Raw genomic sequence first — 57,671 nt, 5'->3', positions numbered from 1 at the left:
GTCTCCATGACAAGCCGCGCTTCAACACCGAGGCGTCTGCCCGGCGACGCGGAATGTAAGGTTCATCGCGAGTTCCGCACGAGCCGGAGAGCACTTAATGTGCTCTCCGTGCGAGCAGGACTGTCCGAGCAGGGAACCTTACGTTCCGCGCCGCCGGGCAGACGAACCAGTTATGAGCGACCCGCTACTTGATCTTGGTCGTGCCCGGTGCCAGGTTGGGGTCGGTCTCGTTGGCCTCGGTCTGGAAGTGCTCGGTGTACACGTTCTTGCCGTCGCGGAACATCTCGTAGTACTGCATCTTGGCGTAATCTTCGCGCGCCTTGGTGGCGGCTGCGGCGGCGGCATCGTCACCGGTGACGTTGGAGGAAAGCGCCCAGCGCAGGCTGGCGTCCTCGTAGCCCACCGAGTTGATGGCGGGCAGCGACTCGCGCAGCGTCATGTGCGCTTTCTGGTAGTCGGTCAGCGGTGCGCCGATCAGCTGCATAAGCTGCGTGGACAGGTAGTTGGTGGACAGGTCGTCGACCTCACTCGTCTGGTCGCAGCCGGCAACGTCGTAGTTGGCCCAGATGATGTAGTCGGTCTGCCACAGACGTTCCTGGTGCGTGGCGTCGTCTTCGCCGGTAAACCACTTGTCGTTGAACTTGGACGGGAAGAACGGCTGGTGGTCGCCCCAGAACACCACGACTACCTTACGGTCGAGCTTGCTCAGGGCGTTTAGGAAGTAGCGAAGCGCCTGGTCGGACTGCTCGATGCACGAGACATACTCGTCGACATCGGAGAGCGTGCCGTCCTCGACGGTCTTGGCGTCCAGATCGGTCGTGTCGATATTCAGGTGCATCTGCTTATCGACCGGCAGCAGACCCGTATCGTAGCCCGAGTGGTTCTGCATGGTCACGTCGAAGATAAACTGCGGATCGGCGTTCTGGTCGAGCAGCTCAAGAATCTTGTCGTAGGTAGCCTGGTCGGTCACCATGCCGCGCAAGGTGTCGGCTCCCTGGAAATCGTTGATGGACAGGAACTGGTCAAAGCCAAAGTCCTTGTAGACGTTCTCGCGGTTCCAGTTGGTTGCGTGATTGGGGTGCATAGCCGTGGTGGAATAGCCGAGCGATTTGAACTGCTCTGCCAGGTTCCCGGTCGTTTCCATGTTGTAGATGGTGTAGGGGTACACGCCCGAGCCCAGGTTGGCCATGGAGTTGCCGGTCATAAACTCAAACTCGGTATTGGCGGTGCCGCCGCCGTAGGCGCTCACGTAGAGCTTGCCGCGGCTGAGGCAGTTGGACAGGCTCTTAAAGTACTGCGGGCCCTCGTAGCCGGCGCGCATGTTCTGATAGATCGACAGATCCGAGAAGGTCTCGTTCATGATGGCGATGACCGTGGGCTTCTCGCTGTCGAACTGCTCCTTTGCGGCGGTGCGCTCGTCACTCTTGGCTGCGTCGGACTTGTCGTAGGCCTTGGCGTACTTTTTGAGCGTGGCCTTGGCATCGTCGACGGAGTAGTCGGCGGGTTTGGGCGGCTTGATGGACTGCGCTGCACTAATAAAGGCGGGCAGGTAGCCCTCGCGCCAGTAGCTCTCGAGCGGGCGCCAGGTATAGACGGTGATGCCGAGGGTGTTGTAGCAGTCGATGAGCGTGACGTGCGCGGTCACGCCGCCCAGGCACAGCACGGCGACGAGCAGATTGGTGAGCAGCATGCGCTTGGCGTTGGCGGCGCCCTTCTGACGGTGCGGTGCCACCAGGCCGGCGTACTCGCACAGCAGCATAGCGATGGCGGTAAAGCCCATGGACAGCACGCAGAACAGCGAGATGGAGAAGGTGTAGCCGGTGCCGGCGACCGCGGCGGCGGTGGAGATGGCCGAAAGGTCGCCCGGCTGGATGGGCATGGATTTAAACGTGATGACGAAGAACTCGGCAATGCCCAGGACAAAGAGGGCAAAGGCCAGGACCGCGGGAGCTGCGCCGTGGCGCTGGAACAGGAAGAACAGGCCGACCATGAGCGTGGTGATGATGGCCCACTCGAGCAGGATGCACAGGGGGTAGACCCAGGTAAAGTCGTGGTTGGACGAGACCTCCATGCCCAGCAGCGCAAAGACGCCGGCGAGCAGCAGGCACAGGACGGCGGCGACGAGCGGTTTGCCCACAAAGGCGCCGCGCAAACGAGCGAGCTTGCCGGTGGGGGTGGGCGCATCGGCCGAGGCGAACGCAAAGACGCGCGGGGCGATGCGGTCGCGGGCGATACTGGCCCAAGCGCAGCCGGTGAGGATGGCATTGGTCAGGATGAGCATCACAAAGGCGAGCGGCTCGTTTTGGGCGACGAGGCCAATGGCGCCCCAAATGGTCAAAAAGAGCTGGAACAGGCCGAAGGCGACGCTCCACCCAAGAGCGCTTTTGGCAACGGTGCCCGACTGAGCGCGAATGGTCTTGGCCTCGCGCAAAACAAGGTAGACGGTCGCCGCAAGACCGACGAGCGAGATGGCGGCAGCGAACATGCTGAGACTCCTCACAAACTTAAAACCTACGAAAGCGGGGGTTTACCCGATTGTTACCTAAATATGCGCTGCATTTGCGGGCTGCGCACAACAACCAGCCATATTAACGCGCATGTGCGGCGGTGTGGCTCAATGTAGTGGCGACCTGCGCGATAATGGACGGGAATTACACGGAAACGTAAAGGCTTCTTAAAGAATTAGCGAGGATGAGGCGATGAACGAGCAGGTTTGCACCAAGGCTGTGGGTACGTGTGGCTATCCGGTCGAGACCACGGGCAATGCGGTGCTGGACACGTTGGAGCACCGTTCCTCCACGCGTGCCTTCGCGCGTGATGACGACGATCGTCCCGTGGCGGTGACCGACGAGCGGCGGGCGGCGATTCTGCATGCGGCGAGCCGTGCGCCGTCGGCAGGCGCCATGATGATGTATTCCATCGTGAGCATTCGCGAGCAGGCTACGCTGGATCGTCTGGCCGACCTGTGCGACCACCAGCCCATGATCGCCAAGGCGCCCTGGGCACTAATATTTGTGGTCGATTATGCCAAGTGGATCGATCTGTTTGAGCACGTGGGCTGCTTTGAGCCCGAGTTTGTCAAGCGCACGGGTAAGGCGCCCCGCCGCGCGCCGGGTTTGGGCGACTTTGCCATCGCGGCCCAGGACGCCGTGATCGCCGCGCAAAACGCCGTGGTCGCCGCCGAGGCCCTGGGGCTGGGGAGCTGCTACATCGGCGATGTTATCGAGAATGCCGAGGAAGTTGCCGGGCTGCTGGACTTGCCGCCCTATACCATGCCGCTGTCGATGCTCATCATCGGCACGCCCCGTAAGGAGCGTCCGGCCATTGCGCATCCCGTGGTGAACCTGGTGCACGAGGAGCGCTACTGCCGCGCCGATGCCGCGACCATGGACGCGCAGGTGGCCGAGATGGACGCGATGTTCCGTCCGCATGCCCGCGTGGTGGGGGAGCGCGTCGTGGACATCTATACCCGCAAGCACACGAGTCCCTTTATGGCCGAGATGAGCCGCTCCATGGAGTGGTGGTTCAAAAATTGGCTCGGAAAATGACGGATGCGACAAAGAGACAGTCCCTTTGTCACATTCCATATCGCCGAGGTGGCTTAAAGGCCGTATAAATGTTTATCTAGCTGGGAAAACAGTGCCATTCAAACATGGGCCGATTACCTATAATTCCTTCGAACATTAAAGTTGGGAGGAAACCGGCTTATGGAACAAAAGGCCAAGGAGGCAGCTTCGCACGCTGCGATTCCTGTGAGCATCTCGGCGATGCTCGTCACGCTGGGCGTGGTGTACGGCGATATCGGCACCAGCCCTATGTATGTAACCAAGGCGCTCGTTGCCGGCAACGGCGGCATCGGAAGCGTCACGGAGGAGTTCGTGCTCGGCGCGCTCTCCCTTGTCGTGTGGACGGTCACGTTGCTGACCACCATCAAGTATGTGCTCATCTCGCTGCGCGCCGATAACCATGGCGAGGGCGGTATCTTTGCCCTGTACAGTCTGGTCAAGCGCTGTGGCAAGTGGCTTATCATCCCCGCCATGCTAGGTGGCGCCGCGCTGCTCGCCGACGGCATCCTCACGCCGGCCGTTACCGTTACCACGGCCATCGAGGGCCTGCGCACCATCCCGGCGGTCCATGCCGTGCTGGGCGATGACCAAGGCCGCGTCGTCGCCATTACGCTCGCCATCATCATCGTGCTCTTCTTGGTACAGCGCATCGGTACGGCCAAGATCGGTCACGCCTTTGGCCCCATCATGACGCTGTGGTTCCTGTTCCTGGGCGGCACGGGTCTGTTCTTTGTCTTCCAGCACCCCGCCGTGCTGCTGTGCCTCAACCCGGTGCGCGGCATCGCCTTTTTGCTGAGCCCCAACAACCACGCGGGCATCATGATTCTGGGCAGCTGCTTCCTCGCCACCACCGGTGCCGAGGCGCTCTACTCCGACATGGGCCACGTCGGCCGCGGCAACATCTACGCTACCTGGCCGTTCGTTAAGTGCTGCCTGCTGCTTTCCTATATGGGCCAGGGCGCTTGGCTTATGAACAACGCTGCCAACCCCGAGCTCATGGGCATTGCCGACCTCAACCCGTTCTACCAGATGCTCGCCCCGGGCCTGCGCCCGTTTGCCGTCGGCCTTTCCACCGTCGCGGCCATCATTGCCTCGCAGGCGCTCATCACCGGCGCATTCTCGCTGGTGTCCGAGGCCAGCCGTCTGGACCTCATGCCGCACATGCAGGTCTTCTACCCTGCCGAGACCAAGGGCCAGCTCTACATCCCCATGGTCAACAACGTCATGCTTGTCGGCTGCGTCATCGTGGTGCTGCTGTTCCAGAACTCGGCGCATATGGAAGCCGCCTACGGCCTTGCCATTACGCTGACTATGATGTGCACCACGCTGCTGCTCTTCTTCTACCTGCACGAGGAGCGCAAGCTCAAGGTTGCTCCGTGGATCTTCGCGGCCTTCTTCCTTTTGCTCGAAGGCTTCTTCTTCGTGAGCTCACTTACCAAGTTCTTCCACGGCGGCTACTTCACCATCCTCATGGCCGCGCTCATCATGGGCATCATGGTGTGCTGGTACAACGGTACGGCTGTTGAGCAGCGCCAGTTTACGCTGCTGCCGCTGCGCAGCTACCTGCCGCAGCTCAAGCGCCTGCGCGACGACGACCGTTACGAGCGCATGAGCGACAACGTCGTGTACCTGACCAAGGACACCCATACCGACTACATCGACCGCGACATCGTCTACTCGATTTTGGACAAGCATCCCAAGCGCGCTCGCGCCTGGTGGTTCGTGAATGTCGAGACCATGGACGAGCCGCATACCTTTGCCTATTCGGTCGAGACGTTCGGCACCGACTACGTGTTCCGCGTGCATCTGTACCTGGGCTACAAGATCAACCAGCGCGTCAATGCCTATCTGCGTCAGGTCGTTCAGGACCTGGCTGCCACCGGCGAGCTGCCGGCGCAGACGCATGACTACTCGGTCTACAAGGATCCGGGCAACATCGGTACGTTCAAGTTCGTCCTGATCCGTAAGCTTCTGGCGCCCGAAAGCGATGTGGAGCCGAGCGAGCGTACGGCCATCACGCTCAAGTACATCATCCGCCGCGCCGCCGGCACGCCTGCACGCTGGTACGGCCTGGAGAACTCCAGCGTGAGCTTTGAGTACGTGCCGCTGTTCACCAAGTTCAAGGCCGTGAACAAGATGCAGCGCCTGGCCCCCAACGAGCGGCCGTAGGCGCCGACGGGTTGCACGGAGTTGGTTTTCGATGGACAAGATTGAGACCGGGGAGGCAAACATGGATGCAAAGATGCTTGATGGCCGCGAGGTGGTTGCCGAGCTGGTACGTGAGGCACGCGCCGACGCCGCCGAAGATCGGTTTTTGACGAACCGTGCCAACATGGATATGGCCGATCGCGTAATTTCGATCGTGGCACTGGTATTTGGAGCGGTGTGCGTGTGTGCCCTGCTCGCGCACGTGCTGTTTGTCTAGCGACCGCCGGCTGCAAAGGCTATACACTTGGAACCACCACAAGGGAAACCACCACAAAGGTGCCTGTCCCTTTGTGGTGGTTTTTGTTTTTGAGAGAGGAGCGGGGCGCTGATGGACGTCCGTACGGACGGCGATATTGCCGATAACTTTTGGTGGCGGCGCACAACGCTGGCGCGCCGCACTCCTCTGTATGACGCCTGCGTATCGGTGGGACTGCTGGTCGCGGCGACGATTGTGGGCGCGCTGCTCGACCATCCGGGTCTCGCGCCGAGCATCATGATCGTCTATGTGTTTGCCGTTCAGCTGTGCGCATTCTTTACCTGGAGTCGCCTGTATTGCTTGCTGAGCTCGGCTGCCGCCGTGGCGCTCTACAACTTCTTGTTTGTCGACCCGCGCTACTCGCTGTCGCTTATCGACCGCGGCTATCCCGGCATGTTCTTCATCATGTTCGTGGTCTCGCTTGTGTCGAGTTCGATTGCGTTGGCCCTGCGCCGCGCCTTGGCACAGGCTGCCGCCAGCGACCGCCGCACGCATATGGTGCTCGAGACCAACCGCATGCTGCAGCGGTGCGCCGATCAGCATCAGATCGTTCACGCCATGGCCACGCAGCTGGCGCGTCTTTCGGGCTGCCCTGTCGTGTGGTACAGCGCCGACGCCGAGGGCGATGACCTGCTGCCGCGCGCGACTTACACGGCCGTGGGCGATGCCGCACCGGTGCACGAACTGGCGCCGCAGATGCCGCCTCGGCTCTCGGCGTCCGCCTATGTGGGAACGCCGCTCGACGCCACGTTTGGCGGCTCGGCGTTTTATGGCATCTACCTGACGGTTCGCACAGGCGACGGCTTCGCGCGCTCGGGCGATCCCGCCTCGGTGGTGGGCGTGCTGGCTATCGTTGCCGAGCCCGACGTGCTGACGCATGAGGAGCGGACACTTGCCGATGCCATCGTGAGCGAAGGCGAGCTGGCGCTCGATCGCGCCCGCGCCATGGAGGCCCGCGAGGAGGCGGCGGTGCTTGCCAAAAATGAGCAGCTGCGCGCCAACCTGCTGCGCTCCATCTCGCATGACCTGCGCACGCCGCTCACCAGTATTTCGGGCAATGCCGATGTGCTGCTCGACCAGGGCTCGACCGGCACCGCCGTGCTCGACGCCCAGACGCGCCGCGGCCTGCTCCTGTCCATTCGCTCGGATGCGCAATGGCTCAACGCCACCGTCGAGAACCTGCTCGCCATCACCAAGCTCGAGGGCGGCGGTATGCGCCTGTCGACCACGCTCGAGCTCATGGACGATATCGTGGAGGAGGCGCTGCGCCACGTGAACCCTGCCGTGCGCGAGCACGACCTTAAGGTGGTGGCGTGCGATGAGCCGGCGCTCGTCAACGTCGATGCGCGCCTGATGGTGCAGCTGGTGGTCAATCTGGTGAACAACGCCATCACCTATACGCCCGCAGGCTCGCATATCATGATTTCGATTAGCGTCGACGATGGACGCGTGGCGTGCTCGGTGGCCGATGACGGCCCGGGCATTGCGCCCGAGGACCGCGAGCGAATCTTTGAGTCGTTCTACACCGCCAACCACGGTCTTGCCGACAGCCATCGCAGCGTGGGCCTGGGTCTTTCGCTCTGCCGCTCCATTGCGCTGGCGCATGGCGGTAGCATAGAGGTTGCCGCGGCGGACCCGCACGGCTCGGTCTTTACGATTGAGCTTCCCGTCGCCGACGTTTCGTTTGATAAGGAGTAGCGCTGTGCCGAACTCTGCCGTAAAACCGCTCATCTTGGTCGTTGAGGACGATCCCGCCGTCCGCAACCTTATTGTTGCCGCGCTCGAGGCGCACGGCTTGCGTCATATGGCCGTGGAGACCGCCCATGCCGCCATCGCCGCCGCCTCATCGCAGGCACCGAGCATCGTGCTGCTCGATCTGGGCCTGCCCGATATGGACGGCGTCAAGGTGGTGGAGTCGGTGCGCGCATGGTCGGGCATGCCGATCATCGTGGTCTCGGCGCGCAGCGAGGACGGGGATAAGATTCGCGCGCTCGATGCCGGCGCCGATGACTACCTGACCAAGCCGTTTTCGGTCGAGGAACTGCTTGCACGCATTCGCACGACGCTCAGGCGCCTTTCGTATGCGCAAACGGGTGGTGTTGCCTCCGAGGGCTCGTTCGATACCGGTGAGCTGCATATCGACTTTGATGCCGGCATTGCCACGATGGATGGCGAGGAGCTGCATCTGACGCCGATTGAGTACAAGCTCTTGTGCCTGCTGGCACATAACGCCGACAAGGTACTAACGCACCAGTTTATCCTGCACGAGATTTGGGGCACGGCAACTAAGAGCGACCTGGCGAGCCTGCGCGTCTTTATGGGCACGCTGCGCAAGAAGATCGAGTCCGACCCCGCGCACCCGCGCTATATCCAGACGCACGTGGGTATTGGTTACCGATTGGTCATCCAGGGATAGGTCGGCATCCGCCATCCCAATATGAGTTGCGGTGAAATACGGTCTAAATTTACCTAATTCCAGGCAAAACAGTCCGTATTCCACCGCAACGTTGTCTATTTATCCTTGGGCTTGCTGGCGTAGAACTTCTTCTTTTTGGACTTGCCGGCAGGGGAGGGTTTGCTGGCAAAGTTGGACTTGCCGTTGCCGGCCTGCGCGTGCGCGGGCGCTGCTGCACGGGGCTTGCGGGCCTCGGGGTTGCGCAGCTCCTCGGTTCGCTCGGCAATCTCCTCGGCGCTAAAGCCGACTTCGGCCATGGCGTCCTCGATGGGCAGGCGGCGCACGATATAGCAGTGGTGCACCTTCTGGTTGCGTGCGAAATCCTCGGGGATGGTCTGCGCCGTAATGTCCTCCAGCACGACGCCCGCGCGCGCGAGCTTGCGCGTTTCGGGGCGGAAGCCGCGCAGGTTGCAGCTAAAGATGGCATGTCCGCCCTGTGCGAGCAGGCGCGACACGCCGGCCAAAAGCTCAACATGGTCGCGCTGGACATCCCAGGTACGGCGGCCCATCTTTGACGAGTTCGAGAACGTGGGCGGGTCGACAAAGATCAGGTCCCAGCGGTTGCGCGTCTGGCGCTGGTCGCGAATCCAGGCGAGCACGTCGTCGCGCACAAAATGATGCTGCGGACCAACAAAGCCGTTCTGGCGCATATTGCGCTCGGCCCAGTCCAGGTAGGTGTTGGAAAGGTCGACTGTCACGGTTTCCTCGACGCCGCCGTCGGCCGCATAGCAGGTGGCGGTGCCGGTGTAGGCGAACAGGTTGAGGAAGCGGCGCGCCTGTTTGGCGTGCTCGCGCACCAGGTTGCGGGTGACGCGATGATCCAGGAAGATGCCCACATCCAAATAGTCGTCAAAGTTGACGGCAAAGGTAAGGCCGCCCTCTTCGATGAGCGGCAGACGACGGCGCGCGATGTTGGCGCGCTCGCCCGAGCCACCCTTGCCGGCGCCCTGTTTGCCGTACTGCGAGCCGCCGCGCGAACGCATGCGGGCCTTGGCGTGCACGTGCTCGGCCGGAACATCAAGAATGCGCGGCGCGATGGCCAAGATGTCGAGCATGCGGGCCTGGGCAAGCGCGGGGTCGATGGTCTTGGGTGCGGCGTATTCGGCAATGACGAGCCAGCGGCCCGGCGTCTGCGGGCAGCCCTCGTACAGGTCGATGGCGGCGGAGTAGTCGGGCAGGTCGGCATCGTAGACGCGGTAGCAGCTCACGCCCTCGCGCTTGGCCCACTTGCGGCGCAGGCGGGCATTCTTGCGCAGGCGGTTGGCGAACTGCTCAGACTCGGGAATGAGCACGGGCAGCGGCTTGCCGTCGCCCAGGTCGAGCGTGGCGGCAGGTTCGGGCGTGGGAGTATCGGCGGCTTCGTCATGAGCGTCTGCGGTCTGTTCCTCGGCATCTGCGCTGATCGCTGCTTCAAATGCCGCGGCGGCGTGGTCGAGCGAGGGCCAAATCTCAATAGCCGCCTCCTCGTTGTTGGGCATGACGGCGATCGAGCGCTTGGGCTCGGCGTGGAGCGCGCGGGCCAGCAATCCGTCGCGGGTGAGCGCGGCGACCGGCGCCGAAGCGAGCTCGGGGGCGCGGCGCAGCTCGCCGACCAGCGTCATGGCATCGTGCATGAGTGAAAGCGGTGTCTCGGTCGTATCCGCGACGAGGGCGGCACCGGCGACAGTGCCCGCGTGGTCCAGCACGGTGGCGGACTTAGCGGCGCAAAAATCGACAAAGCGCTTGTAGCCGGCACACTTGACCATGCGCTCGGCGGTCTTGCGGGCGGTGGGGTCAATGTCCATGGCCACGATGCGCGCCTGGCGCTCGCGCGCTGCCGCCTCGCGCTCGCGCGCCTCGGCAAGCAGCTGCTCCCACAGAGCGGCGTCGTGTAGCTGCCAGCCCTCAAAGCCCCAGCGCTCGCGTGCGGCGCCCGGGGCGCGGTCGGTCAGAGTGTTCACGGCTTCCAGCAACAGGCCGCCGCCGGCGCACGAGGCATCGATTAGCGTGGGAAGGGCTTCATTCTCGTAATCGTCGGCCGTCAACTCGCGCTCGCACAGTGCGGTCCAGCCGACCTGCGCCAGCACCAGGGCGGCGTAGTCGGGGCGCAACACGTGCGCACCCTCGCCGGCACGGGTCGCCGCGGGCGGCAGGCGCTTGAACAGTGGGTCGCCCGAAAGGTCCAGGCTGATGCTCGCGCGGCGCTGGCGCAGCGAAAGCAACAGGTGAACGTCGGGATCGGCAGCGTCGACATCGGCGCGACGGCCCGTGGTCTCGGCCAGACGGTCGCACAGCGCGTCCTTGGCGCGCAGGGCCGAGAAGCGCGTGTTGCGCAGCTGCTCGGTCACGCCGCGGGCGGTGATGGCGATGGTGGCGCCGGGGCGGATGACGGTCTCCCAGGCGATGTCGTAAACGCTGTCGTACAGTTCATCGGCATCCTGCGCCTCAAAGCGCCCGAGCACCGCAAACACGCGGCTCGCTAGGCGCGACCACAGACAGGCGCGGTAGCCTTCTTCGAGCTCGCCCTCAAACGTGGCGCGGCCCTTCAGCCGGCGAACATGCGAAAGCCCGAGGCGTTTAAGCTCATCGGCGAGTGCGGACTCAAAGCCTTCGGGGCAGCTTGCGTAAAATTCCATGGGTGACCTCTCTGGTTGCGTCGCTCCATTATATGATGGATGCTTCGTTTGCCCTTATCCTCGAAAGGAACCCATATGATTGATGCGTGTCCCGAACCCGCTGTGCTCTTTTTTGACGTGGACGGCACGCTGACGTCGTTCGATCCCGACAACATGACCGACAAGGACTTTTCGGCGGTTCGCCCCTCGCAGGCGGTCGTCGAGGCGTTTCATCGTCTGCGCGACGCGGGACACAAGGCGTTTATCTGCACGGGTCGCCCCCTGTGGCTCATCGCCGATAGCTTGCGTGCGCTCGACCCCGCGGGCGTCGTTGCCATGGCGGGCGCCACGCTCGAGGTCGAGGGCCGCGTGGTGTATGAGGACTGCTTTGACGAAGACATTGTTGAGGAGCTGGCACGCCGTATGGCCGCGGCAGGGATTGAGGCCTTTCTCGAGACCAACGTGGCTACTTTTGCCCTGGAACCCGCGGGTGTTGAGCAGTCGTCTCTGATCGGCACTTCTGTGGTGCACAGCACCGAGGAAATGCGCGTCGACGGCCGTCTGCGCGTGGGCAAGGTGGGCATCGTCGCGAGCGACCTGGCTCGCGTGGCCAACGATGATGGCTTTATCGATCGCGAGTTTGAGCTGTGCAACACCGGTGGTCAGAATCGCGAGCTGAGCCCCAAGGGCATCGACAAGGGCGTGGGCGTGGCGCGAGCGCTGGAATACCTGGGTCGCACCGGCAACGCGCGCACCTTTGGCTTCGGCGATTCGGGTAACGACCTGGGCATGCTCGCTGCGGTCGAGACGGCCGTGGCCATGGGCAACGCCATGCCTGAGGTCAAGGCGGTCGCCGACTACGTGACCGACGATGTCGCACACGACGGCACCGTCACAGCGATGCAGCATTTCGGCCTCATCTAATGAATCCCGCGTTCTGACGTTTGCTCAAACTGCGACTCTTTGCTTTTGCATGCTCAATCGATTTATCAATCCAAACACTGAGGTGTTTATACCGTTCGCCGAGAAGATAAAAAACCGCAGTTCACGCCTTGATAAACGTAGGTAAAGTGTTTAGCAGTTTATCGGCCGTATGCTAACGAAAGGAATCAGGCAGATGGCAATCAAGGTGTTCGCTGACGGTGCAAACCTCGAAGGCATGCTCGACATGTACGAGAACGGCAACGTTCAGGGTTTCACGACCAACCCGTCCCTTATGAAGAAGGGCGGCGTGACGGATTACCGCGCGTTTGCCAAAGAGGTTTTGGCCCACATCACCGATGTATCCGTGTCGTTTGAGGTCTTTGCCGACGACGTCGAGACCATGGAGGTCGAGGCCCGCGAGATCGCTACCTGGGCCGAGAACGTCTACGTCAAGATTCCGTGCGTGACCACCAAGGGCGAGTCCACCGCCGAGCTTGTCCGCAAGCTTTCCGCCGACGGCATCAAGGTCAACGTCACTACCATCTTTACGCCTAAGCAGGTCGATGAGATGGTCGAAGCCGTTGACACCGAGACGCCGTCCATTATCTCGCTCTTTGCCGGCCGTATCGCCGATACCGGCGTCGACCCCATTCCGTTTATGACGGAGTCGGTCAAGAAAGCCGCCGCCAAGCCCAACTGCGAGGTCCTGTGGGCGTCCACGCGCGAGCTCATCAACATTTACCAGGCCGAGGCCTGTGGTTGCCAGATCATCACGGTGCCCAACAGCATCCTGGCCAAGCGCAAGAACATCGGCCGCGACCCGTACGAGGTCTCGCTCGACACCGTCCGCGGCTTTGCCAAGGATATCGCCTCGCTCGGCTTTCATATTCTGCCGTAAGCAAGGGTACCCCCTGTAGCGACGTGCAAAATCGCGAGTATTCAGCAAGGTAAAGGTCTTTATCAGTTAACCGAAGCATGGAACGGCCCCCGTTTTGGCTCTGACGACGCTAAAACGGGGGCTGTTTTTTGCTTTTTCGTCTCTGAGGGGCATCCGGAACGGTGGAATTTGCAGAATACTCGCGATTTTGCACGTCGCTACAGGGGGTACCCCTGCTTTGGCGGTTTACTTCCCCTGTACCATGGTGAGCGAGATCTTCTTGCGGTCGCGATCGACCTTTTCGACCCACACCTTGACCGTGTCACCGACGCGCACCACGTCGCTCGGGTGCTTGACAAAGCGGTTGGCCAGCTTTGAGATATGCACGAGGCCGTCCTGGTGCACGCCCACGTCGACGAAGGCGCCAAAGTCCACAACGTTGCGCACCGTGCCCTTGAGTTCCATACCGGGCTCCAGGTCGTCGATGGAAAGTGCCGAGCGGCTAAAGACCACCTCGGGCGCGTCGTCGCGCGGGTCGCGACCAGGCTTCTTGAGCTCGTTGACAATGTCGATGAGCGTGAGGGTGCCGCAGTCCAGGTCGCTTGCCAGCGCCGAGATGCTGCCCAGGCGGCGCTCGATGTCGGGTACGCCGCCGCGGCTGAGCTCACTGGCTTTAACGCCTGCGCGCTCCAGGGCGGCCGTGGCTACCTCGTAGCTCTCGGGGTGGACGCTTGTCGCGTCGAGCGGGTTCTTGCCACCGCTGATGCGCAGGAAGCCCGCGGCGTTGAGATATGCCTTGGGTCCCAGTTTGGGGACCTTCTTAAGCTGGCGGCGATCGGTAAAGGCACCGTTTTCCTCGCGGTAGGCCACGATATTCTTGGCCACGCTCGGCGTGATGCCCGATACGTATCCCAGCAGGCTCGCGCTTGCGGTGTTGACGTCGACGCCCACGCGGTTGACGACGTCCTCCACCACGTGGCCCAGGGTGCGCGAAAGCTCGGCCTGGTCAAGGTCGTGCTGGTATTGGCCCACACCGATGGACTGGGGCGGAATCTTAACGAGCTCTGCCAGTGGGTCCTGCAGGCGTCGACCCAGGCTCATGGCGCCGCGCACGGTGACGTCCAGGTCGGGATACTCCTGGCTCGCGAGCTCGGAAGCGGAGTACACCGACGCGCCGGCCTCGTTAACGATGGTGTAGCGAAGGCTGGGCGCCTGCTCGGCGATGAACTCCGAGACGACTTCTTCGGTCTCGCGGCTGGCGGTGCCGTTGCCGATGACGATGGTGTTGACGCTGTCCTTCTTGACGAGGCGGGCGAGCTCGCGCTTGGTGCCGGCGACGTCGTGGCGCGGCTTGGTGGGGTAGACCACGCCGTGGTCGAGCAGCTTGCCGGTCTCGTCCATGACGGCGACCTTGCAGCCGGTGCGGTAGCCCGGATCGAGCGCGAGCACGCGGGCGCCGCGCACGGGGCGTGCCGAGAGCAAGCCCTCAAGGTTCTTGGCAAAGACGTTGATGGCCTCGGTCTGGGCGCGAACGGTGAGCTTGGCGCGGGCCTCGCGCTCCAGCGAGGGGGCCATGAGGCGCTTGTAACCGTCGGCGATGGCGGCATCGAAGACGGGCGCGAAGACGCCCTGGCGTCGGGGCCAACGGCTGCCGAGGCGTGCCGTGGCGGCAGCGCCGTCGACGTTCACGCGCACGCGGAGCTTGCCCTCGCGCTCACCGCGGTCGATAGCCAGCACGCGGTGGTTGGGTATACGGCGCAGCGGCTCATCATAGCTGTAGTAGGGCTCGTAGGGAGTCTTTTCGGCGGGGTCGGTGGCCTCGACGATGATGTCGGCGGTGTTTTGCGTAAAGGCGCGCAGGTCGGCGACGTTCTCGGGGTCTTCGGCCACCGTCTCGGCCACGATGTCCGCCGCCCCGGCGAGCGCCTTTTCGGGCGTGTTGAAGCCGGCGTCCTCGTTGACGTAGGCCGCGGCGGTGTCGAGCGCGCTGCCCTTGGCCGAGGCCTGCATGATGATCATGTTGGCAAGCGGCTCCAGGCCTGCCTCGCGGGCCTTCTGTGCGCGGGTCATGCGCTTTTTGCGGTAGGGCTTGTAGAGGTCCTCGACACGCTGGAGCTGCGTGGCCTCGCGAATCTGCTGCTCAAGCTCTGGCGTAAGTTTGCCCTGGGCGTCGATGAGCAGAATGACGTCCTCTTTGCGCTGCTCAAGATTGCGCAGGTAAGACAGGCGCTCGTCGAGTGCGCGCAGGGCGACGTCGTCCATGCCGCCCGTTGCTTCCTTGCGGTAGCGCGAGATAAAGGGGATGGTGTTGCCCTCGTCGATGAGCTTGACGGCTGCCTCGATGTTGGCGGCCTTAAGGTTGAGCTCGCGGGCAAGCTGGGCGATAAGATCCATGGGACTCCTTGCGTTTAAGGTGCGTTTGCAGCACAGGGCTACCAAGGATACCACCCGTCCCAAAAGACTGTTTTGGAGCCGCGCCACGAAAACGACCCGTCTACTACGTTTGAACCGTATGGGTCGACCATCCCCCGGTTTTCCGAAAATACGCAAGCCGTCTACCTGCGGTTTTTATTTCGCGAAATTCTGTATGGTTAAGGGTGGTCGGTTAAACGTAGTAGATAGGCCCATTTCGTGGCGAACGAATCAAGCCGAGGTGCAAAATAGCCCCCGCCCCAGAAAAATCGTCGGCAAGGTAGCAAAATGCCCCACGGGCAGGAGGCTGCTCGCGGGGCAAAGAAGAGGGGCTTGTTGGTGGCGGGCCGAGGCGCTCGGCGGGGAGTTTGCCGCGGCCCGCTCTTAAGGCATTACAGCTCAACGAGCTGGCCGGTCTCGGCGGCCTCCTTGATGGCGTTGAGAAGCGTGAGCGTCTTGACGTTATCGGCGGGGGTCACGACGGGCTCGACCTCGCGGCGGACAACCTTCACAAAGTGCTTGAGCTGCATCTTGTGCGGCAGTGCCGGGTCGACGGCCGGAATCTCCATCTGCAGCGGCTTGTGCCAGTTAGAGGCGCCGTCGTAGGAGAACTGGTGCAGGCGGGGCAGCGAAAGGGCGCCCTTGGTGCCGCCGATAAAGTAGGCGTCGGCGTCGAAGGGGCGGTACTGCGGATCCTCGCGAGCGGTCGCCTCCCAGTTCCAGGGGCTGGCGGTGGCGTCAGAGATGGTCATGCTCGCGAGCGCGCCGTCGGCAAAACGGACGTTGACCACGGCGGAGTCCTCGGTCTCAAAACCGCGGGCGGCGCTGGACTGCATACCCTGGACGGCAACGGGCTCGCCCAGCAGGTAGCGGAGCAGGTCGACGTCGTGCACCAGGTTGACCAGGATCGGGCCGGCACCCTTCTTGCGGCGCCACTCGACATCGAAATACTCGTCATTCTTATAGATCATGTAGTGGAAGCTCGACACGGTGAGCTTGCCCAGCTCGCCAGACTCGATGATCTCCTTGGCCTTGTTGACGAAGGGGTTGTGGCGACGGTGCTGACCCACGAGCACGGGCACGCCGGCGGTTTCGGCCTCGGCGGCGAAGGCCTGGGCATCCTCGAGATCGTTGGAGATCGGCTTTTCGACCAGCGGCACGATGTTGCGCTTCACAGCCTCGCGAGCAACGCCTAGGTGCAGGTCGTTGGGGGTAGCGATAATGACGGCCTCGGGCTTGATCTCGTCCATCATCTGGGCGGGATCGGTGTAAAACGGCACGCCGGCGGCCTCGGCCGTGGCGCGGGCGCCCTCAAAGGCGTCGGCGATGGCGACGAGCTCGGCCTCGGGCTCCTCGGTGACAAAGCGGATGTGGTTGCGGCCCATGGCGCCGGCGCCGATAACGGCAATGCGGACGGGGTTGAGCTCAGACATTTCGACTCCTTAATACTGGTGACCGGTGGAATGCGACAAAGGGGCTGTCCCTTCGTCGCATCGGTAAAACTAGGCGGACTTCTTCTTGCTGTCGGAGACCATCATGTAGACGGTGAGCACGACGGCGATGGCGGCGATCACAATAGCGCCGTAGAAGGACTGCTGGTAGGCGGCGCTGCCGGCCTCGGCGTGATACAGCACGGCGGTGATGGGCTGGCTGATCCAGGTGGAAGCGGCGTAGCCCAAAAACATGATGCCGTAGTTGACGCCGATGTTGCTGGTGCCAAAGGCGCCACCGGTGAGCGGCGGGTAGATGACGAGCAGAGCGCCAAAGCTAAAGCCGAGCAGGGCGAGCGCCACAAAGAACATGCTCTGCGTAAAGCTCATCGACATGATGACGAGGGCGACGATGGTGACGACAAGGCTGATGAGCAGCGACTTATAGGCGCCGAGCTTGTCGATGATCTGGCCAAAGGACAGACGACCGACCAGGTTGGCGCAGGTGTTGACGGAGACGACCACACCGCCGAGGGCGACGGCCGCGGCGCTCGTGGGGTCGGCGAAGAGCTGGACGGCGGCGATGGAGGCAACCTTGCCCACGAGCAGGGTGCCCGCGGTGGCGGCAAAGGCGAAGGTGACGATGAGGACCCAGAAGCGCGGGGTCTTGACCATCTCGCCCGGGGTGAGGTCACCGAAGGTGCCGGCGTGCGCGCCGCCCTTGGGGGCCTCGAAGCCCTCGGGCAGCCAACCGGCCTCGGGGGCCTTCAGGAACAGGGCGGAGGCGGCGATCGTCACAAAGAAGATGACGCCGAGTGCCTTGAGGGCGCCAAAGATGCCCAGGCTCGGGATGAGCAGCGAGGCGAGTACCGGGGACAGCACGGCGGGGCCGGCGGTCGAAGCGGCCAGGGTGATGCCGGAGGCGAGACCCTTCTTGTCGATGAACCACTTTTGGCCGGTGGTGAGCGCGGGGTTGTAGCCCAGGCCGTTGCCGATGGCGGCGACGAGCGAGAACCACAGGTAGAACTGCCACGGCTCGGTGACGGTGCCGGACATGAACCAGCCCACGCCGTAGCACACGGCGGCGGCGATCACGACGTTGCGCGGGCCGATCTTATCGGAGATACGGCCGGCGAAGATGCCCGTCACGGCCATGATGGTCTGAAAGACCGGGAACGCCCAGGTAAGGGCGCTGGACCACTCGGGGTAGACGGCGAGCAGGTTCTTGCTCACGACGGAATACAGCGCGATGGAGCTGATGAAGAACATGGTGACGCACGCGGCGGAAAGCACGACGGCGCGACCCTTGTTGGAGTTGGTGGAAGCCATTGGACTCTTTCTAATCGATACGGGGGAGGAGCGGGCGTGTCCGCGGAGCCTCCCTGTCAGGTTGGTTTACTGGTCGGTCGGCTTGGCGACGCCGGACTCATCGGACCAGAGCTCGACACCCTTGTTCTTAAGGTAGTTGTCGGCATAGGCGCGACGGCCGCCGGGTTTGGCGGTGAGGTCGCCCATCATGTTGGAGAAGCCGCCGTCGACCTTGATGGCGTCGCCGGTGGTAAAGTCCGAGCGCTTGGACGCCAGGAACATGACGGCGTTGGCGATATCGCTGACCTCACCGATGCGGCGCGTGGCGATCAGGCGGCTGCGGCTCTTCTCGACCTCGGGGTCGGCGTAAAAGCTTGCCGACATGGGGGTCTTGACGAAGCAGGGCTCGACGCAGTTGGAGCGCACGCCGTAGGGACCCCACTCGGCAGCCAGCATCTTGGACATCATGTTGACGCCCGCCTTGGTGGAGCTGTACACGCCCGAGAACGTCTCGGGGGAGTGGCTGGCGACGGTCGAGATGTGAACTAGGCGGCCCTGGCCGGCCTTGATCATCTCGCGACCAAAGCGCTGCGAGGTGATGAAGTAACCGGTGAGATTGACGTTGAGCACCTGCTCCCAGTCGCTCAGCGGCAGGTCTTCCATGGCTGCGAAGCGCAGGATGCCGGCGGTGTTGACGAGGACGTCGACACGGCCGAAGTTGGCGATAGTGGCATCGACGGCGGCCTGAACCTCGGCCTCGTCGGTGGCGTTCATCTTGTAGCCCTCGGCGTGGATGCCAAACTCGGCGGCGAGGTCGGCGGCAGCGGCCTTGACCTTTTCCTCGTCCAGGTCGAGCAGGACGACGTTGGCGCCGTTGCGGGCGAACTCGCGGCAAATCTCGACGCCCATACCGCCGAGCGCGCCAGTCACGGCGCAGACATCGCCCTCGAGCTTAAGCCAATTGCTCATAGGAACTTCCCTTCTTGTGCCTCCCGGTGGGTCGTTCCCATTAATCGACCCACGTGGTTTTCGCAGGTTATCGTATGCTTTGCATTTGCGCAGGTGAATTGCATATTTGTTAGAATGGCGTTAACCGTAGGTTTACACTGTGCGATGCAGTTTATTCTCAATTGAGCGCGTGACCTGCGAAAACAACCCCCTTCGGCAGTTCATTGCCATGCGTCTGGAAACGGGAGATTGACGTGTACGATCGACGACTTGAGGCCATATCGGCCGCCGCGGAGCTGGGAAGCTTCTCGCGTGCGGCGGCAAAATTGCGCGTGTCGACCCCGGCGCTCGTCAAGCAGGTGTCGGGCTTCGAGGCCGAGTTTGGTATCACGTTGTTCGAGCGCTCGCATTCGGGTGTTAAGGTGACGCCGGCGGGCGCTCTGCTGGTGGACGATGCACGTTCGATCATGCGGCAGTCCGAGGACGCGCTACGCCGTGCCCGACGCGCGGCGGGCGATGGCGGGGCCGTGCGTCTGGGCGTATCGATGATGTGTCCGGGGCGCCAAACGCTGTCGATGTGGACGGGCGTACACGAGCTGGAGCCATCGTTGCGCTTCGAGATCGTGCCGGTAAGCGACCTCTATGACGAGCGCGAGACCGTCATGCGCAGCCTCGGTCGCGAGGTCGATGTGGTGCAGTCGAGTTTTTCGACCCCACGCTGGGGTGATGCCTGCCAAAAGCTCCGCATCGTTAACGTGCCGTTTTATATCGACCTGCCGCGTACGAGCCCGCTGGCGCGCAAGACGCGCATCACGGTTGCCGACTTAGAGGGCATGCGCCTGCGCGTGCTCCGCCACGGCAACGACGCTATGGACAGCCTGCGTATCGATCTGTTGGCAGACGGCGGCGTGGACGTGATCGATGTGGACAGCTTCGACTTTGCGCTCTTTAACGAGGCGGAGGAAAAGGGCGACGCGGTGCTCACCTGCGGGGCGTGGTCGGGGGTGCACCCAGCCTTTGTGGGCGTGCCGTTCCTGTGCGGCCGCGAGGTGCCGGTCTTTCTGCACTACCCGCTCGAGCCCACCCTCCAAGTCCAAAAATTTGTCAACGCCATGGCACAACTTCTCAAATAGCTATCGTGTCGATGATTCTTTAATCCCCGTCCTAGAAAAATCATCTGGTAGAGTTGACCTCACGTGAATTTCAGCACACTGTGTGCTACCTGCACTTTTGTCATTTGAGGAGTGAACTTGTGAATACTTCTGTCGCCAAGAAAGCCAGTCGGGCGATGCGCCTGCTCATGATGGTGCTCACGGCAGTTCTCATCTTCTTCTTCATTAATGTTATGCTGCTCGTCTCCGATATCCAGGGCACGGCGCGCGTGGTCAACTACGCCGGTCTTGTGCGCGGTACCACGCAGCGAATCGTTAAGCTCGAGGACGCGGGCCAGCCTCAAGACGACCTGCTCAAAGCCGTGGATTCATACATCAACGGTTTGCGTTACGGAAGTGACGACCTCAACCTCGTCCGTCTCGACGACGATGAGTATCAGGCAAAGATGACCGAGCTTGCAAATTATTTTGATGAGCTTTGCGCCGAGATTAGCCGCGTGCGCGAAGTCGGCTACGAGAGCACCGACATCATCTCCATGAGCGAGGAGTTCTTTGGCATTTGCGACGATGCTACGCGACTCGCAGAGGACTACTCTCAGGAGAAGGCGTCGGCGCTCAACTATCTCGAGGGCTTGGTGATCATCGACATCGTGGGCTTGGTGGCGACCTTTGCGGTCGAACTTGTTCGCGCGGTGCGCACTGCCGCGCTCAACCGCGAGCTGCAGAGCAAAGTCTATCTCGACGAAGCCACGGGACTGCCCAACAAGAACAAGTGCGAGGAAATCTTGGGGCAGGAGCGGCCTGTCTCCGCGGAGGCGCCCGTTGCGGTGTGCGTCTTCGACCTTAACAATCTGCATACGGTCAATAACAACTTCGGCCACGAGAAGGGCGACGAATACATCCGTTCTTTTGCCCAGCAGCTGGGGCGCGTGGCGTCCGAGACTTGCTTTGTGGGCCGCGACGGCGGCGATGAGTTTATCGCGGTGCTGCGGGATGCCGATCGGGCTGCCGTGGAGTCCTGTCTCGCTCGGGTTCGTGCGAACGTGAACGAGTATTCCGAGGCTCATCCCGACATGCCTATCAGCTATGCGGTGGGCTACGCGCTTTCCAGTGATTTTGATGAACCGCCTACGATGCGCGAGCTCTTTTCCCAGGCCGACAAAAACATGTGCATCGACAAGAACCGCGTAAAGACAGCTGAGGCAGCCGGGCTGCAACGCGAGGAACGGTAAGCTTGTAACAAAGGGCATAGAAAAGCCTCCGCAGCTCGTGTGGCTGCGGAGGCTTTATTCGTTGCGGTGCATTGTGTTTGGGTCGTTGAGATGAGTCGATTTGCCCCGAAAGAGGAGGGCATTGACCTTAGGGTCATGCCCGACGAATGAGCGGCAAATCGGCCATCTCGGCGGGCCGAACTACTCCAGCTCAAACGCTCCGGTATAGAGCTGGTAGTAATACCCGCGCTTGGCGATCAGCTCGTCGTGGTTGCCACGCTCGATAATGCGGCCGTGGTCCAGGCAGATGATCGCGTCGGAGTTGCGCACGGTGGAGAGGCGGTGCGCGATGACAAACGTTGTGCGACCTTCCATGAGCTTGTCCATGCCGGCTTGCACGATGGCCTCGGTGCGGGTGTCAATGCTCGACGTGGCCTCGTCCAGGATCATTGCCGGCGGATCGGCGACGGCGGCGCGTGCGATCGAGATCAGCTGGCGCTGGCCCTGCGACAGCTGGGCGCCGTTGCCGGTGAGCATCGTGTCGTAGCCGTCGGGCAGTCGGGTGATAAAGTCGTCCGCGCCCGCGAGCTTTGCTGCCGCGATGCACTCCTCGTCGGTGGCATCCAGATTGCCGTAGCGGATGTTATCCATCACGGTGCCGGTGAACAGGTTTACGTCCTGCAGCACCACGCCCAGCGAGCGGCGCAGGTCTGCCTTGCGGATCTTGTTGACGTTGATGCCGTCGTAGCGAATCTTGCCGTCGGCGATGTCATAGAAGCGGTTGATGAGGTTGGTGATGGTCGTCTTACCGGCACCGGTGGCGCCGACAAACGCGACCTTCTGGCCCGGCTTGGCAAACACGGACACGCCGTGCAGCACCTCGTGGTCGGGCGTGTAGCCAAAGTCGACGTTGTCCATGACCAGGTCGCCACGCAGCGGCACGTACTCGATCTCGCCGGTTGCGCGGTGCGGATGTTTCCACGCCCACATGCCAGTGTGGTGGTCGGCCTCCTCGAGCTGCCAGGTATCGGGGTTCACCTGAGCGTTGACAAGCGTCACATAGCCTTCGTCGGCTTCGGGCTCCTCGTCGATGAGCTCAAAGATACGGTCGGCGCCGGCGAGGCCCATGACCACGGCGTTGATCTGCTGCGAGATCTGGCCGATCTGTCCACAGAACTGCTTGGTCATGTTGAGGAACGGCACCACGACGGCGATGGACAGCGCCATGCCCGAGATGCTCAGGTTGGGCACGCCCAGCGCTAGGAAAATGCCGCCGGCCAGTGCGACCAGCACGTAGAGCAGGTTGCCCAGGTTCATAAGGATGGGCATGAGGATGTTGGCGTACATGTTGGCCTTCTGCGAGACCTCGAAGAGCTTTTCGTTGCGCTCGTCAAAATCGGCTTCGGCGGCAGACTCGTGGCAGAATGCCTTGACGACCTTCTGGCCGTTCATGACTTCCTCGATATGGCCCTCGACAACGCCGAGCTCGGTCTGCTGCGCAATAAAGAAGCGCGCGGAGTTGGAGCCGAGCAGCTTGGTCATAAAGGTCATAAAGGCGACGCCGGCAATAATGACCAAGCACATCCACACGCTGTAGTACAGCATGATAAAGAACACCGTGACGATGACGATGACCGTCATGAGCAGGTTGGGCAGCGACTGGCTGATCATCTGGCGCAGCGTGTCGATGTCATTGGTGTAGTGGCTCATGATGTCGCCGCGCTGGTGCGTGTCGAAGTAGCGGATCGGCAGGTCCTGCATGCGGTTGAACATCTTCTCGCGCAGCTTCTCCAGCGAGCCCTGCGTGACGATGGCCATGGCGCGGTTCCAGAAGAGCGAGGACAGGATGCCGATGCCGTAGATGCAGGCGAGGGTGGTCACGAGCTGTGCGATCTTGGGCTGCGCGGCTCCCCAATCGCCCGACTGCCACGATTCGCTAATAATCTGCAGGGCGCTCTGAAGGAAGGTCGCGCCGATGGAGTTGATGATGGCGCAGAGCACCACGCCGGCGACGACGAGGGGCAAAAGCACGGGGTAAAAGCCAAAGAGCGTCTTGATGAGGCGCGATATGGTGCCGCCCTTGCGGTTGAGCGCGCGCTCGGCGGTCGTTGCCTTACTCATGTGCCTCGCCTCCTTCCTGGGTCTGAGCTTGCGTTACGGATGCCTCGGTGTCGGCCTCGACGGCCTCTTCGCCCTCGGCAGACATCTTGTTCTGCGAGGTAAAGGTCTCGCGGTAGATCTCGCTCGTCTTGAGCAGCTCGTCGTGGTTACCGATCTGCGCGATGCGGCCGCCCTCCATGACGATGATGCGGTCTGCGTCCTGCACGGAGCTAATGCGCTGGGCGATGATGAGCTTGGTCGTGTTGGGCAGATAGCTTGCCAGCCCTGCGCGAATCTTGGCGTCGGTCTTGGTGTCGACGGCGCTCGTGGAGTCGTCCAGGATCAAGATCTTGGGGCGACGCAGCAGGGCACGCGCAATGCACAGGCGCTGCTTCTGACCGCCGGAAACATTGGAGCCGCCCTGTTCGATCCAGGTGTCATAGCCCTTGGGGAAGCCGTCGACAAACTCGTCGGCGCAGGCCAGATGCGCGGCCTCGCGGACCTCTTCGTCGGTGGCGTTCGGGTCGCCCCAACGCAGGTTCTCGGCAATCGTGCCGCTAAACAGCACGTTTTTCTGCAGCACCATGGCCACCTGGTGGCGCAGGGCGTCCAAGTCGTAGTCGCGTACATCCACGCCGCCCACGCGCACGGTACCCTCGGTGGCGTCGTACAGGCGGGCGATGAGGTTTACGAGCGTGGACTTGGCCGAGCCGGTGCCGCCGATGATGCCGATGGTCTCGCCGCTCTTAATGTGCAGGTCGATATCGTCGAGCGCCTGGCGCTTCGCATGCGCGGAATACTTAAAGCTCACGTGGTCAAAGTCGATGGAGCCATCGGCGACCTCGAGCACGGGCTCGGCGGGATCGGCGATCGTGGGCTCGGCGGCCAGCACCTCGGTGATGCGGTGCGCCGATTCGTCGGCCATGGTCACCATGACAAAGATCATCGATAGCTGCATCAGGCTCATGAGGATTTGGAAGCCATAGGTAAAGATCGAGGAGAGCTGGCCCACGTCGAACAGCGTGCCCTGGCTCGTGATGATGAGCTTGGAGCCCAGGTAGATGATGACGACAAACGCGCCGTTGACGCAGATGTTCATCATGGGGTTGTTAAAGGCAAGCAGCTTCTCGGCGCGGGTGAAGTCCATCTGGACGTCGCGTGCGGCGGTCGCGAACTTCTCCTTCTCAAAGTCTTCGCGCACGTAGCTCTTGACCACGCGCATGCCGGTGACGTTTTCCTCGACGGACTCGTTAAGGGCGTCGTACTTGTGGAACACGCGCGAGAAGATGGGACGCACCTTAAAGATGATAAAGAACAGCCCAAAGCCCAGCAGCGGAATGATGACCAGGTAGACCATGGCGACGCTGCCGCCCATGATAAATGCCATGGTAAAGGCGAAGATCAATACCAGCGGCGCGCGCACGGCGATACGGATGATCATCATAAAGGCCTGCTGCACGTTGTTGATATCGGTGGTCAGGCGCGTGACGAGCGAGGAGCTCGAGAACTCATCGATGTTGGCAAAGCTGAACGTCTGGATCTTGTAGAACAGGTCGTGACGCAGGTTCTTAGCGAAGCCGCAACTCGCATGGCTGCAGGTGACGCCGGCAGCGGCGCCAAAAGCAAGCGACGTCAGCGCGATGAGCACCAAAAAGCCCGCGGTGGGAAGCATCTCGGCTACGGTGGTGCCATCTTTGATGGCGTCGATCAGGTTGGCGGTGATAAATGGAATCAGCATCTCGCAGAGCACCTCGCCAAGCACGAGCAACGGCGTGGCAACGGTGACTTTTATATAGTCGCGGATGCTGCCCATGAGGGTTTTAATCATCCAGTTCCTCCCAGGTTACACGGATTTTCTCGAGCATTTCGGCGAGCTGCTCGCGCTCGTCGTGGGTGAGGGCACCAAAGGCCTGCTCTCTAAAGCGAATGCGGGCTGCCTGCTCAACGCGGGCCTTTTCCCATCCCGCATCGGTCAGGCGGATGGTGAGCTGCCGACGGTCTTTGGGATTGCGACTGCGCTCGATAAGACCGCCCAGTTCGAGCTTGGACAGAATCTCGGAAAGGGACCCCGGCTTGAGGTCGAAGTGCATGCCGAGCTCCTGTTGGGACAGCTCGCCGGTCGGCTGCTTGGCGAGTAGGCAGACAATAGGCGCCTTGCCAGATATGCCGCCGCCGTGAAAATGCATGTAATGGCCGCAAAACCCCAGCCCATGGAGGATTCTCTTGGCGAGACGGTCCTCCTTGGACTGAGTCTCGGGCTCGCCTGCCGGCTGCGAGGGGTCGTCGCCGGGTTCATGCGGATGGGCGTGTGGTTCAACACACATATCTAAGCTTCGCTCCTTTCTTTAGTTAGGTAGATGAATTGTTTTGTGCCTAACTAATCTAGGAGCGTGAGAAATAAATGTCAAGGTACCAAACTTATTAAGTTACGGCGTTTTGCCAAACGCCGTAACCGCTCGACGCTGCAAGCGTTCCTAAGCGGCAATCTGACGTTCAATCGTCGGGCATGGCCACAAGGCCTATGCCCCCATTTCCGAAACCTTTCCGCAACAATGTGGCCTCCGCGGCGCCAGCACCCGTTCACAACGTTCCCTGCGCTACACTTAGTCGCACTGTGGCGCCGCTGCGCCGTGCCCGAACCAAGGGAGACCCTCATGAAGAACACTCAGCTGCTGCTGATCAACGATATGTGCGGCTACGGCAAGGTTGCGCTTTCCGCCATGCTGCCGGTGCTGTCGCACATGGGCTACCGTATCCATAACCTGCCGACGGCACTTGTGTCCGATACGCTCAACTATCCCAAGTTCTACATTCACGACACCACGGAGTACGTGCGCCAAAGCCTCGCTATCTGGGAGGAGCTCGGCTTTGAGTTCGACGCTATCTCGACCGGCTTTATCGTGACCGAGGAAGAGACGCGCATCATTTCGGACTTCTGCCACCGTCGCGCGCAAAAGGGTACCAAGGTGTTCGTCGACCCCATCATGGGCGACAACGGCAAGCTCTATGCCGGTGTGCCCGAGTCCACGATTGGCCTTATGCGGCACCTGCTGGAGTGCGCAGACTACGCGGTGCCCAACTACACCGAGGCCTGTCTGCTCACCGATACGCCTATCGCCGAGCAAATTACGCCCGACGAGGCCCGTGCTCTTGTGGATGCCGTGCGTGTCCTGGGCGCCAAGTCGGTGGTCATTACGAGCGCTGTGGTCGACGGTGCGAATGTCGTCATCGGTTACGACCACGTGGCGGGGGAGTACTTCACGATTCCCTTCGACCTGATCCCGGTCTATTTCCCGGGCACGGGCGACACGTTTTCGGCGGTGCTCGTCGGCCGCGTTATGGCAGGTTGGAGTCTGCAGCGCGCGACGAGCGATGCCATGCGTGTGGTAGCGGAGCTCATCGAGCGCAATGCCGACCAGGAGGATAAGTCCGCCGGCCTTCCCATCGAGGCCTGCCTGGATGTGATTGACCATGAGTAACGCCGACGAGAGCAGCACCGAGGCGGCGGGCGAGAACAAGCCGCTCGGTGCCCCGCGCGGCAGGCGCCCACGTATTCGTATTAGCTGCGTGGACCAGCTGGGCACATGCCGCTGCCATCACGGGCACAAGCCGGGTGACGTCTTCGACTTCGACCGCGACCGCGGCAAGATGTGCGCCATGGCCTGCCATGTGGGCTTTCCCTATATCGATATCCTGCGCTATGGCGGAACCGTGCCTGGCAACGAGCCTGGTACGGCAAAGTTCTGCTGCCCCGAGGTCGATACGCTGAACGTCTGGCTCGCTGAGGTTGTCGACGAGTAATCGAGCGAATCAATCGAGCGAGGTTTTTCTCCCTCAATAATAACGAGCGTGGATTTTCTCCCGTTTAGCGCGCGCTTGAACGCTCAAAGTGGGAGATCATCCACGCTCGTTTTATGCCGATGGCGTGGCACGTGCGTCCGCGTGCTCGCTTGCCTATAACTGCTCGAGCATAGCGGTGCAGCCGGCGAGCACATCGCGGTAGGTGGCATCGAAGTTGCCGGTGTACCAGGGATCGGCCACGTCGCCGGGACGATCGGTCCAATCGAGCAGGCGCGAGATCTTGCTATCGGGATCGCTGCCAAAAATGCGACGCAGACCGCGCGCGTTCTCGGCATCCATATAGACAATGTGGTCCCAGTCACCATACTCCGCGCGACGCACCTGGCGCGCACGGTGGGCAACGACAGGAATCCCGACTTCACGCAGCTTGGCAACGGTGCCACGATGCGGCGGATTGCCGATTTCCTCGGTCGACGTTGCAGCGGAATCAATGACAAACTCCGCCTCGCGTCCAGCGCGGCGCACCAGCTCGGTAAACACGGACTCAGCCATCGTCGAGCGACAGATGTTCCCATGACAGATAAACAGTACGCGTTGCATATGCGGTTTCCTTTCGATCGCCATCATCGAGCTCGAGTATCGCATCTACGCCTGCACCCTCGCCCGCTTGCGCTCCCAGCGAGCCAACTTAATCGTCACCAGCGTGAGCGCCCAGGCCACAAGCGAGAACACGGCACCAACCGCGCCAACGTAGGCAATGCCAACTCCGCTTACCACGGCGCCGCCCACCGCGGTGCCAAACGAAATGCCGACATTAAACGCCATGGGCTCAACCGAACTCGCGAGCACCATCGACTTAGGATGACGGTTGCGTGCCACGTCCATAAAGTGCGTGATGCACGACACCGAGAACAGGTACATAAGCATCGCCAAGCTAAAGACAAAGACCAGCGCGAGCGGCATGGCAGCGCCTACGGCAAACAGCCCAAACAATGCCGCCGCCTGCAGCACAAACGTCACAAGCAGCGCCTTCATGCCAAAACGCGCGTCGATCCATCCGCCCAGGATGTTCGAGATCAGGCAGAACACGCCGTAGGCCATAAGCGTGGTACTGGCTTCGACCGTGCCCATGCCCAGCACCTGCTCAAGATAAGGCGTCACGTAGCCGTAGAACACATAGACCGAGCCCACGCCAAACAAAAAGATAAGCATGCCGGTGATGATACTCGGCTCGCGCAGCAGACTCGCCTGCTCGCGAAAGGTGGCGTGCTCGTCGGTTTGCCCAGCGCGCGGCATAAACGCCACGAGCGCTCCGCAGATCAAAACGGCAAAGGTCAGCGCGCCGTACATGGCAACGTGCCAGTCGAGCGTGTCGGCCACAAACTTACCGATCGAGGTCACAAAGACCATCGCCACGGAAAACGCGCCGTACACCACCGAGATGGCAAGCGAAGTTTGCTGCGGGGACAGAAGCTCAGGGATGTACGTCACGCCCACGGCGAGCAGCGCACCCGAGACAGAGCCCAGGATGATGCGCGAGATAAACAGCACCTGGAAGTTGGGCGCCAACGCCATGACCAGGTTGCCGAGCACAAAGACGATGCTATAGCACACGAGCAGCTGGCAGCGGCGAAAACGCCCCGTGCTGAGCGCAAGCACCGGCGTCGCGATGGCGTAGACAAGCGCAAACACGCTGATGAGCTGGCCCGCAGTGGCAAGCGATACGCCGAGTTCCGTCGCCAGGTCACTTTCGATGCCGATAACCACGAATTCGGAGCAACCGAGCGAGAATCCCAACAGCACGAGCAGCGCCAGGCAGAGCTTGGTGCGCGCGGGGGAGAGCGCGGCGGCGGTTGACTTACTTTTAGGCGTGGTTGCGGCGGTCAAGGTTGTCACTCCAATGTCGCATGAATAGGCGGGATTTAATCCCTGCAACTCTAACAGAATGTGACAAAGGGACCGTCCCTTTGTCACATTGCGCTGCCGGCCAGTCGCCCAAACCATCACAACATTCGATGAAAATCTCGAAATCGAGGAAAAGCGTCGAATGTTGTGACGGTTTTCGTGTTCGGCGCGGGTGAGCTTCGGTGTCGTCTGAGGGTATAAGGCTAGCAAGTGTTTATTTGCGAGGCCTAAGGGGCGCCCCGTATGGATATCGATAACTTTGAATGGTGGTATAGCGAGGGCGAGGCTCCGGATGAGGAGTGGGACGAGCCCACGCCGCGTGGCGTGTCGAGCGACGAGGACGAGACCGGCAGCGACGTCGCCGCCGACTCGGACGCCGCCCTCGACCCCGTCGAGCCCCTGACCTTCGAACAAGCCTGGGCCCAGGCCGAGGCAGACGAGGCCAAGGCCGACGCTACGGCCACGCTCGGCGAGCCAGCCGACATGTCGATCTCGCCGGCAAAGACCCCGCAGCCGCGTCACACCATCGATCCCGACAGCACGGCATCCTTCAGCATTCTCGACGTGCCCTCGCAGGGCGCCCAGGCGCCCGCACCCACACGTCGTCCCAATCTGTCTCGCGAGGAAGATGCAGGGCGTCGCTCGCCGCTTGGCCCCATCCTTATCGCCTTTATGGCCGGCGTTATCGCATGCTCGGTAATTGGAAACGTCTGGAGCCATGTCGAACAACAGCGAAAAGACGCCGCCAAGGTCGAGATGTCTGTCGAGCAATCGCTCGGCCGCACGCGCTCGGTACATGTGTCGGTCGAGGTTAAGGACGGCGCGACGTGGGACACCGTGCGCGGCGACAGCCAAATGCTCATTCACATCGTGGGGCGCACGCTCAAAGGGCAGACGATTGACGAGTATCAATACGTCAATTCGGCTGGTGACGGCATCGAGCTCAAGCCCGGCGACTACGAGCTCACGGTCGATGAACCGCCCGTCGCCACCGACGGCACGCGCTTCCGCGCCTCAAAGCGCATGGTCCCCGTGAGCTTTAACTCACAGGCGCCCGACACGGTCGACACCACACCGCAGGGCGGGTTCGACCTTTACGTGGATACCCAGTAGGCGCTCGCCGCTCATTCGGCTATGGCTACTCAATAATCGCCTGCCGTCCCGTCCCGCCGCCAAGAGTGGGACAATAGCCCTCGACACTATTGTTTACTTTTGGAGGAAGTAGCATGTCTACCGTCACTACCATCAAACGCGGCGGCCTCACCGCGGCCATCGATTCCATGGGCGCCCAGCTCACGAGCCTTGCCCTCAACGGCAACGAGTATCTGTGGCAGGGCGACCCCGCCTTTTGGGGCAAGCACGCGCCCATCCTGTTCCCCATTGTGGGCTCGCTGCGCAACAACACGGCAACGTCTGCGGCCGGCACCTGCGAGATGCCGCGCCACGGACTCGCGCGCATTGTCGAGCACAAGCTGGTCGAGGTTTCGGAGGACGGCTCCTCGGTAACGTACGAGATCACCGATACGCCCGAGTCGCTCAAGGCCTTTCCGTTCCACTTTAAGCTCAACATGACCTATGCCCTGACCGGCGACGCCACCCTCACGCAGACCTTTGCCGTCACCAACACCGGCGACGTGGACCTGCCGTTCTCGGTGGGCGGCCACCCCGCATTTAACGTGCCCGCCCCCGATGCCGAGGATGAGGCGTTCGAGGATTACGAGTTGGCGTTTACCGAGGCTTGGACCAACGAGGCTCCCATCATCACGCCCGACGGTCTTATGACGTTCGAGGGCAGCTACAAGGCGCCCGACAACTCGGACGTGCTGCCCATCACGCACCGCAGCTTCGATAACGATGCCATCATGTTCACCGATACTCCGGGCTCCACGCTCACACTGCGCGGCCGCAAGTCGGGCCACGGCGTCAAGATCGACTTTGAGGGCTTTAAGTACATTGGCGTGTGGTCTGCCGCCAACGACGCTCCGTTTGTGGCGCTCGAGCCCTGGACCGGTCATACCACCATGGACACCGAGGACGATGTCTTTGAGCACAAGGTCAACACCATCACCTTGGCTCCCGGCGCTACCGATAAACGTAGCTTTAGCGTCACCTTGTTCTAGAGGTTCCGCCGTTCTAACGAATGGCGGGCCGGTCGACGCTGTGCGCCACCCAGAGCGATAATTTGTCATCCAAAAGGCAAGGCATGACCAGAAGGTCTATGCCTTGCCTTTTTCATGCCAACTTGTTCGCTCTGGGCGGCGCTCGCTGGCATCGCCAAAACATCGACGCTCCCAATGACTACCGTGTGTCTATTAATTTTTCGAGCTTGTGCTGCGCTGCTGGTCGCTGGCGTATATCCTGTTAAGTCGTCAGCATACGATTCAACAGGGAAGGCAGATTATGCATTCTCCCCATCAACGCGACGCGCATCCACAGCCGGTATGCAGCCGTCGCATCTTTTTGGGTAGTGCTCTCGCTGCGAGCGCTTCTGTCGTCGCCGGCGCACTTGCCGGTTGCCAGCGCCCCTCCACGCTGGAAGTAGTTCGGCCCACGACGGGTGGCGGTCGCGACGACCTGTCCGATTCCGTGATCGGCAAGGACAAGATCCGCATCGGCATGGAGGCGGCCTACGCCCCGTACAACTGGCAGGTCTCCGAAGCCAGCGAGTACACCATCCCCATCGACAACGTGCAGGGCGCCTATGCCGATGGTTACGACGTGCAGATCGCCAAGATCGTCTGCAAGGCCCTCGGTGGCGAGCCCGTTGCCGTCAAACAGAGCTTCTCGGGCCTTATCGACTCGCTCAACAACGGCCAGATCGACCTCATCATCGCCGGTATGAGCGCCACGCCCGAGCGCGAGGAGTCCGTCGGCTTTTCCGACCCGTACTTTATCGGTTACTTTGGCCTGTTCGTAAAAGAGGGCTCGCCCTATCAGAATGCGACCAAGCTCAGCGACTTTAGCGGCGCAACGGTCCTCGGCCAAAAGGACACCATGCTCGATACCGTCATCGACGAGATCCCGGGCGTTGTCCACAAAAACCCGGTCGACTCGGTCCCCACGGTGTTTTCGAATCTGCTGCAGGGCACTTGCGACGCCGTGACCTACAACACTGAGAACGAGAAGGGCTATATGGCCCAAAACCCGGGTATCGTGCCGATTCAGTTTGCCGATGGCGAGGGCTTTAAGCAGGAGGTCACGGCAAACGTCGGCTGCCGCAAGGGCTCGGATAAGCTGCTTAAGCTCATCGACAAGACACTCAAGGGCATTAGCCAAGAGGAGCGCGACCAAATGTGGGACGCGTGCCTCGACCGTCAGCCGGCATAGGGAGGCAGCATGAAAACCATTAATCGCCTGGCCTCCTTTATCAAGGCCGACCACCGTTATGTATACCTGGGCACGAGCGTTATCGCGGCGCTCGGCCTGGCGTTTAGCCAGCGCAACCCCACGCCGCTGAGCTTCTTGGCCCCCACGGGCGTGTTCCAAGATTGCCTTTGGGCGATTCTTTGGGCCTGGCTCGTCGTGTCGGCGGCGGCGCTGGTCACCAAGCTCATGCACTGGAACGACTATCGCGAAACGTCGCCGTTCGCCTCCGAGCGTTGCCGCCGTGGCGCACGCCTGGGCAGCTACGTCGTGGTCGCCATCGCGGCGATCTTTTTCGTGGACCGCTGCGTCATGTCATTTATCGACCTGGTACAGGTGAGCATTGTCTCGGATTCCAACCCCAGCGACTTTTTGTCGAGCCTGGTCTACATGACCTACAAGAGCGGGGACTTCTTTATCCGCGGTATCGAGATCACCATCGCGCTTGCCACCTTCGGCACCGTCATCGCATTCTTCCTGGCACTGCTCTTTGTGTTCCTGCGTATTCAGACGTTCGATCGCGTGGACAACGACCTGGTGCGCTTCTTTAAGAGTATCGGCCGCGGCTTTGCGACCGTCTACTCCACCATCGTGCGCGGCACGCCCATGATGGTCCAGGGCCTGCTCATCTATTACGCGGGCTTCACCGTTTTGCGCGGCATGGGCTTCGAGACCGCTCAGGCCAACCAGATTTGGAGCACCTTCACCGCCGGCCTCGTTACCATCTCGCTCAACTCCACCGCCTACATGATGGAGGTCCTGCGCGGCGGCATCGAGTCCATTGATCCCGGTCAGGCCGAGGCAGCACGCTCACTGGGCCTGTCGCAGTGGCAAGCCATGCGCAAAGTCGTGTTCCCCCAGGGCATTAAAAACGCGATCCCGGCGCTCACCAACGAGCTCATCATCAACATCAAGGATTCGTCGGTGCTCTCGGTTATCGGTGTGTTCGACCTCATGTACGCCACCACCACCGTCGCCGGCGTGTACTATCGCCAGATGGAAGTCTACTGCGTGGCGCTCGTGGTCTACCTGATCCTGACGCTCGTGGCGAGCCGCCTGCTCGAGGCCTTTGGCAAAAAGCTCGGCGCCGAGGCTCCGGTCACGCTGCCCAGCTCCAACTAGGCTCAAGACGAGGAGAATCATCATGGCAGATACCGCCATTACCGGCGTTGCGGCCGTCGCACAGACCAATGAGCCGCTCATCCGCGTCGAGGGCCTGCGCAAGAGCTTCGGCTCGCTCAAGGTACTCAAGGGCATCGACCTGTCCGTCAATCCCGGTGAGGTCGTCACCATTATCGGCGCCTCGGGTTCGGGCAAGTCGACCTTCCTGCGCTGCCTCAACCTGCTCGAGACCCCGGACGCGGGCCACATCTGGTTCCACGGCCAGGACCTCACGGCCGAGCGCTGCAACATCAACAAGCTGCGCGAGGACATCGGCATGGTGTTCCAGGGCTTTAACCTGTTCAACAACATGGATGTGCTCGACAACTGCACGCTCGCGCCCGTCACGCTCAAAAAGATGGGCAAGGCCGAGGCCGAGAAGGTCGCGCTGGAGCATCTGACGAGTGTGGGACTCGAAAAATTCGCGCACGCCGCCGTGGGTCGCCTGTCCGGTGGTCAAAAGCAGCGCGTGGCCATCGCTCGTGCTCTATGCATGAACCCGCAGATCATGCTGTTCGACGAGCCGACCTCCGCACTCGACCCCGAGATCGTGGGCGAGGTGCTCGAGGTCATGCGCAAGCTCGCCGCCGACGGCATGACCATGGTCGTCGTCACGCACGAGATGGCCTTTGCCCGCACGGTGTCCGACCGCGTGGTCTTCATGGACAAGGGCGTGGTGCTCGAGGACGCCGCGCCGGCCGAGCTCTTCGGCAACCCCAAGCACCAGCGCACCCGCGAGTTCCTCTCGCGTTATCTCGAGGACAAATAACCGACCGTAAGCGTTTATGTGGCAGGGCCGCTCCGGTGGGGCGGCCCTTGTCGTCACAATCGAAAGGATGTCATGGCCGAGGTTTGGCGCTTCTTTGCGCATGAGGATGATTTTGCCGATTTGGACAAGGCCGGCGCATGCGAGCGCTTGGGCCGTGTGCTGTCGTTTCCGACCATTTCGAGCATGGATGCCGAGGCGGTGGACTGGCAGCCGTTCGACGACCTGCGCGCGTATATGCAGCGGGCTTGGCCGAACGTATTTACGGCGGGTAAGGTCGAACTCATCGATCATTCGTTGCTGGTGACGCTTTCCGGCTCCGACCCTGCACTCAAGCCCGTTGTGCTCATGGGTCACATGGACGTGGTTCCCGTGGTGCCGGGCACCGAGGACGATTGGACGCACGCCCCCTTTAGCGGGCATGTAGACGACACCTACATTTGGGGTCGCGGCGCCATCGATATGAAAGACCAGGTCGCAGGCATTCTCGAGGCGGTTGAGTATGCGCTGGCGCACGGTTGGCAGCACGAGCGCACGCTGCTCCTGGCCTTTGGCCAGGACGAGGAGACTACGCAGTACGGCGCAGGCGCCATCGGCCGCGCGCTCGAGGAGCGCGGCATTGAGCTTGAGTACCTGATCGACGAGGGTGACTACCGCATCGTTCCGGCTGCCGAGTATAGCGCGGGCGAGGGCTGGCTTATGCATGCCGATCTCGCGGAGAAGGGCTACGCCGATATCGTGTTGAGGACGCGTAGCGAGGGCGGGCATTCCTCCAACCCCTACGGTGGCACATCGCTCGAGGTGCTAAGCCGCGCCATTGCCGCAATCTGCGATATCGAATGGCCGGCTCGCGTGACCGATCTGCTTGCCGCGCAGCTTGTCGAGCTGGGGCTCTACACGACGGATGAGATTGCCGCTAATGGAGACGTCATTGTCCGCGACTGCCTCGCCAGCAAAAAGCTCTATCCGCTCGTGACCACCACCTGCGCGCCCACGCAGATCGAGGGTGGCAGCACCGGCGCCAACGTAATGCCGCAGGATATGTGGGCCAACATTAACTTCCGCATGCTTGAGGGCACGAGCGTGGCCGACGTTGTGGCGCGCTGCCGCGAGGCGGTTGCCGCGGCGGGCCTTGCCGGACGTGTGGAGGTCGAACTTGGCCCCGGCAGCTCCGAACCTTCGCCGTCCCCGCGCGTTGGTGGACCGGGACTCGAGGCCGTTCGCGCCATTGCCGCCCGCTATTTCTGTGATCCAAAGGGGACGGAGGAAAACGGATCATCCGAGCCGTTGGCGATTGTCCCCTCGACCGTGATCGGCGCGACCGATGCTGCTAACTACCAGCGCATTTGTCCCGAATGCATTCGCTTCTCGGCCTTTGTGGTCGACGATGACGAGTGCGACCGCGGCGTCCACGGCACCAACGAGCGCATCACCCGCCGCGCCTACCTCCAGGGTGTCCGCTTCCTCATCGCCCTGCTCCATACGCTCTAGAATCCGACAAAGGGACTGTCCCTTTGTCGGATTCCGTGCGGGTTATATGCAGGTTTGCCTGCGCACGCTATCATATATGGGTTAGACCGCAATTATGTACCCCATACGCGAAGGGATGCGCATGTATCTGAAGATCGACATGTTCTAGCCGGGCTTACCCCCGCAGCGGCGCCCCGCGCCCCATCAACTCTGCCGATTTTCACCTTCACGCATATAAAGGAGTCCCGTCATGCGCGACAAGCTCGAAAAGATCATCAAGGCCTACGAGGAGCTCGAGAAGAAGCTTTCCGACCCGGCCGTCGCCTCCGATATCAAGGAGTTCACGCGTCTCAACAAGGAGTACGCGCACCAGTCCGACCTCATCGCCGCATCGCGCGAGTACATCGGCGCGCTCGATGACATCGAGGCTGCCAAGGAAATGCTGCACGATACCACTGATGCCGATGAGAAGGAGATGCTCCAGATGGACATCTCCGAAAACGAGGCCAAGCTTCCCCAGCTCGAGGAAGACATCAAGTACATGCTCATTCCGAGCGACCCCAACGACGACAAGAACACCATCGTCGAGATTCGCTCCGCCGCCGGTGGCGACGAGGCGGCCATCTTTGCCGGCGACCTGTACAAGATGTATCAGCGCTTTTGCGAGTCGCGCGGCTGGAAGACCACCGTGCTCGACTCCAGCCCCAGCGAGGCCGGTGGCTTTAAGTCCATTGAGTTCAAGGTCGAGGGCGACCGCGTCTACTCCGTTATGAAGTTCGAGTCCGGCGTGCACCGCGTCCAGCGCGTTCCCAAGACTGAGTCCCAGGGCCGCATTCAGACCTCCACGGCTACCGTCGCCGTACTTCCCGAGGCCGAGGAGATCGACGTCCAGATCAACCAGTCCGACCTGCGCATCGATACCTACTGCGCCTCCGGCCCTGGCGGTCAGTGCGTTAACACCACGTATTCCGCCGTGCGCATCACCCACCTGCCCACCAACACCGTGGTGCAGTCGCAGGAACAGCGCTCCCAGATTCAGAACCGCGAAGTCTGCATGCAGATGCTGCGCGCCCGTCTGTACGAGATGGAGCTCGAGAAGCAGCAGGCAGAGCTCGGTGCCGAGCGCCAAAGCCAGATCGGCCACGGCAACCGTTCCGAGAAGATCCGTACCTACAACCAGCCCCAGGACCGCGTGACCGATCATCGCATCGGCTTCAACTCCACCTATAACGGCGTCCTCCTGGGCGACCAGCTCGGCACCGTCATCGAGGCACTCGCCGCCGCCGAGCGAGCCGAGAAGCTGGCACAGGCTGTGTAGCGGGTTACGCGGTTTTACCAAACCGCGTAACGGCTCGACGCTGCGCGCCGCCCAGAGCGACAATTTGCCATTCAAAAGGCAAGGCATGACCAGAAGGTCTATGTCTTGCCTTTTTCATGCCAACTTGTTCGCTCTGGACGTCGCTCGCTGTCCGTTCTCTACCTGCGGCGTTCTCTTGGGTAGTCATTGTGTATGCTCAACCTGCGGTGCCTTAGATGTAGTCATTGGGGACGTTCTTAAATGACTAGGTTGGGTAAATTACTTTTCGAGTTTATTTAATCTGTTTTGTTAGAAATTAAGCTGCCTACCTGCTCAAAGTAATTAACAGCCTTCATCTGCTATTGAAAATATTGCTCAAAAAATCGTCCGAGAAGTCGCAGTGCATTTTTTGATGCGTCGCACGTCAAGTGATTTGGCAAGTTCTTGGTTAGATATTGGTCAGTTTTGGGTCAACCTTGCCAAAAGCTTGACGAATGCAGATTTAGACGTCGGCGAATGAACACTTTGAGCGAGCTCGGTGCAAAATTCTGGGCTGATTCTCGATAATCGCTTTCAATCGTCCCTTGCCAAGCGCTGGCCTCGCGTACAATCTGCTCCGACATTCGCGCGCCGTCCGGCGCTTAAGAGGGGAGGGCCCCATGGCAAACGAGATTTGGACCATCAAGCGTTGTCTCGAGTGGACCAAGGAGTACCTGGCCGAGCGCGGCGAGGAGCACCCCCGTCTTTCTGCCGAGTGGCTGCTGTGCGCAGCTACGGGTCTGGCGCGTATCGACTTATATATGCGCATGGACGAGACGCTCGACGCAGCGCAGCTCGAGACCATGCACGCGGCGGTCGTCCGTCGCGCGAAGGGCGAGCCGCTGCAGTACATCACCGGTAGCACGCAGTTTCGCATGATCGACGTCGCGTGCGCCCCCGGTGTGCTCATCCCGCGCCCCGAGACCGAGATGCTCGTCGAAGAAGTTCTGAACTATCTGGATGCCGAGGTGCTGAGCCCCGAGGCCGCTGCCCGCCAGCGCGTGGAGCTGCCTTGGAACGATGAGGTCGAGCAGGCCCGCAAAGCCGAGACGGCGCTGGCTGACGAACGCGCGGCCGCCGAGCGTCGTGCCGCCAACCTGACGGCCGCCGATGAGGCTGCGCTGGGTAGCGACGTGCTCGGTAGCCGCGCCTATGCCGAGGAACTGGCCGACCGCGAGGCCGAGGAAGCCGCCGCGCAGGCAGCAGAAGCCGAAGCGGCAGAAGCAGAGGCCATGGAAACCCCCGAGCCCGAGCTCGACGAATACGGCATCGCCATTGAGGACAACGACCAACAGGCGACTCCCGCGCAAGATGCCGCCGAGGCCAACGTATCTGCCCCAGCCGAGCCCCGCACTGCCCGCGTTCTCGAGGTCGGCTGCGGCACGGGCTGCATTTCGCTCTCCCTTGCCTGGGAGCGCCGCGGGCACGTTACCTGCACTGCTACCGATATCGAGCCGCGCGCCATCGACCTTGCTACCAAAAACCGCGATGCGCTTGGCCTCACGTCCGACGAGGTCGCCTTCAGCCTCACAAACCTGGTGAGCTCCATTCCCCGCGAAGAGTGGGGCACCTTTGACGTACTCGTCTCCAACCCGCCCTACATCCCCACCGATGTCATGCGCTCGCTGCCGCATGAGGTCAAGGACTTTGAGCCCGATCTGGCGCTCGAGGGCGGTGCCGACGGTCTCGATATCTTCCGCCGCCTGCTCAACGCGGCGCCCTACATGCTGCGTGCCGGCGGCCTGTTTGCCTGCGAGCTCTACGAGGGCGCGCTCGACGCCGCGGCCGAGCTCTGTCGTCAAGCAGGCCTTTCGGACGTGCGTATCGTCCACGACCTCACCGATCGTCCCCGCATCGTTCGAGCCATCGTCACCGAGCCCAAACAGCGTATTTAAGCTGAATAAATAGACATTTGCGCAAGTTTGTCCTTGCAATATACCGTAAAACTTCTACTATAGAAGGAGAAAGGTATGTCAAATCAGCTGCATCGGTACCGTATCGTGCTTGATTACATTGAACCTTGGCTTGATGAGCAGGATGAAGCTACGCTGAAGCAGATTTATGCAGACCTTTTGGTGCTCGAGAAGGAAGGTCCCAGCCTTGGTCGTCCGCTGGTTGACCGCGTAAAGGGCTCGAAGCTTCATCATTTAAAGGAGCTGAGAGTGACGTCGTGTGGTGGGCAGGTGATTCGCATCCTCTTCGCCTTTGACCCCAAGCGCCAGGCGGTATTGCTATTGGCGGGTGATAAGTCGCGAGCGGGATCGTCAAGGGCAAAATGGAACGGTTGGTATGCGATCAACATTCCAAGGGCCGAGCAAATATACCGTCGCCACGTAAGGAGGCTCGATCGAGATGGAACTGCATGAGTATATGGAATCTCGCGGGATAACACGCGACTCCATTACCGCCGAGCAGGAGAGGACTCGCGATCGTATCGAAGCCTATAAGCTTGCTCAGATTCGCAGGTTAAAAGATCTAACACAGGCGTCGGTCGCCCAGTCGATGGGCGTTTCTCAAAAACGTGTATCCGAGCTCGAGCGTGGGGAGTTGGGTTCGATGAGGCTCGACACGCTGAGCAGGTACGCAGAGAGCCTCGGCGGAAAACTGGTTGCAAGCATCGAGTTTCCCGATCGTACCGTTACGCTTGCGCGCTAAAAATCTTCAATTAACCCCCTCACTTTCACCGACTACTAGAGCCGCTCACCAAACCAACATGCGCTCTGGGCAAATAGGTTGAATGTTTCGTGCGAGAATGCCCCACAGTAAACAAACTTGCACCGGAGCGTAAGGGGCTGGCATACACATGCAGACGGTCTATCGGGTATACGAGGGAACGCGCGAGCCGCATCGGCTTGCCGTCGAGCGCACGGCCGAGGTGCTCGGCCGCGGCGGCTTGGCCTTGATTCCGACCGAGACCGTCTACGGTGTCGCCGTGGCAGTCAACGCCTTCTCGGACGCCGTGCCCCAAGATACAAGCGAATTCCCATCGTGGCCGCGCGATCCGCAGGCTGCCGTCAATGGCGCCGCAGTTCCTGCGCTCGGCACCGGCTATCGCCGTATCTTCACTCTCAAGCAACGTGAGCTCACGCAAACCGTCGCTTGGCTGGTCGATGGCGTCGAAGCACTCGACCGCTATGGCGTGGATATCCCGGAAGATGCCCGCGTACTCGCGCGACGATGCTGGCCGGGAGCCCTGACTATCGTGGTCAAGGCAGCCCCCTGCGTGCCGACCTTTATGCGCGCTGCCGACGACACCGTGGCCCTGCGCGCTTCGGCCTCTCCCGTGGTCCAAGCGCTCATCCGCGCCTGCGGCAGTCCCCTTGCCTGCACGAGCGCCAACACGCACGGTGCGCCTTCGCCGGCAAGCTTTGCCGCCGTCGAGGGTCGCATCCTGGAGGGGGTCGATGTTGCCGTCGACGCCGGTGAGACCCCGTGTCGCGACGCCTCGACCATCGTGTCGTTCCAGCACGGCGGGCTCCAGATCCTGCGCCAAGGCGCACTTCCCGCATCAGAGATCGAGCGGGTCCTGTCCGACCCGATGCAATAGAAGGGTGTAAGCGATGTCGTTGAATCTGGGCAGCCTGGGCATGGAAGATGCCTCGTTTAACTTTGGCGGTTCCTACATCATGGCGCTCGACTGCGGCACTACCTCGGTACTCGCGGCCATTGTCGACGAATACGGCTGCATCGTTGCCCAGGCGCGTCGTAGCGTCAAAACCAGCTTCCCGCGCCCCGGCTGGGTGGAGCAGGATCCCACGGAGGTGCTTGCCAGCCAGATCGGCGTGATGATGGAGGTTCAGTTTAAGAGCGGCATCCATTCCGATCGCATCGCCGCCATCGGCATCTCCAACCAGCGCGAGACCACGGTGGTCTGGGACCGCGTGAGCGGCCAGCCCATCTATAACGCCATCGTATGGCAGTGCCGTCGTACCGCGCCGGCGATCGACGCGTTGGTTGAACAGGGTTGCGAGGAGCTGGTGCGCTCCCGCACGGGACTTACGCTTGACCCGTATTTCTCGGCCTCTAAGGTGCAGTGGATTCTCGACAACGTCGACGGCGCACGCGAGAGCGCGGCGGCGGGCGACCTCATGTTTGGCACCATCGACACCTGGCTCATCTACAACCTCACCGGCGGCCAGGTCTTTGCCACCGACTACACCAATGCCAGCCGCACGGCACTCTTTAATATCCATACGCTCGATTGGGACGACGACCTGCTGGCGCTCTTTGACGTTCCACGTTCCATGATGCCCGAGGTTCGCTGGAGCTCGGGCGACTACGGCCGCGTCGCGAGCGACATCATGACCAACATGCCGCCCATCATGGGTGTGGCGGGCGACCAGCAGGCATCGCTGTTCGGTCACTGCTGCTTCTATCCCGGCCAGACCAAAAACACCTATGGCACGGGCTGCTTTATGCTCATGAACACCGGCGACGAGATCGTCGAATCCAAGAATGGCCTGGTCTCCACCATCGGTATCGCTGCGGACGGCAAAGTCAGCTATGCGCTCGAGGGCTCTATTTTTGCCGCCGGTTCAACGATGAACTGGCTTCGCAACAACATGGGCATCATCTCGAGCGTGAGCGAGTCGGCACAACTCGCCACTTCGATTAGCGACAACGAGGGCTGCTACTTCGTTCCCGCCTTTGCGGGTTTGGGCGCTCCCTGGTGGGACCCGCATGCCCGCGGTATCGTGTGCGGTCTGACCGGCGCCTCGAGCCGTGCGACCATCGTACGTGCCGCCTGCGAATCCATGGCATATCAGAGCTACGACGTGCTGCGCGCCATGGAGCAGGACGTGGGGCTTTCGATCGAGCGCCTGTCTGTCGATGGCGGTGCCTCGCGCAACGAGTTCATCATGCAATTCCAGGCCGACCTGCTGGATATCCCCGTGCTGCAATGCGAGACGGTGGAGACCACGGCAATCGGTGCCGCGTACTTGGCGGGTCTTGCCGTCGGCTATTGGGAAGACCTGGAGGAGCTGGAGCAAAATGCCCAGATCGTTAGGACCTTCCTTCCCCACATGTCCGCCGAGCGCCGCGAGCAAAACCTTGCGGGCTGGCGTGATGCAGTAAGGCGCTCGCTCAGCACCGCACAGTAGGGCTGCGATGGGCTGCTCGATACAACAAACCGCTAAACTAATGCATGGCGTGCGGCGGCAACATTGCTGCACGCCTTGTCAGCAAGGCCGTTTTGCGGCCGCAACGAAAGGGGCAATCAATCCATGACCGTCACCTACGATGCGTCCCGTGTGACGCTTGTCGATCACCCGCTCGTCCAGCACAAGCTGTCGATCCTGCGCGACAAAAACACCGGCACCAACCAGTTCCGTCAGCTCGTGCGCGAACTCGCGCTTTTTGACGGCTACGAGGCCATGCGCGACCTGCCTATGGAAGACGTCGAGGTCGAGACCCCCATCACTACCGCCACGTTCAAACAGCTTGCTGGCAAGAAACTCGCCATCGTGCCCATCCTGCGTGCGGGCCTTGGCATGGTCGACGGCATCCTCGACCTGGTGCCCTCCGCTCGCGTGGGCCACATCGGCATGGAGCGCGACGGGGTTACCCACGAGCCGCACGAGTATTACTGCAAGATGCCCAAGGATATCGACCAGCGCATCTGCCTGGTCGTCGACCCCATGCTCGCCACGGGCGGTTCGGCCGAGATGGCCATTAGCTACCTGCGCGAGCGCGGTGTCAAGGACATCCGCATGCTGTGCATCGTCGCGGCCCCCGAGGGCCTCAAGTCGCTGACTGAGAAGGACCCAGATGTGCATATCTATACCTGCGCCATCGACGACCATCTCAACGAGGCCGCCTACATCGTTCCCGGCCTGGGCGACGCCGGTGACCGCATCTACGGCACGCTCTAGTCGCTGGGCTAAGACGGCCGCGGCTGCAAATACGAAGAAACGGTGCGCGCGGACGAACAAAAGGCGACCGCGCGCACTCCTGTTAACGGACGTTTTGCCCTGCAGGGTTCGAGAAAAACGTATTACCGTACCTGCGGCATAAAGAAGGTCTTAAGAAAACGAACAGGTGCGTATTAACCGATGCTTTTTCGGTTGTACTTTAGCGATTGGCTCGTACAATAGTCACCAATGTTTGGCGGGAACTGTTCTGTGAAGCGTTAAAAAGGAAAGTGAGGACGCCAGTGTTTCAGATAGCCGATCTGCTCGCTATCGTTGCAGGCGCCATCGCGGGCGCAATTGCCTTCCTTCCCTTTGTCTTTACGCTCAAGCCGGTTCTTGACGATAAACAGAATGCGGACATGCTCAAGGGTATGGTGAGTCTGGCGGTCTCGGCAATCGCCCTGCTCGTCTTTACCTTGGTTGTGTTTGTGTTGTTCGGAGAGGCATTTCGCATGTTCCTCCTGGGCGAGGCGATCGGCTTCGTGGCCTTTATGGCCGCCTGCACGGTTCGCGTCGCCAAGGCGCTGCGAGATCCTCATGAGGTCGAAAGGTAAGTCGTGGAAATTTTTGAAAAGCTGCCTGATGAGATTAATCATCTGGTCAGCGAGTTCAGCTCCACCCCTGTCGTGGGCGATCTGAGCTGCGGCATCACGCAGTACTCGTTTTGGCTGATCGTCTCCACGATCGTGCTCCTGATCGTCCTGGCCGTGTTCAAGAAGAAGCAGACCCTGGTTCCCAAGGGCTTCTTCGTCAACGGTTTCGAGTACATCATCGAGTACGTCGAGAACGATATCGGCAAGGGCGTCGTGGGTGAGAACTGGAAGAAGCACTTCCCGTTCCTGTGCTCGCTTTTCCTGTTCATTCTGATCAACAACATGATCGGCCTGATCCCGGGAATGAAGCCCGGCACCGGCGCAATCGGCTCCACCGCCGCGCTCGCCATCTTCGCCTTCGTGTACTTCATCTACTACGGATGCAAGGCTCACGGCGTGATCGGCTACATCAAGAGCCTCGCCCCGCAGGGCGTGAGCTTCCCGATGAACGTGCTCGTGTGGGTCGTCGAGCTTTTCTCGACCTTCCTGCGCCTCATCACGCTCGCCGTCCGTCTGTTCTGCAACATGTTCGCAGGACACGTGGTCATGGGCTCGTTCGCCATCATGGCGAGCATGTTCATGCAGCCGCTGCTTCAGCAGGTTTCCGCGGCCCACGCCGTCGGCGCCCTGCCTTCGCTGGCCTGGCTTGCCATCCTCATCCTGATCTATGCGATCGAGCTTGTGGTCGGCGCCATCCAGGCTTACGTCTTCACGGTCCTTACCGCCGTGTATGTCTCCGAGGCAGAGGAGGTCGCGGAGGAGGAGTAGTCTTCCGTTCGCGCCTTAAAGGTAAGGTAATTCGTTAAACCGCCGGTGCCCGTACCCATGGAGCCCGGCAGTTATAAAAAGGTTATCCTGCGTGAAATAAGACACGCACGACAAAGGAGGAATCGTGGGAGTTATCGGTTACGGTCTCGGTGTTATCGGCGCTGGTCTTGCTATCGGCCTGTCTGCTCTGGGTGCTACGGGTGCTATGGCCCGTCAGCCTGAGGTCCAGGGCCGCGTGTTCACCGTCTTCATCATGGGCTCCGCCTTCGGCGAGGCTCTGGCTCTGATCGGCTTCGTTGTCGCGCTGATCGTTAAATAGCACGGAGCGTCAAGTATGAATCTTTCATCCCAGAAGAGCGCGATCGCACTCTCCGCGTCCGCGGCCGCGCTGCTCATGCCGGTTTCCGCGTTCGCTGAGGACGGCGCTGCCGGTGCGGACATCCTCATCCCTAAGATGGCGGAGTTCATCCCGGCGCTTATCGCCTTCCTGATTATCTGGATCGTGCTGGCCAAGGTCGCCCTGCCGGGCATCATGAAAACCATGGAGGAGCGCGGCAAGAAGATTGAGGAGAGCCTCGACGAGGCCGAGAAGACCAAGCAGGAGGCTATCGCCAAGCGCGCTGAGTCCGACTCGATCGTCACCGACGCCCGTCGTCAGGCTGCCGACATTGTTCTCGAGGCCCGTAAGGACGCCGAGTCCGAGCGCGCCCGCATTATCGAGGCTGCTCACAAGGAGGCCGAGGAGATCATCGCCAAGGCTCATACGACCGTCGAGGACGAGCGCAAGTCCATCTACGCCGGTGCCGCGAGCTCCATCGCCGACCTGTCCGTTGCCGTCGCCACCAAGATCGTGGGCGAGGCACTCGAGGACGATGCCGAGCAGAAGAAGCTCATCGAGCGCTACATCCAGGAAGCAGGTAGCCTGAATGCCGACTAGCCGCTATCAGGACAAGGTGCTCGAGACCTACGCGCGCTCCCTTCTGGAAGCCGCTAAGGCCGAGAACCATGTGTTCGAGGACCTCGAGATGATCGAGCGTCTGGCTAGCGCCAGCCCCGAGATCATCGCCGTGCTCGACACCATGTCCAAGCGCGACCAGCTCGACCTTCTTCCCAAGGTGGCAGCTGCCTTTAAGTATGTTGCCGAGGAAGACGAGGATGTAGTGGGCGTGACCGTCACCACGGCGATCCCGCTCGACGACGAGCTGCGTCAAACCATCACTAAGAAATGCGAGCAGGACTTCGGCCGCAAGGTATTCCTTATCGAGCAGGTCGACCCGTCTATCGTGGGCGGCCTGGTGCTCGAGGCCCGCGGCGAGCGTCGTGACATTTCCGTCAAGACGCAGCTGCGCATCGCGCAGGAGACCCTCGCAAACTCTGCTAATTCGTACGGAGGTGAAGCCTAATGTCCGAAACCCTCAATGCCCAGGATATCGCCAAGAAACTGCAGGAGCAGCTCACGAGCCTCTCCGCGACGGTCGATACGCATGAGGTTTCAACGGTCGACGAGGTAGGCGACGGCATCGCGCGCGTCTCCGGCCTCAAGAGCGCCATGGCAGGCGAGCTTCTGGAGTTCAAGAGCTCCGATACCGGTGAGACCGTCTTCGGCCTTGCCCAGAACCTTGACCGTGACGAGGTCGGCGCCGTTCTGTTTGGTGCCGTCGACTCCATCAAGGAAGGCGACGAGTGCCGCACCACTGGCCGCATTATGGATATCCCTGTGAGCCGCGCCATGCTCGGCCGCGTCGTCAATCCGCTCGGCCAGCCCATCGACGGCCTGGGCGACATCGTCGCCACGCACCGTCGCCCCATTGAGTTCAAGGCCCCCGGCGTCATCGACCGTACCCCGGTGTGTGAGCCGGTTCAGACCGGTCTGCTCGCTATCGACTCCATGGTGCCTATTGGCCGCGGTCAGCGTGAGCTCATCATCGGCGACCGTAAGACCGGTAAGACCGCCATCGCCATCGACGCTATCCTCAACCAGCGCGGCAAGGGCATGGTCTGCATCTATGTCGCCATCGGCCAGAAGGCCTCCACGGTTGCCAACATCCGCGAGACCCTCGCTCAGCACGGCGCGCTCGACTACACCATCATCGTTTCGGCCACCGCTGCCGATTCCGCCCCTATGCAGTACATCGCGCCTATGGCCGGTGCCGCTATCGGCGAGTTCTTCATGTACAACGGTGAGGACGGCAAGCCCGCCAGCGAGACCAACCCCGGCGGCCACGTGCTCGTCATCTACGACGACCTGTCCAAGCAGGCCGTGGCCTACCGTCAGATGTCGCTGACGCTGCATCGTCCGCCCGGACGCGAGGCCTATCCTGGCGACATCTTCTACCTGCACTCTCGTCTGCTCGAGCGTGCAGTCAAGATGTCCAAGAAGAACGGTTATGGCTCCATGACGGCTCTTCCGATCATCGAGACCCAGGACGGCGACGTCTCGGCCTACATTCCGACCAACGTCATTTCCATTACCGATGGTCAGATCTACCTGCAGTCCGAGCTCTTCTTCCAGGGCCAGCGCCCGGCAGTCGACGTGGGCATTTCCGTGTCCCGCGTCGGTGGCGATGCGCAGACCAAGGCCATGAAGCAGGTCGCCGGCAACCTCCGTCTGGACCTCGCTTCCTATCAGGAGCTCGCTGGCTTTACGCAGTTTGGCTCCGACCTCGACGAGGCTACTCAGAAGCAGCTGACCCATGGTGCCCGCATGACCGAGCTCCTGAAGCAGCCGCGCTACAAGCCGTTTGAGGTTGGCGAGCAGATCGTCACGCTGTTCGCTGGCAACGAAGGCTTCCTGGATGACTTGGAGATCGCCGACGTGCTGCCTTTCCGTGCCGAGCTCATCGAGTACATGGACAATGGCTTTGGCTCGCTGCTCGACAAGGTTCGCGCCAAGAAGATCGATGATGACACCAAGGCCGAGCTCTTGCGCGTCATCGGCGACTTCAAGCGGCAGTTCATGGCCAAGCACCATTCGGATGCTTCTGGATCAGAGGAGAACTAAGCCCCATGGCCAACCTTCGCGACATTAAGAAGCGAATCTCCTCGGTTACCACGACCAAGCAGATCACGCGCACGATGGAGATGGTCTCTACGGCCAAGATCCGTCGTGCCCTCGATCGCTCCAAGCAGGCCGAGCCCTATAAGGAGGCGCTGACCGACGTCATGTTGACGGTCGCCGGCGACGCCTCCTGTTCGGGCACCGATCCCATGCTGCAGAAGCATGAGAGCGTCAAGCATGGCCTGATTGTCGTTATTGCCTCGGACCGCGGCCTTGCCGGCGGTTTCAATACGACGGTGGAGCGCACGGCCGAAAAGCTCGCCGCTTCTTGGGCGAACGACGGCATCGAGTGCGAGATCATCGCGTGCGGGCGTAAGCCGGCCACGTATTTCCGTGACCGCGCAAACGTCGTCATGCACTTTGAGGGCAACTCCTCTGAGCCCGATTTCAATCAGGCCCGCATGATCTCCTCTCATATCTGCGATGCGTATCGTGCCGGTGAGCTTGACCGTGTCGAGCTTGTCTACCACCACGCCAAGAACCGCGTGGATCAGGAGCTTCGCGTCGAGCATCTGTTGCCGCTCGACCCCGAGATGATCGCTATGGCCCACGGTCCGCGTAAGAACGAGACCGACGCCCCTAAGCGCATCTCGTCCACGTTCGAGTTCGTGCCCTCTCCCGAGCATGTTCTCGGCAAGCTTGTGCCGTCTTATATCCTGACGGTCATCTACCAGGCCCTGATCGATTCGGCGGCTGCCGAGCAGGGTGCACGCCGCAAGGCCATGCACTCCGCGACGGAAAACGCCACCGCGATCATCTCGACCCTTACCCGCACGTATAGTCGCGTGCGCCAGGCTTCGATCACGACCGAGATTAACGAGATCGTCGGCGGAGCCTCAGCATTGGAGGAACAGTAATGGCTAATAACACCGTAAAGCTTGCGGTCGAGGAAGCCACCAAGAAGACGACCGCCGGTGATGGTCGCATCGTGCGAATCATCGGCCCTGTCGTCGACGTCAAGTTTGACGGCGCGGTGCCCCCGATCTACAACGCGCTCACGGTCGAGGCCGAGACCCCGATCGGTCATCTGAGCACGATCCTCGAGGTCGAGAGACAGCTTCCGGGCGGCGTCGTCCGCACGGTCGCCATGTCCTCGACCGACGGCCTGCAGCGCGGCCTCATCGCCACCGATACCGGTGAGCCCATGAAGATGCCGGTCGGCCCCAAGACGCTTGGCCGCATTTGGAACGTCATGGGCAAGCCCGTCGACGGCAAGCCCATGCCCGAGGTGGAGGAGTTCTACCCCATCCACCATGCCGCGCCCCGTTTCGACGAGCTCACCACCAAGACCGAGATCTTCGAGACCGGCATCAAGGCCGTCGACCTGCTCGAGCCCTACATCCGTGGCGGCAAGACAGGCCTGTTCGGCGGCGCCGGCGTTGGCAAGACCGTTCTGATTCAGGAGCTCATCAACAACCTCGCCCAGGAGCATGGCGGCACCTCGGTGTTCACCGGCGTCGGCGAGCGTACCCGCGAGGGCACCGACCTGTTCCTCGAGATGAGCGAGTCTGGCGTTATCGACAAGACCTGTTTGGTCTATGGTCAGATGAACGAGCCGCCCGGAGCGCGTCTGCGCATCAGTCTGGCCGGCCTTACCACCGCTGAGTACTTCCGCGATCGCGGCCAGGACGTTCTGCTGTTCATCGACAACATCTTCCGCTTCTCCCAGGCAGGTTCCGAGGTTTCCGCACTGCTGGGCCGTATGCCGTCCGCCGTTGGTTACCAGCCCACGCTGGCAACCGAGATGGGCGACCTCCAGGAGCGCATTACCTCGACCAAGACGGGCTCCATTACCTCCGTCCAGGCTGTCTACGTCCCCGCAGACGACCTGACCGACCCGGCGCCTGCCACGACGTTTACGCACCTCGACGCCACCACGGTTCTTTCGCGTAGCATTTCGTCGCTCGGCCTGTTCCCGGCTATCGACCCGCTCGCATCTTCCTCCGACGCTCTCGATCCCTCGATCGTCGGCGAGGAGCACTACCGTGTCGCCGTCAAGGTCCAGGAGCTCCTGCAGGAGTACTCCGACCTTCAGGACATCATCGCCATTCTGGGTATGGACGAGCTGTCCGAGGAGCAGCGCCTTACGGTCAACCGTGCCCGTAAGATTCAGCAGTTCCTCTCGCAGTCCTTCCACGTCGCCGAGAAGTTCACCGGCAACCCCGGTGTCTACGTCCGCGTCGAGGATACCGTCCGCTCTTTCGCCGAGATTGTCGACGGCAAGGCCGATGACCTGCCCGAGCAGGCTTTCCGCTATGCTTCCACGATTGAGGACGTGCGCGAGCGCGCCCGCAAGATGGGGGAGAAGTAGGTTATGCGTATCCGCATCGTGTGCCCCGTGAGCTGCGCCTATGAGGGCGACGCTGCGTTTGTGTCGATTCCGTCCACGGATGGCGAGTTTGGCGTTCTGCCTGCTCACTCCAGCGAGATCTGCACGATCGACCGCGGTTACGTTCGCGTTTCCGATAAAGCCATGGGCACTGTCGACCACACGTTTGCCGTGGCCGGCGGCTATGCCCAGGTTGCGGACGATGTCGTGACCGTTCTCGCCGAGCGCGCTTGCGATTTGGCGACCGTCGATGCCGACAAGCTTAAAGCTGATATTCAAGGTTTTGAAGAGAAGCTGGGTAATTTGTCGGAGGATGATGCACGCCGCGCCTACCTCTATAATGAAATCGCATGGTGTAAGCTCAAGCTTGCCCAATAGTCAAACGATTTAGCGTTCGACCATTTGCGAACACATCATGCCCGGGATGGCCCAGCCATCCCGGGCATGCTTTTTGAAAGGGTAGACCTTGGATATTATCCGCGTTGAGGGTGGCCACGCCATCGGAGGCTCCGTGCCCGTTTCGGGCGCCAAGAACTCCGCGCTCAAACTCATGGCGGCAACGCTTCTGGCGCCGGGCAAGACGACGCTGCAGAACGTGCCCGATATTTCCGATGTCCACGTGATGGGCAAGGTGCTCAAGGGTATGGGCGCCACAATCGATGTCCTTGACGAGCACACGCTCGAGATTGATACCTCTCAGGTCGATTCTTGGGAGGCCCCCTACGAGCTCGTCGCCAAGATGCGTGCTTCCACCGCCGTGATGGGACCCCTGCTGGGCCGCTTCCATCGCGCCAAGATTGCCATGCCGGGCGGCTGCAACCTGGGTGCTCGCAAGATCGATATGCACATTCTTGGTCTCGAGGCCCTGGGCGTAGAGTTCGATACCGCCCACGGCTACATCAACGCTAATGCGCCCCAAGGTCTGCGCGGTACCACCGTCACGCTCGAGTTCGCCAGCGTCGGTGCGACCGAGAACCTCATTATGGCATCCGTGCGCGCGAAGGGTACCACGGTTATCGACAATGCCGCCCGCGAGCCCGAGATCGTCGATCTCGCCAACATGCTCAACGAGATGGGCGCCAAGATTGTTGGCGCCGGTACGCCCGTCGTGACTATCGAAGGCGTGGAAGAGCTCCATCCCGTTACCCATCGCGTGGTGGGTGACCGCATCGAGGCCGGTACCTTTATCGTTGCCGGTGCGTTGATGGCCGACGATCGCGGTGTCGATGTCACGGGCTTTTGCCCCATTCACTTGGGCGTGGTGCTCAAGAAGATGGAGCTCATGGGTATCGACTGCGAGCGTACCGACGACGGCGTTCACGTGAATCGCGCCGAGCGCATCAAGCCGGTCGACATCCAGACGCTTCCGTTCCCCGGCTTCCCGACGGACATGCAGGCGCAGATTATGGTACTCTCCGCCCTTGCCGACGGTAGCTCCGTTATCACCGAGAACATCTTCGAGAATCGCTTTATGTTTGCCTCTGAGCTGGTGCGCATGGGTGCCGACATTCGTATCGAGAGCCATCATGCCATGATTCATGGCGTCAAGGGCTTCTCGGGTGCACAGGTTACCTCGCCCGATCTGCGTGGCGGAGCGGCCCTCGTCGTAGCGGGCTTGATCGCCGACGGGACGACCGAGGTTTCGGCCATCCATCACATCAAGCGCGGCTACGAGCAGTTTGTCGAAAAGCTGCAGGCGCTCGGCGCGCATGTCGAGCATGCTACCGTCCCCGATCCCGTCATCTACTAATACAGGTTGCCTATGTTTAATAAAAAGCCCCTCGCGGATACTACCGCCCGAAGACCCTCAACTGGTGCGCAGGCCAAGATCTACAGTCGCGATAACGTGGCTCGCTATTCCGAGCGCGCTCGTCAACGTCGTCGTAGCCACACGATTCGTCACGTCGCGCTCATTGTCGTGCTTGGCGTGCTGCTGAGTGCCACTACCGCTGCCGGCTTGTGGTTTGCCACCATTATGGGCAAGCTCGGCGATTCTAATGTCATTACCGACAATCTGCGTCGGGTTCTGGTTGACACCGATGAGGCAAAGGATCCGTTCTACGTGCTGCTTCTTGGCACCGACGGCCGTCCGGGCGAGGATACGTATCGTGCCGACTCGATTATCCTGGCACGCATCGACCCCACGCAAAAGCAGGCGACGCTCATTTCCGTTCCGCGCGACACCAAGGTCGAGTACAAGGGCGAGACCATGAAGATCAACGCCTGCCATACCGTTGGCGGCGCCGAGGCCATGGTCGAGGCGGTCAACGAGCTATGCGGTGTTCAGATTTCCCACTATGCCGAGGTCAGCTTCGACGGTATGCAGGCGCTGATTGATTCGGTTGGCGGTATCGACATTAACGCAACCGATGATGTTGACGACCCCGAGCACCTGGATATTAAGATTACCGCTGGCCAGCAGCATATGGACGGTGCCACCGCCCTTACCTATGCCCGCTGCCGCTACACCTATGCCGACGGCGATTACACGCGCATGCGCCACCAGCGTCAGGTGCTTGGCGCCCTTGCCAACCAGATTCTCAATAACTTCGATGCCACGAAGATCTTTGGCCTGGTTAATTCGCTGTCCGATATGCTTGTAACCGATATGAGCGTTCAGGATATCGTGGCTACGGTCAACGCCATGCGCGGTATGGATGTCGACGGTATCTACTCGGCCAACCTGCCCTCGTACGCCGACGACAGTACCATGATCGACGGTGTGAGCTACGTCTTTGTCTACGAGGACGAGCTCAGGGAAATGATGGAGCGCGTCGATGCCGGCAAGGATCCCAAGGGTCCCAACACCATGGGTCTTTCCGACGGTTCCAGCTCTACGATCGGCGACCTGAACAACAACACGTCTGACGACTACGCAAACGGTACTGCAACCTCATCGGTCAGCTCTGACGATTCCGATGACTCAAACGATTCGAGCGATTCGGACTACTACGAAGAGCCCACCGGCGACGGCAACGGCTACGAAGCTAACTATTAGGGTTACGCGGGCTTACCAGCCCGCGTAACCAGTTGACGCTGCAAACCCGCCAGAGCGGCAATCTGCCTTTCAACTTCGGCGGCATGATCAAAAGATCAATGCCGCCTCGTTTCAAGGCACCTTGCTCGCTCTGGCGGGTTTTCGCTGTCGGTGTTAAAACATCGGCGTAACACTTGTCACATGGGTAGTCATTGGGGACGTTCTTGTTTGACTAGTCGTTTAAGAACGCCCCCAGCTTCTATGCGGTGCTGACTACTCCCCTTGCACCAAAAACCGCCCCGTTCTCGGTTTTGAGGACGGGGCGGTTTTGCTTACCTGGATTGTTCGAGTTCCCTATGCAAAGCGGGCGACGAGCTCCTGGAGCACGTCGGTCATCTTGACGAGCGAACTAACCGGGACAAACTCGTTGACGCCGTGGTAGCAATAGCCGCCGGTGGAAAGGTTGGGGCAGGGCAGACCGCGGAACGACAGCTGTGCACCGTCGGTGCCGCCGCGAATCGGCAGCACTTGGGGTTCAACGCCGCAGGCAAGGTAGGCTTCCTTGGCAACATCAATAAGCTCGGGATAGTCACGAACGATTTCGGCCATATTTCGATACTGCTGCTTAATCTCGACCGTCACGCGCTCCTCACCCAGACGTTGGTTGAGCATCGAGGCGGCGGCATCAATAAGGTCGAGTTTCTGCTGGAACTTGGCGGCGTCATGGTCGCGGACGATATAGCGCGCTGTGGCGTGATCGACGGTCGCAGATACACCCTCAAGGTGATAAAAGCCCTCGTAGCCTTCCGTATACTCCGGGCGCTGCACGTAGGGGAGCAATGCGTTGAAGTCGCAGAACAGATTACCTGCGTTGACCATACGGCCCTTGGCGTCGCCCGGGTGGATGGACTGGCCCTCAAAGCGGACGGTCACCTCGGCGGCATTGAAGCACTCCCACTCCAGCTCGCCGATGGGGCCGCCGTCGACCGTGTAGGCGTACTTGCAGCCAAAGGTATCGATATCCAACAGCTCGGCTCCGTGGCCGATCTCCTCGTCAGGGCAGAAGCAAATGCCGAGTGCGGGATGGGGCAGGGAGGGATCCTGAGCGATACGCGCGACAAGCGACATGATCTCGGCGACGCCTGCCTTGTCGTCCGCGCCCAGCAGCGTGGTGCCATCGCTGCAGACCAGGTCCTCACCCGCGAGGTCGTTCAGGGCGGGAAGCTTGGCGGTGCTCATGGCAACGGGCTTACCGTCAACCGTGCCGCAGACCAGGTCGCCGCCTTCGTAGTGTACGATGTGCGGCTTCACGCCGGCACCCGGTGCAACTTCGGTGGTGTCGAGATGGGCGATCAGGCCCAGGGCGGGCTTGTCCTCAGCGCCCGCACTTGCGGGGATATGCGCGCAGACATAGGCGTGCTCGGTCACGTGGGCATCTTCCGCACCAAGCTCGCGCAGCTCTTCAGCCAGCACGTTGGCAAGGTCAAACTGAACGGCGCTCGAGGGTACCTGGTCACAGTTTGCATCCTCGGACTGCGTGTTGATCTGGACGTAGCGCAAAAAGCGCTCGAGGACATCGGGGCTCGTGGTGGTGTTTTCCATAAAGACCGCTCCAATCTTGGTCGTCGTGTGCAACAAGAACTCTAGCACGGTATGCCACGGCATACCACGACGCTTGGATGGGGTAGAATCAGCCATTGAATGCAGAAGGGACGGAAGATCATGGATACGACAAATAGCTCGCGCGAACTGCATCTGACGGTGGCGAACGAAGACTACTTGGAGTGCATGGTTCGCATTGAAAGCGAAGAGGGGGAAACCAACGGCGTGCGATCGGTCGACATCGCGCAGCGCCTTGGCGTCTCCAAGGCATCGGTCAATAAAGCGGTTTCGGCGCTCAAGGCATCCGAGCTTGTCGAGCAATCGCACTACGGCAAGGTGATCCTGACCGATCGCGGCCGCGAGGTTGGCACGGCTATCTGGTACCGTCATCGCCTCATCCGCACGTTTTTGGTTCAGGAGCTCGGTGTCGAATTTGAGCGAGCCGATTCCGAGGCCTGCATGATGGAGCATGCGCTATCCGAGGACACGATGAGCCGCTGGCTCGCCTATCTCGAAAAGCAGGGAATCAGCGTCGAGGAATAGCGGGATATATATGGATACGAGTTATTACAACCGCTTTGGTGCCGAGGAACTTACGCGCCGCTTGTCGAGCGAGACCTTGTTGGCGCAGGGCCCCATGGGCAGTGTTCTGTTGAGTGAGTACGATGCCGCCGACATTCCACCGGCGTTTTGGAATCTGGCAGAGCCGCAGACCGTTTCTCGTATCCATCGCTTGTATGTCGCCGCCGGCGCGCAGGTGCTCATTACCAACACCTTTCAGGCATCGAGCTATGCCCTCAAGCACGACCAGATTGCGCCGTCCGTGGCGGAGGTCAATCGCGGGGCCGTCGACGATGCCCGCCAGGCGCACCCTCAGCTACTGCTGGGCTCGATGGGCCCGATCGGTATTGAGTGGTTTGCCGAGGACTCTGTCGAGTATCGTGAAATCCGCGGCATTGCGCGCGAACAGGCGCACGCCTTGCTCAATGCTGGTGTTGACGGTCTGCTGATCGAGACGGTGACGTCTATCCGTAATCTGCAGCCCATGCTTGCCGGCGCCCGAGATGCCGCCGACGGCATGCCTGTTCTGGTGAGTTTTGTCGTTGACGATAAAGGCGACCTGCTGGGCGATGGCCTCAACATCGAGGCAGCCGTTTTGTACGCCGAAAAACACGGCGCAAATTCGGTTGGTGTTAATTGCTGTTCGCTTGCGGCCGCGAACGCGGCGGTGCCCAGGATGGTTGCATCGGCGACTACTCCCGTCACGGTGCGTCCCAACGTAGGCGATCCGGTCCAGACTCAGGATGGCCCCGTATGGCACGAGAACCCCGAAGCTTTCGCGCGCGCATGCATCGAATGGAGACATGCCGGTGCCGCAATGGTGGGCAGTTGCTGTGGAACCACGGCAATCACTACGGCCGCGATGGCCGAGGCGCTCGATATATAAAGGGCAAACCGCTCCATACGGGGCGGTTTTTTTATTGCTTGCATGTCCTCGGCAGCATTTGCCCAAATGGTGAATGCTGGTGCCGGCAGGTTGCCGAGTGCATGTTGCGGGTATACCCCATGCGTACCATGATCCAAACACTGTGAGGTGTCTGCGCGTGTGCGCGATAATTCATTTTGGAACTGACGGTTGGCGCGCTCGCGTCGATGAGGACTTCACTGCCGATAACGTTGCCCGTATCGCCGATGCCGTCGGCGAATTGTGGCAAAAGACCAATCCGGGCAAAACGGTATATATAGGGTTCGACACCCGGCCCCTGGCGAGCGAGTTCGCTGAGCTTGCGGCGGGCGTGCTAGCAGCGCACGGGCTAGACGCCGTGCTCGCTTCGCGACCTGTCCCGACCCCTGCCCTTACGTGGGCGGCGGCTTATGACGGTGAAGCGTGCGGCGCGCTCATGGTGACGGGGTCCCATCATCCGCAGGGCTATCTGTGCCTCAAGATTCGCATGGGTGACGGCTCGACCGCCAACCAGGATGTCATCGAAGAGCTCGAAGAGACTATGGCTCCCGAGCCAATGGGGATCGAGGGGCAATATCGCACCGCGGATATCATTCCTGACTATATGCAGGCGGTGGCATCGTTTGTCGATGCCGAAGCCATCCGCGCCGCGCACCTGCGCGTGGTTGTCGATCCCATGGGCGGCGCAGCCCAGGGCTATCTAGCCGACTTGCTGCGCGAGCTTGGCGTTGAGGTGCACGAGATTCACGCCGGGCAGGCGTCTGACCAAGAAGATATCTGCCCCGACCCCGTTGAGCCGTGGGTGGACGCTTGCGAGCGCACGGTTATCGAGGACGGAGCTTGCGCTGGCCTGGTGACCGACGGCGACGCCGACCGCATCGGCGCGGTTGACGAGCGCGGCAGATATATACATCCGCATCAGATCATGGCGCTCGTTTTGGGCGACTTGGTTCAATTTCGTAATTTGGAGGGGCGCGTCGTCGTCAATCTTTCGTGCTCGACGCTCGTGCGTCGCATTGCCGAGGCGCTTGGCTGCCGCGTGACCGTCAAACCAGTCGGTTTCAAATATATAGCGGCGGAGATGAAGAAGGGCGGCGTCCTCATAGGCGGCGAAGAAGCCGGTGGTATCGGCATCGCCGCACATATGCCCGAGCGCGATGGAATCCTCGCCTGTCTGATTCTGTGTGAGCTTATGGCAAAGACGGACGCGCCTTTGGGCGTTCTGGTCGACCAACTCGAGGACAGTTTTGGTAAGACGAGTTACGGTCGACGCGATTTACGCCTTGAGGCCGAAGATGCCGAAACGTTACGAACCCTGCTGCCGGGCGTAAACCCCAAGTCGATTTGTGGCAAGGTGCCGCAAAACGTTAGTCATATGGATGGCTTGCGTTTGGCATTCGAGGATGACACGTGGCTGCTGGTCCGTCCTAGTGGGACCGAACCAGTGGTGCGCGTCTACGCCGAGGGGTTCTCGGTGGAAGAACGCGATGAGTTGCTCGATGCTGGCTGTGCTTTAGCTAGGGGGACGTATCCGCCTTAACCATGAGACTGCCTTATATAAAGAGATGCTCGGCGAGCGGTAGTTAACGGCTGGCAAACGTTAGTCGAATCCCAGGATGTGTAGGAAATGTGTACGCCCAGATTCCCGCCCACGGGGCCCCTCCGGTCTGGCAATATATCTCCTTGCCGCGCGGCCCGGTGGAACCGGGAACCAGCGCAGGCGTGCACCTTGAGAACCGGATACTGCGAGGATGGACACTCACT

Annotated in this window: 50 protein-coding genes; 38 read left to right on the top strand and 12 right to left on the bottom strand. The window is 61.2% G+C overall.

Annotated features, from left to right (window positions below; translation table 11 throughout):
- Nucleotides 1–184: 184 nt before the first annotated feature.
- Complete coding sequence (locus AAAX34_RS08250; RefSeq protein WP_349110818.1) at nucleotides 185–2,485, bottom strand: LTA synthase family protein; 2,301 nt, start codon at nucleotides 2,483–2,485, stop codon at nucleotides 185–187.
- Between the two features lie 214 nt (nucleotides 2,486–2,699).
- Here AAAX34_RS08250 and AAAX34_RS08245 point away from each other — a divergent pair, with 214 nt between their 5' ends.
- The 5 genes from AAAX34_RS08245 to AAAX34_RS08225 all read left to right on the top strand — a co-directional run bounded on the left by AAAX34_RS08245 (nucleotide 2,700) and on the right by AAAX34_RS08225 (nucleotide 8,446).
- Entirely contained in the window at nucleotides 2,700–3,548 is an 849-nt protein-coding gene (locus AAAX34_RS08245; protein ID WP_349110816.1) for a nitroreductase family protein, read from the top strand.
- A 159-nt stretch (nucleotides 3,549–3,707) separates the two neighbouring features.
- Nucleotides 3,708–5,735 (top strand): KUP/HAK/KT family potassium transporter, encoded by a 2,028-nt coding sequence (locus AAAX34_RS08240; protein ID WP_349110814.1) that lies wholly within the window; start codon nucleotides 3,708–3,710, stop codon nucleotides 5,733–5,735.
- Nucleotides 5,736–5,766: 31 nt separating this feature from the next.
- The gene (locus AAAX34_RS08235; protein WP_117840328.1) at nucleotides 5,767–5,991 is read left to right on the top strand and encodes a hypothetical protein; all 225 of its coding nucleotides are present in this window, start codon (nucleotides 5,767–5,769) and stop codon (nucleotides 5,989–5,991) included.
- A gap of 111 nt (nucleotides 5,992–6,102) precedes the next feature.
- Complete coding sequence (locus AAAX34_RS08230) at nucleotides 6,103–7,728, top strand: ATP-binding protein (protein WP_349110812.1); 1,626 nt, start codon at nucleotides 6,103–6,105, stop codon at nucleotides 7,726–7,728.
- 4 nt (nucleotides 7,729–7,732) lie between these two features.
- Complete coding sequence (locus AAAX34_RS08225) at nucleotides 7,733–8,446, top strand: response regulator transcription factor (protein ID WP_349110811.1); 714 nt, start codon at nucleotides 7,733–7,735, stop codon at nucleotides 8,444–8,446.
- 95 nt (nucleotides 8,447–8,541) lie between these two features.
- Here the strand turns inward: AAAX34_RS08225 and rlmKL are convergent, their stop codons facing one another.
- Nucleotides 8,542–11,100: a bifunctional 23S rRNA (guanine(2069)-N(7))-methyltransferase RlmK/23S rRNA (guanine(2445)-N(2))-methyltransferase RlmL gene (gene rlmKL, locus AAAX34_RS08220; protein WP_349110809.1), complete on the bottom strand. Its 2,559-nt coding sequence runs from the start codon at nucleotides 11,098–11,100 to the stop codon at nucleotides 8,542–8,544.
- Nucleotides 11,101–11,175: 75 nt separating this feature from the next.
- Between rlmKL and AAAX34_RS08215 the strand changes: the two genes are divergently transcribed.
- The gene (locus AAAX34_RS08215) at nucleotides 11,176–12,003 is read left to right on the top strand and encodes an HAD-IIB family hydrolase (protein ID WP_349110808.1); all 828 of its coding nucleotides are present in this window, start codon (nucleotides 11,176–11,178) and stop codon (nucleotides 12,001–12,003) included.
- 193 nt (nucleotides 12,004–12,196) lie between these two features.
- Nucleotides 12,197–12,901: a transaldolase gene (locus AAAX34_RS08210; RefSeq protein ID WP_349110806.1), complete on the top strand. Its 705-nt coding sequence runs from the start codon at nucleotides 12,197–12,199 to the stop codon at nucleotides 12,899–12,901.
- 225 nt (nucleotides 12,902–13,126) lie between these two features.
- Here the strand turns inward: AAAX34_RS08210 and AAAX34_RS08205 are convergent, their stop codons facing one another.
- From AAAX34_RS08205 to AAAX34_RS08190, 4 genes are all read right to left on the bottom strand, one after another.
- Nucleotides 13,127–15,274 carry a Tex family protein gene (locus tag AAAX34_RS08205; protein WP_349110804.1) on the bottom strand — a complete coding sequence of 716 codons (2,148 nt, stop codon included), beginning with the start codon at nucleotides 15,272–15,274 and terminating at the stop codon, nucleotides 13,127–13,129.
- A 410-nt stretch (nucleotides 15,275–15,684) separates the two neighbouring features.
- Nucleotides 15,685–16,725, bottom strand: coding sequence for a Gfo/Idh/MocA family oxidoreductase (locus AAAX34_RS08200; RefSeq protein WP_217108344.1), 1,041 nt, complete (start codon nucleotides 16,723–16,725; stop codon nucleotides 15,685–15,687).
- A gap of 69 nt (nucleotides 16,726–16,794) precedes the next feature.
- On the bottom strand, nucleotides 16,795–18,051 hold the full coding sequence (locus AAAX34_RS08195; RefSeq protein WP_117655362.1) for an MFS transporter: 1,257 nt from the start codon (nucleotides 18,049–18,051) through the stop codon (nucleotides 16,795–16,797).
- A gap of 66 nt (nucleotides 18,052–18,117) precedes the next feature.
- Nucleotides 18,118–18,999: an SDR family oxidoreductase gene (locus AAAX34_RS08190; protein ID WP_349110801.1), complete on the bottom strand. Its 882-nt coding sequence runs from the start codon at nucleotides 18,997–18,999 to the stop codon at nucleotides 18,118–18,120.
- Nucleotides 19,000–19,232: 233 nt separating this feature from the next.
- On the opposite strand from AAAX34_RS08190, the gene AAAX34_RS08185 reads away from it, so the two are divergent.
- Together AAAX34_RS08185 and AAAX34_RS08180 are read left to right on the top strand one after the other, a co-directional pair.
- Nucleotides 19,233–20,111 carry a LysR family transcriptional regulator gene (locus tag AAAX34_RS08185; protein ID WP_349110800.1) on the top strand — a complete coding sequence of 293 codons (879 nt, stop codon included), beginning with the start codon at nucleotides 19,233–19,235 and terminating at the stop codon, nucleotides 20,109–20,111.
- A gap of 119 nt (nucleotides 20,112–20,230) precedes the next feature.
- Nucleotides 20,231–21,322, top strand: coding sequence for a GGDEF domain-containing protein (locus AAAX34_RS08180; protein ID WP_349110799.1), 1,092 nt, complete (start codon nucleotides 20,231–20,233; stop codon nucleotides 21,320–21,322).
- Between the two features lie 180 nt (nucleotides 21,323–21,502).
- Here the strand turns inward: AAAX34_RS08180 and AAAX34_RS08175 are convergent, their stop codons facing one another.
- Genes AAAX34_RS08175 through AAAX34_RS08165 form a run of 3 tightly spaced genes read right to left on the bottom strand, consistent with a single transcriptional unit; the run spans nucleotide 21,503 to nucleotide 25,725 of the window.
- A complete protein-coding gene (locus AAAX34_RS08175; protein WP_349110797.1) occupies nucleotides 21,503–23,422 on the bottom strand; it encodes an ABC transporter ATP-binding protein in 1,920 nt (639 codons plus the stop codon).
- A complete protein-coding gene (locus AAAX34_RS08170; protein ID WP_346976930.1) occupies nucleotides 23,415–25,229 on the bottom strand; it encodes an ABC transporter ATP-binding protein in 1,815 nt (604 codons plus the stop codon). The genes AAAX34_RS08175 and AAAX34_RS08170 overlap by 8 nt, the downstream gene beginning before the upstream one ends.
- A complete protein-coding gene (locus AAAX34_RS08165) occupies nucleotides 25,222–25,725 on the bottom strand; it encodes a MarR family winged helix-turn-helix transcriptional regulator (RefSeq protein WP_349110796.1) in 504 nt (167 codons plus the stop codon). The genes AAAX34_RS08170 and AAAX34_RS08165 overlap by 8 nt, the downstream gene beginning before the upstream one ends.
- Nucleotides 25,726–26,055: 330 nt before the next feature.
- Here AAAX34_RS08165 and AAAX34_RS08160 point away from each other — a divergent pair, with 330 nt between their 5' ends.
- Both AAAX34_RS08160 and AAAX34_RS08155 read left to right on the top strand, forming a co-directional pair.
- Complete coding sequence (locus AAAX34_RS08160; RefSeq protein ID WP_349110795.1) at nucleotides 26,056–26,880, top strand: PfkB family carbohydrate kinase; 825 nt, start codon at nucleotides 26,056–26,058, stop codon at nucleotides 26,878–26,880.
- Nucleotides 26,873–27,202, top strand: a complete 330-nt coding sequence (locus AAAX34_RS08155; RefSeq protein ID WP_349110793.1) for a TIGR04076 family protein — start codon at nucleotides 26,873–26,875, stop codon at nucleotides 27,200–27,202. Before AAAX34_RS08160 ends, AAAX34_RS08155 begins: the two co-directional genes overlap by 8 nt.
- Before the next feature lie 153 nt (nucleotides 27,203–27,355).
- Here the strand turns inward: AAAX34_RS08155 and AAAX34_RS08150 are convergent, their stop codons facing one another.
- Nucleotides 27,356–27,802 (bottom strand): low molecular weight protein-tyrosine-phosphatase, encoded by a 447-nt coding sequence (locus AAAX34_RS08150; protein WP_349110791.1) that lies wholly within the window; start codon nucleotides 27,800–27,802, stop codon nucleotides 27,356–27,358.
- Nucleotides 27,803–27,847: 45 nt separating this feature from the next.
- Nucleotides 27,848–29,098, bottom strand: a complete 1,251-nt coding sequence (locus AAAX34_RS08145; RefSeq protein ID WP_349110790.1) for an MFS transporter — start codon at nucleotides 29,096–29,098, stop codon at nucleotides 27,848–27,850.
- Nucleotides 29,099–29,350: 252 nt separating this feature from the next.
- Here AAAX34_RS08145 and AAAX34_RS08140 point away from each other — a divergent pair, with 252 nt between their 5' ends.
- The 24 genes from AAAX34_RS08140 to AAAX34_RS08025 all read left to right on the top strand — a co-directional run bounded on the left by AAAX34_RS08140 (nucleotide 29,351) and on the right by AAAX34_RS08025 (nucleotide 52,861).
- Entirely contained in the window at nucleotides 29,351–30,220 is an 870-nt protein-coding gene (locus AAAX34_RS08140; RefSeq protein ID WP_349110788.1) for a hypothetical protein, read from the top strand.
- 113 nt (nucleotides 30,221–30,333) lie between these two features.
- Nucleotides 30,334–31,227, top strand: a complete 894-nt coding sequence (locus AAAX34_RS08135; protein WP_349110786.1) for an aldose 1-epimerase family protein — start codon at nucleotides 30,334–30,336, stop codon at nucleotides 31,225–31,227.
- 280 nt (nucleotides 31,228–31,507) lie between these two features.
- Nucleotides 31,508–32,434: a transporter substrate-binding domain-containing protein gene (locus tag AAAX34_RS08130; protein ID WP_349110784.1), complete on the top strand. Its 927-nt coding sequence runs from the start codon at nucleotides 31,508–31,510 to the stop codon at nucleotides 32,432–32,434.
- A gap of 9 nt (nucleotides 32,435–32,443) precedes the next feature.
- Entirely contained in the window at nucleotides 32,444–33,592 is a 1,149-nt protein-coding gene (locus tag AAAX34_RS08125) for an amino acid ABC transporter permease (RefSeq protein WP_349110783.1), read from the top strand.
- Nucleotides 33,593–33,614: 22 nt separating this feature from the next.
- On the top strand, nucleotides 33,615–34,400 hold the full coding sequence (locus tag AAAX34_RS08120; protein WP_349110781.1) for an amino acid ABC transporter ATP-binding protein: 786 nt from the start codon (nucleotides 33,615–33,617) through the stop codon (nucleotides 34,398–34,400).
- A gap of 72 nt (nucleotides 34,401–34,472) precedes the next feature.
- The gene (locus AAAX34_RS08115) at nucleotides 34,473–35,888 is read left to right on the top strand and encodes a M20/M25/M40 family metallo-hydrolase (protein WP_349110780.1); all 1,416 of its coding nucleotides are present in this window, start codon (nucleotides 34,473–34,475) and stop codon (nucleotides 35,886–35,888) included.
- Between the two features lie 229 nt (nucleotides 35,889–36,117).
- Nucleotides 36,118–37,185: a peptide chain release factor 1 gene (gene prfA, locus AAAX34_RS08110; protein WP_055252487.1), complete on the top strand. Its 1,068-nt coding sequence runs from the start codon at nucleotides 36,118–36,120 to the stop codon at nucleotides 37,183–37,185.
- A gap of 638 nt (nucleotides 37,186–37,823) precedes the next feature.
- Nucleotides 37,824–39,098 (top strand): HemK/PrmC family methyltransferase, encoded by a 1,275-nt coding sequence (locus AAAX34_RS08105; protein ID WP_349110779.1) that lies wholly within the window; start codon nucleotides 37,824–37,826, stop codon nucleotides 39,096–39,098.
- A 75-nt stretch (nucleotides 39,099–39,173) separates the two neighbouring features.
- A complete protein-coding gene (locus AAAX34_RS08100; protein WP_022094268.1) occupies nucleotides 39,174–39,569 on the top strand; it encodes a type II toxin-antitoxin system RelE/ParE family toxin in 396 nt (131 codons plus the stop codon).
- Nucleotides 39,556–39,858 (top strand): helix-turn-helix domain-containing protein, encoded by a 303-nt coding sequence (locus AAAX34_RS08095; RefSeq protein ID WP_006235701.1) that lies wholly within the window; start codon nucleotides 39,556–39,558, stop codon nucleotides 39,856–39,858. The genes AAAX34_RS08100 and AAAX34_RS08095 overlap by 14 nt, the downstream gene beginning before the upstream one ends.
- 148 nt (nucleotides 39,859–40,006) lie before the next feature.
- Nucleotides 40,007–40,750: an L-threonylcarbamoyladenylate synthase gene (locus AAAX34_RS08090; protein ID WP_022094267.1), complete on the top strand. Its 744-nt coding sequence runs from the start codon at nucleotides 40,007–40,009 to the stop codon at nucleotides 40,748–40,750.
- A gap of 13 nt (nucleotides 40,751–40,763) precedes the next feature.
- Nucleotides 40,764–42,305 (top strand): glycerol kinase GlpK, encoded by a 1,542-nt coding sequence (glpK, locus tag AAAX34_RS08085; RefSeq protein ID WP_349110777.1) that lies wholly within the window; start codon nucleotides 40,764–40,766, stop codon nucleotides 42,303–42,305.
- A gap of 123 nt (nucleotides 42,306–42,428) precedes the next feature.
- Nucleotides 42,429–43,076, top strand: coding sequence for a uracil phosphoribosyltransferase (gene upp, locus AAAX34_RS08080; RefSeq protein ID WP_349110776.1), 648 nt, complete (start codon nucleotides 42,429–42,431; stop codon nucleotides 43,074–43,076).
- A gap of 281 nt (nucleotides 43,077–43,357) precedes the next feature.
- The gene (locus tag AAAX34_RS08075; protein ID WP_022094264.1) at nucleotides 43,358–43,669 is read left to right on the top strand and encodes a hypothetical protein; all 312 of its coding nucleotides are present in this window, start codon (nucleotides 43,358–43,360) and stop codon (nucleotides 43,667–43,669) included.
- Nucleotides 43,670–43,672: 3 nt separating this feature from the next.
- Nucleotides 43,673–44,476, top strand: coding sequence for a F0F1 ATP synthase subunit A (gene atpB / locus AAAX34_RS08070; protein ID WP_022094263.1), 804 nt, complete (start codon nucleotides 43,673–43,675; stop codon nucleotides 44,474–44,476).
- Nucleotides 44,477–44,600: 124 nt separating this feature from the next.
- The gene (locus AAAX34_RS08065) at nucleotides 44,601–44,795 is read left to right on the top strand and encodes an ATP synthase subunit C (protein ID WP_022094262.1); all 195 of its coding nucleotides are present in this window, start codon (nucleotides 44,601–44,603) and stop codon (nucleotides 44,793–44,795) included.
- 15 nt (nucleotides 44,796–44,810) lie between these two features.
- The gene (gene atpF / locus AAAX34_RS08060) at nucleotides 44,811–45,413 is read left to right on the top strand and encodes a F0F1 ATP synthase subunit B (protein ID WP_006235712.1); all 603 of its coding nucleotides are present in this window, start codon (nucleotides 44,811–44,813) and stop codon (nucleotides 45,411–45,413) included.
- On the top strand, nucleotides 45,403–45,879 hold the full coding sequence (locus AAAX34_RS08055; protein ID WP_006235713.1) for a F0F1 ATP synthase subunit delta: 477 nt from the start codon (nucleotides 45,403–45,405) through the stop codon (nucleotides 45,877–45,879). Before atpF ends, AAAX34_RS08055 begins: the two co-directional genes overlap by 11 nt.
- Complete coding sequence (gene atpA, locus AAAX34_RS08050; RefSeq protein ID WP_349110775.1) at nucleotides 45,879–47,477, top strand: F0F1 ATP synthase subunit alpha; 1,599 nt, start codon at nucleotides 45,879–45,881, stop codon at nucleotides 47,475–47,477. The genes AAAX34_RS08055 and atpA overlap by 1 nt, the downstream gene beginning before the upstream one ends.
- Before the next feature lie 5 nt (nucleotides 47,478–47,482).
- Nucleotides 47,483–48,391 carry an ATP synthase F1 subunit gamma gene (gene atpG / locus AAAX34_RS08045; protein ID WP_006235716.1) on the top strand — a complete coding sequence of 303 codons (909 nt, stop codon included), beginning with the start codon at nucleotides 47,483–47,485 and terminating at the stop codon, nucleotides 48,389–48,391.
- On the top strand, nucleotides 48,391–49,845 hold the full coding sequence (gene atpD, locus AAAX34_RS08040; RefSeq protein WP_349110773.1) for a F0F1 ATP synthase subunit beta: 1,455 nt from the start codon (nucleotides 48,391–48,393) through the stop codon (nucleotides 49,843–49,845). The genes atpG and atpD overlap by 1 nt, the downstream gene beginning before the upstream one ends.
- A 3-nt stretch (nucleotides 49,846–49,848) precedes the next feature.
- The gene (gene atpC, locus AAAX34_RS08035) at nucleotides 49,849–50,241 is read left to right on the top strand and encodes an ATP synthase F1 subunit epsilon (RefSeq protein WP_006235718.1); all 393 of its coding nucleotides are present in this window, start codon (nucleotides 49,849–49,851) and stop codon (nucleotides 50,239–50,241) included.
- Nucleotides 50,242–50,329: 88 nt separating this feature from the next.
- On the top strand, nucleotides 50,330–51,613 hold the full coding sequence (murA, locus tag AAAX34_RS08030) for a UDP-N-acetylglucosamine 1-carboxyvinyltransferase (RefSeq protein WP_349110771.1): 1,284 nt from the start codon (nucleotides 50,330–50,332) through the stop codon (nucleotides 51,611–51,613).
- 12 nt (nucleotides 51,614–51,625) lie between these two features.
- Nucleotides 51,626–52,861: an LCP family protein gene (locus tag AAAX34_RS08025; RefSeq protein WP_349110769.1), complete on the top strand. Its 1,236-nt coding sequence runs from the start codon at nucleotides 51,626–51,628 to the stop codon at nucleotides 52,859–52,861.
- Between the two features lie 333 nt (nucleotides 52,862–53,194).
- On the opposite strand, the gene pepT is transcribed toward AAAX34_RS08025, so the two are convergent.
- Nucleotides 53,195–54,442, bottom strand: a complete 1,248-nt coding sequence (pepT, locus tag AAAX34_RS08020; RefSeq protein WP_349110819.1) for a peptidase T — start codon at nucleotides 54,440–54,442, stop codon at nucleotides 53,195–53,197.
- Nucleotides 54,443–54,562: 120 nt separating this feature from the next.
- Between pepT and AAAX34_RS08015 the strand changes: the two genes are divergently transcribed.
- The 3 genes from AAAX34_RS08015 (at nucleotide 54,563) to AAAX34_RS08005 (ending at nucleotide 57,447) form a co-directional block, all read left to right on the top strand.
- Nucleotides 54,563–54,985, top strand: a complete 423-nt coding sequence (locus AAAX34_RS08015) for a metal-dependent transcriptional regulator (protein ID WP_040359600.1) — start codon at nucleotides 54,563–54,565, stop codon at nucleotides 54,983–54,985.
- Between the two features lie 10 nt (nucleotides 54,986–54,995).
- A complete protein-coding gene (locus tag AAAX34_RS08010; protein ID WP_006235725.1) occupies nucleotides 54,996–55,889 on the top strand; it encodes a homocysteine S-methyltransferase family protein in 894 nt (297 codons plus the stop codon).
- Between the two features lie 157 nt (nucleotides 55,890–56,046).
- On the top strand, nucleotides 56,047–57,447 hold the full coding sequence (locus AAAX34_RS08005; RefSeq protein WP_349110766.1) for a phosphoglucomutase/phosphomannomutase family protein: 1,401 nt from the start codon (nucleotides 56,047–56,049) through the stop codon (nucleotides 57,445–57,447).
- Nucleotides 57,448–57,671: the final 224 nt, after the last annotated feature.

Origin of the sequence: Collinsella sp. CLA-ER-H4, from assembly GCF_040092395.1 — a bacterium.
Taxonomy (GTDB): Bacteria; Actinomycetota; Coriobacteriia; order Coriobacteriales; family Coriobacteriaceae; genus Collinsella.
This window is presented reverse-complemented; position numbering and strand designations above follow the sequence as displayed.

Excerpts from the sequence above, each read along its gene's own strand:
- AAAX34_RS08250 (WP_349110818.1), bottom strand. The coding sequence starts at position 2,485 with ATGTTCGCTGCCGCCATCTCGCTCGTCGGTCTTGCGGCGACCGTCTAC.
- AAAX34_RS08245 (WP_349110816.1), top strand. The coding sequence starts at position 2,700 with ATGAACGAGCAGGTTTGCACCAAGGCTGTGGGTACGTGTGGCTATCCG.
- AAAX34_RS08240 (WP_349110814.1), top strand. The coding sequence starts at position 3,708 with ATGGAACAAAAGGCCAAGGAGGCAGCTTCGCACGCTGCGATTCCTGTG.
- AAAX34_RS08235 (WP_117840328.1), top strand. The coding sequence starts at position 5,767 with ATGGACAAGATTGAGACCGGGGAGGCAAACATGGATGCAAAGATGCTT.
- AAAX34_RS08230 (WP_349110812.1), top strand. The coding sequence starts at position 6,103 with ATGGACGTCCGTACGGACGGCGATATTGCCGATAACTTTTGGTGGCGG.
- rlmKL (WP_349110809.1), bottom strand. The coding sequence starts at position 11,100 with ATGGAATTTTACGCAAGCTGCCCCGAAGGCTTTGAGTCCGCACTCGCC.
- AAAX34_RS08215 (WP_349110808.1), top strand. The coding sequence starts at position 11,176 with ATGATTGATGCGTGTCCCGAACCCGCTGTGCTCTTTTTTGACGTGGAC.
- AAAX34_RS08210 (WP_349110806.1), top strand. The coding sequence starts at position 12,197 with ATGGCAATCAAGGTGTTCGCTGACGGTGCAAACCTCGAAGGCATGCTC.
- AAAX34_RS08205 (WP_349110804.1), bottom strand. The coding sequence starts at position 15,274 with ATGGATCTTATCGCCCAGCTTGCCCGCGAGCTCAACCTTAAGGCCGCC.
- AAAX34_RS08200 (WP_217108344.1), bottom strand. The coding sequence starts at position 16,725 with ATGTCTGAGCTCAACCCCGTCCGCATTGCCGTTATCGGCGCCGGCGCC.
- AAAX34_RS08195 (WP_117655362.1), bottom strand. The coding sequence starts at position 18,051 with ATGGCTTCCACCAACTCCAACAAGGGTCGCGCCGTCGTGCTTTCCGCC.
- AAAX34_RS08190 (WP_349110801.1), bottom strand. The coding sequence starts at position 18,999 with ATGAGCAATTGGCTTAAGCTCGAGGGCGATGTCTGCGCCGTGACTGGC.
- AAAX34_RS08175 (WP_349110797.1), bottom strand. The coding sequence starts at position 23,422 with ATGAGTAAGGCAACGACCGCCGAGCGCGCGCTCAACCGCAAGGGCGGC.
- AAAX34_RS08170 (WP_346976930.1), bottom strand. The coding sequence starts at position 25,229 with ATGATTAAAACCCTCATGGGCAGCATCCGCGACTATATAAAAGTCACC.
- AAAX34_RS08165 (WP_349110796.1), bottom strand. The coding sequence starts at position 25,725 with ATGTGTGTTGAACCACACGCCCATCCGCATGAACCCGGCGACGACCCC.
- AAAX34_RS08160 (WP_349110795.1), top strand. The coding sequence starts at position 26,056 with ATGAAGAACACTCAGCTGCTGCTGATCAACGATATGTGCGGCTACGGC.
- AAAX34_RS08155 (WP_349110793.1), top strand. The coding sequence starts at position 26,873 with ATGAGTAACGCCGACGAGAGCAGCACCGAGGCGGCGGGCGAGAACAAG.
- AAAX34_RS08150 (WP_349110791.1), bottom strand. The coding sequence starts at position 27,802 with ATGCAACGCGTACTGTTTATCTGTCATGGGAACATCTGTCGCTCGACG.
- AAAX34_RS08140 (WP_349110788.1), top strand. The coding sequence starts at position 29,351 with ATGGATATCGATAACTTTGAATGGTGGTATAGCGAGGGCGAGGCTCCG.
- AAAX34_RS08135 (WP_349110786.1), top strand. The coding sequence starts at position 30,334 with ATGTCTACCGTCACTACCATCAAACGCGGCGGCCTCACCGCGGCCATC.
- AAAX34_RS08130 (WP_349110784.1), top strand. The coding sequence starts at position 31,508 with ATGCATTCTCCCCATCAACGCGACGCGCATCCACAGCCGGTATGCAGC.
- AAAX34_RS08125 (WP_349110783.1), top strand. The coding sequence starts at position 32,444 with ATGAAAACCATTAATCGCCTGGCCTCCTTTATCAAGGCCGACCACCGT.
- AAAX34_RS08120 (WP_349110781.1), top strand. The coding sequence starts at position 33,615 with ATGGCAGATACCGCCATTACCGGCGTTGCGGCCGTCGCACAGACCAAT.
- AAAX34_RS08115 (WP_349110780.1), top strand. The coding sequence starts at position 34,473 with ATGGCCGAGGTTTGGCGCTTCTTTGCGCATGAGGATGATTTTGCCGAT.
- prfA (WP_055252487.1), top strand. The coding sequence starts at position 36,118 with ATGCGCGACAAGCTCGAAAAGATCATCAAGGCCTACGAGGAGCTCGAG.
- AAAX34_RS08105 (WP_349110779.1), top strand. The coding sequence starts at position 37,824 with ATGGCAAACGAGATTTGGACCATCAAGCGTTGTCTCGAGTGGACCAAG.
- AAAX34_RS08100 (WP_022094268.1), top strand. The coding sequence starts at position 39,174 with ATGTCAAATCAGCTGCATCGGTACCGTATCGTGCTTGATTACATTGAA.
- AAAX34_RS08095 (WP_006235701.1), top strand. The coding sequence starts at position 39,556 with ATGGAACTGCATGAGTATATGGAATCTCGCGGGATAACACGCGACTCC.
- AAAX34_RS08090 (WP_022094267.1), top strand. The coding sequence starts at position 40,007 with ATGCAGACGGTCTATCGGGTATACGAGGGAACGCGCGAGCCGCATCGG.
- glpK (WP_349110777.1), top strand. The coding sequence starts at position 40,764 with ATGTCGTTGAATCTGGGCAGCCTGGGCATGGAAGATGCCTCGTTTAAC.
- upp (WP_349110776.1), top strand. The coding sequence starts at position 42,429 with ATGACCGTCACCTACGATGCGTCCCGTGTGACGCTTGTCGATCACCCG.
- atpF (WP_006235712.1), top strand. The coding sequence starts at position 44,811 with ATGAATCTTTCATCCCAGAAGAGCGCGATCGCACTCTCCGCGTCCGCG.
- AAAX34_RS08055 (WP_006235713.1), top strand. The coding sequence starts at position 45,403 with ATGCCGACTAGCCGCTATCAGGACAAGGTGCTCGAGACCTACGCGCGC.
- atpA (WP_349110775.1), top strand. The coding sequence starts at position 45,879 with ATGTCCGAAACCCTCAATGCCCAGGATATCGCCAAGAAACTGCAGGAG.
- atpG (WP_006235716.1), top strand. The coding sequence starts at position 47,483 with ATGGCCAACCTTCGCGACATTAAGAAGCGAATCTCCTCGGTTACCACG.
- atpD (WP_349110773.1), top strand. The coding sequence starts at position 48,391 with ATGGCTAATAACACCGTAAAGCTTGCGGTCGAGGAAGCCACCAAGAAG.
- atpC (WP_006235718.1), top strand. The coding sequence starts at position 49,849 with ATGCGTATCCGCATCGTGTGCCCCGTGAGCTGCGCCTATGAGGGCGAC.
- AAAX34_RS08025 (WP_349110769.1), top strand. The coding sequence starts at position 51,626 with ATGTTTAATAAAAAGCCCCTCGCGGATACTACCGCCCGAAGACCCTCA.
- pepT (WP_349110819.1), bottom strand. The coding sequence starts at position 54,442 with ATGGAAAACACCACCACGAGCCCCGATGTCCTCGAGCGCTTTTTGCGC.
- AAAX34_RS08015 (WP_040359600.1), top strand. The coding sequence starts at position 54,563 with ATGGATACGACAAATAGCTCGCGCGAACTGCATCTGACGGTGGCGAAC.
- AAAX34_RS08010 (WP_006235725.1), top strand. The coding sequence starts at position 54,996 with ATGGATACGAGTTATTACAACCGCTTTGGTGCCGAGGAACTTACGCGC.